Origin of the sequence: Aeromonas rivuli, assembly GCF_000820045.1 — a bacterium.
GTDB lineage: Bacteria > Pseudomonadota > Gammaproteobacteria > Enterobacterales > Aeromonadaceae > Aeromonas > Aeromonas rivuli.
Genome location: NZ_CDBJ01000043.1, coordinates 340 through 54,636, shown reverse-complemented (window position 1 = coordinate 54,636; position 54,297 = coordinate 340). Strand labels below are relative to the sequence as shown.

Sequence of the window (54,297 nt, the reverse complement as noted above, 5' to 3'; positions counted from 1 at the left end):
CGCCATGGATACCCGTGAACTGGGTCTGGCCGTGGTCGCCATGGGCGGTGGTCGTCGCGCCGCCGGTGACAAGCTCGATTATGCGGTTGGTCTGACCGACTTTATCCGCCTGGGGCAGCGCATCGAGGCTGACAAGCCGCTTGCCCTGATCCACGCTCAAACAGAAGCTCAATTTGCCGAGGCCGCCCGCATGGTGCAGGCTGCCATCAAGATCGGCGACACCCAGCCAGAGGCACTGCCCGAGGTTTACCGTCGCATCGGTCTGGCCGATTTGTAACAGGGGGAACACCCATGAAACGTACCTTTATTCTGATGATGGACTCTTTCGGTATTGGTGCCGCCGCCGATGCCGACAAATTCGGAGATATCGGCGCCAACACCCTTGGCCATATCGCCAAGGCCTGCGCCGCCGGTGAGATTGAAGGCCGTGGTGCCCTCAACCTGCCCAACCTCAACAAGCTGGGCCTGGGCCACGCAGGGGAGCAGGCTTCCGGCTACTTCCCGGCAGGCTTGAAGAAAGATATCGAGGTGGTCGGTGCCTACGGCTTCGCTCAGGAGCTCTCCTCCGGCAAGGACACCCCGTCCGGCCACTGGGAGATCGCCGGCGTGCCCGTATTGTTCGAGTGGGGCTACTTCAAGGATCACCACAACAGCTTCCCCCAGGAGCTGCTGGACGCCATCGTCGAGAAGGCGGGCCTGTCCGGTTATCTGGGCAACTGCCACGCCTCCGGCACCCAGGTGCTGGACGATCTGGGCGAGGAGCACATGCGCAGCGGCAAGCCGATCCTCTACACCTCTGCCGACTCCGTGTTCCAGATCGCCTGTCACGAAGAGACCTATGGCCTCGAGAAGCTCTACGAGCTGTGCCACATAGTGCGCGAGCTGCTGGAGCCCTACAACATAGGTCGGGTCATCGCCCGTCCGTTCGTGGGCAGCGGCAAGGGCAACTTCAAGCGTACCGGCAACCGTCACGACTACTCGGTACTGCCGCCGGCGCCGACCGTGCTGGACTACATGAAAGAGGCGGGTGGCCAGGTGGTCTCCATCGGCAAGATAGCCGACATCTATGCCAACCAGGGCATCACCAAGCAGGTGAAAGGCACCGGTCTGGCCGAGCTGTGGGACAGAACCCTGGAAGAGGTGAAAGCCGCCGGTGACAACACCATCGTCTTCACCAACTTTGTCGACTTCGACTCCTCCTACGGCCACCGCCGTGATGTGAAGGGTTATGCGGATGCGCTGGAGTATTTCGACGCCCGTCTGCCGGAGCTGTTCGAGATACTGCAAGATGGCGATGTGGTGGTGCTGACCGCTGACCACGGCTGCGATCCTACCTGGGGCGGCACCGACCACACCCGTGAATACATTCCGGTGCTGTTCTACGGCAAGCCGGTCAAGGCGGGCAGTGTCGGTCGTCGTGAGACCTTCGCCGACATCGGTCAGAGCATCGCGGCCTACCACGGTCTGCCCAAGCTGCAATACGGCACCAGCTTCCTGTGATGCTGCCCCTGGGCCGGGCCGTGGGGCTGATCCTGCATGGCCTGCCCAGGGTGCAGCAGGGTATCTGCTTCCTGTAATTTACGCGCCCGCCGCCTCGGTGGCGGGCAACCAATAAAGACAATAAAACTCAACCTAGTGTGAAGGAATCAAGAGAATGGCAACTCCTCATATCAATGCGAAAGATGGCGCCTTTGCTGACACAGTACTGATGCCAGGGGATCCCCTGCGCGCCAAGTACATCGCCGAAACCTTCCTGGAGAACGTCGAGCAGGTATGTGACGTGCGCAGCATGCTCGGCTTCACCGGCACCTACAAGGGCCGTCGCATCTCCGTCATGGGTCACGGCATGGGCATCCCGTCCTGCTCCATTTACGCCACCGAGCTCATCAAGGACTATGGCGTGAAGACCATTATCCGTGTCGGTTCCTGTGGCGCCGTGCGTGAAGATGTGAAACTGCGTGACGTGGTGATCGGCATGGGTGCTTGCACCGATTCCAAGGTCAACCGTCTGCGCTTCAAGGATCACGACTTTGCCGCCATCGCCGACTTCGACCTGGTAGCCAATGCCGTGCAAGCCGCCAAGAATAAGGGCGTACCGGTGCGCGTGGGTAACATCTTCTCCGCCGATCTGTTCTACACCCCGGATCCTTCCATGTTCGACGTCATGGAAAAATACGGCATCCTGGGTGTCGAGATGGAGGCCGCTGGTATCTACGGCGTGGCCGCAGAGTACGGTGCCAAGGCACTGACCATCTGTACCGTCTCCGATCACATCCGTACCGGTGAGCAGACTACCTCCGAAGAGCGTCAGCTGACCTTCAACGACATGATCGAAATCGCGCTGGACTCCGTGCTGCTGGGTGACTGATCCCGCGGCTTCGGCTCCATGCAAAACGGCGACCTCAGGGTCGCCGTTTTTTTATGATATTGATCCGCTGATCGACAACAGCAATGCTATTTCTGTTGGCCGATGACGAGACTGGCTGGCCTAAACGCCAGAGCGCAAAGCGGGGCCAAAAGGCCCCGCATCATCTCCTGTGCTCTCAATCACACCGCTCTGGGCCCATCCTATTTGCCAAGATCCGATAGTAGATAAAGCGCCCTAATCACCCTCTTTGCTAACCACCAGCGACCAGCTCTTATCGGGATCGAACAGCTGAACTGCCTCAGCGGCCGTTGCCGTGTCTGCCCCCAGATCCTTTTGATAAACCCGCCCCTCGTGATTCACCATGAAGGTCATCACCCCGCTGTTGGCATAGTCGGCCGGCCAGGCGATCAGGGCAACACCGTCTCTTAATTGCCCTTCGACAAAGTACTCTTTACTGCCCCCATTGGCTGCGGCTCCCTGGGCATACAAGATACGGTAGTAGTAGCCATGATAGGGAGTGCGTTGACCGACCACGGCCTTATAGCCCTCTGCCGCGGCACTGACGACCTCCTCTCCGGCCGGGCTTGCTGGTTCCCCCTCGGCCACAGGCCAATAGAGTCCATTTTGTTGCCCTGCATCACTGCGTAGTTTTGCCGCAAAGATCCCCGCTGTCTGGCCATCATGCCCCATGGCGGCGTACTCTATCTGCGCGTCGATAAAGCCACGGCACACCGCAATCGCCCCCAACTCATTCCGACCGATGCGGCGATAGGCGATCTCTTTGGCACCTGCTGCGCCATCGAGATACCACTTGCCATCTGCGGCCACGAGGGGGATGGGCAGTGGCCATTCCGACTCCCCCACGACCAGCAGCATTTTATCCTTACCTTCGGCCACCAGTTGGTGCTTGCTCTTGAAGCTCGCGACGAAGGCGGTGCGATCATTGGCATCGGCCACCTCATCCCCCGAGGTGATGGCCTCCTCACTATTTTCGCCGAGCAACAGCGTCAGTGCGGTGACATCGTTCCTGTCCAGGGCCGTGATCAGGGCCTGTACCGCCTCATCCGGGGTGGCGAAGGTGCGCGGTGCCATGGCGCTTGCATTGCTGGCAACGGTCAGGGCCAGCAGGGCCAACCCCCATGAGGGGGCCCAACTCCATTTCAACAAACGCTTCATTATCGCGTACTCCGTCTGGGTTGAGTGTTGCGCCCGGCATGCGCGCTACTAGCCACACTTTCACGCCCACGCTGGCTGGCGGCGCGCTCGGTTCTGCCCGTATTATGCACCCCTTGGAAGGCACTCCTTGAGGTGGAGGCCGCAGGTGCTCTGCGTGTTGCAGTCTGCGCCGTGCTCTTGTGGTGAGTGGCGCGTGCTTGGACATAGCCGCGATCACGGGCTCCTGCGGTCTGTGGCGTGATTTGCTGCCGCTTGACCTTGTCTCCTGCGTAGTTGCCCTGGCGCGGCGTGCGTTGGGCCACATTCGCCTCCCTGCTCACCTGTCTAGCGTCGCGTGTCGCCTTGGCGTTTTCGCTTTTGGGCTGGCGATTGGCTCCCGCATAGCTCCCCTTCGGCGCTGTTGCGCGAGCCTCCCTGTTCACCTCATTGACTGCGCGTGGTGCGCCGGCGTATTCGTTTTTAGGTTGGCGATTGGCCCCCGCATAAGTCCCCTTAGGTGTGGCATCTCGTCGGCCCCCAGCCTCGTTATTCAGCGAGCGTGGCTCCAGGGTAGCCAGCTCAGCACGCTGGGGGCGCGCCGCTGTGATGGGGCTGTCGGCTTGGCGCAGGTAGTTATTGGGGCCGCGCTCAAACTTGTTGAAGTAATCGTTCCCCTTGGCATTGATATAAATATTGTTGTTGGATCCCCGCTGATAGTTGGCCGGACGGTTGTAGCCATTGGCGGGACGAAAACCATTGCCATAGTTGGGGTTATAACGATAGGGAGCGTAACCGCCGGGATAATCGGATCCCCACCGCGGGTAATAATCTCCCTCATCATCATCGTCGTTGAAGACCTCGTTGACCAACATGCCCGCACCAAAGGCGAGCAAGCCCGTCACGACCATATCACCGCGGTCGTACTCATCCTCGTCATCATCATTTTCTACCACTGTCGTGGTCGTTGCCGCAGGCACGGTCGTTGTCGTGGTTGCTGTGGTCACCGGTGCTGAGGTCGGCCCGGCAGCTGGCGCGCTATAGACGGCGGTTGGGTCGTATTGCGGGACGTAAACGACGTCAGGGTTGGCAGGCGCAATGGTGACGATCTGCTGATTGTTCTGCTCATCCTTGGCCACTTTCATTTGTTCCGAGTCTTTCAGGTTGCCCACCTCCATCGCCTGTTGACGCAGGCGCTGAACGGCTGCCAGCACGCCCGGTTCATCGGCCAGGAAGGCGCTGCCCAGCTCAGTCGTCCACTCCATCTTCAGGCACATCATGTCCATGACGGTTGGGAAGTGCATCAGCGACATGGTGGGCGGCGTAAAGCCCAGCGGCGCAATGGCGGCGGTCAGCTCTTTCCCCTTGAGATCGGGGTGGGCGACCAGCCAGTTGCCGGCATCGAGCACCTCTTGCGGATTGGTGGCGCTGGCCAGCACCTGAGCCAATACCGCATCAGGGTAAAGGGCTACGGGCGCAAGCAGGGTCTCGAGCGCCTCTGGGGTATATTTCGATGCTTGTGTGTTAATCGGCTGAGGCTGCGCTTGCGGTGCGACCGCAGCGCTGGCTGTGCTGGCGGCCGCGCTGGGCTGGACGCTTTGCGCGACGGGGGGGGGCTCCTCTTTGCATGCCGCCAATACCGTGCTGAGGGCGATCAGGGCCGCCAACGCGCTACGGTGAAATAGGGGTTGCTTCATGATCTTGCTTCCTTCTGCTGGAGTGGCTGATGCGCCTCTTGCCTGATGATTTCCACAAATGTTGTATCTCAATGCATTCAATGCGGGCGTTTCATACCGAAAACATAAACCACTAATCGAGATCACACCCAAAACCGGCTGGAAAGGCGTGAAAAATTCGTTTGCTCCTGTCCCAAGCTACCCCTGAACACCTTAACGTGACCAGAATCAGATGGACAAACCTGAGAAGTGAAGGGCTATGGGATACCGCCTTCGGTGGCGCTAGAGATTCAATCAATGCACGTTGGGATGGAGATGATCTAGGCGCAGCACAGTTGGACGCCGATGCGGCGCAAATGGCTGGACAGGCTGGTCAAGGCACTGCGGCATGAAGTGATGGTGGAGCGTCACTTCGTCAACGAGCGCTTCAGCGACGACGGCGGAACCAAGCGACTCGATACTCTGCTCGATCAGCTACTCGAACCGCCGGGGGTAATAACAAGCTCAACGGGTTTCGCGAACGGCGCCTTATTCGATGCCGGGCGGCGGGGCGTTGTCGGCGGAGGACTGGCTCTGCACCGATCTCTTCTTGTGCTTGCGGACCCGCATGTAGTTGCGACGCACCCCGTAGGAGATGAGCAATCCCGCCAGCAGCATCACCAGCAGCATCAGCCGCTGTTTCTCCTGATTGACCTTGAGCTGGTTGTCTTGCTTGGCCAGCATCTGCTGCTCTTCCAGGGTGATCCTCAGGTAGCCGAGGGTCTTGTCACCGTCGAGGATCTCCTCGACATAGGGCAAGCGCCCCTTGCCCTGCTTGGGTTGCGTCGCGTTATCCGTGCCTATGGGGAGCAGGCTGTCGATAGGCAGGGCTTGATCCGATTGGGCCAGTGGCACGCCACGAGCATCATAGAGGGTAACATCAAGGATCTCGGGGGATTGCGCCAGCTCCTCGGCGAGGCGCTCCAGTTCGTTCTCGTTGTCCTCCTTCAGCCAGCGGCGCATGTCGCGGCTGGCATAGCTGACCAGAGCCTGGGCCCGGGTGCGGGCCTCGTCATGCAGGGCAGCCTGGCTGGCACTTTGCATGTGGATCAGCAGTGCCAGGACCCAGGCGCCGAGGGCGATACCGGCGCCGAGACTCAGCAGACGTTTGACTGGCATATGACGCAAGGGGCTCTCCTGATTGCGGGTGCTGGCGGGATCTTGGCGCTTGCCTGTATAAAAAGCAATACGCTACTCTGGCCCGCACTGCTTATCTCCCCGACATCCAAGGAAGGTTTTTTGCTCATGTTGTTGTCCCACTTACCTCAAGCCCCCACCGATTGGGCAGCCCAGCTTGCCTCTTTTCCCCTGTGGGAGCTGCGTCTCGATAGCCTGGTTGGCACTCGCCATCCCTTGACGGGGGGCTGGCTGGTACTGTTCGGCCATGATCTTGGCGCCCGCCACCTGCAGCAACTGGCGCCCCTGCTGGCCCTGGAGGGGGTGCCTGCCTGCCTCTATCCTGTGACCCGCATTGCCGGTGTGCCCTTGTTGTTGATCGGTACCGACAGCTTCTCCACCGCCCTGGCCGACGTCATCCGACAGGAAACCTGGACCATAGACATCTGTCATCTGGAAACCTTGCCGACCTTGAGCGAACCGGGCCTGCTGGTGATGGACATGGACTCCACCGCCATACAGATGGAGTGCATCGACGAGATTGCCCGCCTGGCCGGAGTGGGGGAGCAGGTGGCTGCGGTGACCGCCGCCGCCATGCAGGGCAAGCTGGAGTTTGCCGACAGCCTGCGCAGCCGGGTGGCGCTGCTGGCTGGTGCCCCGGTCAGCATACTGGATGAGGTCGCCGTGAACATGCCCTGGATGCCGGGGCTCAAACTGATGGTCGATACCCTCAAGCAGGCGGGTTGGACCCTGGCCATCGCATCGGGCGGCTTTACCCGCTTCGCCGGCGAGTTGCAAGGGGCTCTGGGTCTGGACGCTATTTTCGCCAACGAGCTGGAGGTCGCGAATGGTCATCTGACCGGTCAGGTAGCCGGAGCCATTGTGGATGCGCAGGCCAAGGCCCGGGTGCTCAGCCAGCTCGCCACCGAACGCGGTATCGCCACGGCCCAGACGGTGGCGGTGGGGGATGGCGCCAACGATCTCAACATGATGGCGGTCGCCGGACTCGGCATTGCCATCCACGCCAAGCCTCTGGTGCGTGCCCAGGCGAGCGCCAGCCTGGATCATCACGACCTGGAGGGGGTCATCTGCCTGCTGGGGGCTCGCGCCTGCGCCACGACACGCTGGGATGGCTGAGTCCACACCAGGGAGGATGTCATGATGGAACTGCTGCAAGACTCTCATTACGTCGCATGCGGGGCGCACAGGCTGCACCTGCGCCAGATAGGCCCCACGCTGGTTAGCCAGGCCGAGCCTGTGCTCATGGTCCATGGGGCCATCGAGAATGGTCGCATCTTCTATACCGAATCGGGCAAGGGGTTGGCTTGCTTCCTGGCCCGGCACGGTTATCAGGTCTATGTGGCCGACTTGCGAGGCCGTGGCCAGAGTGAGCCCAGTATCGCCAAGGTGCAGGATCATGGTCAGCATGAACTGATCACCGAGGATCTGCCCACTCTGCAGGCCTGGATAGCGGCCCGTCACCCCGGTCACAAGGTGCACTGGGTGGCGCACTCCTGGGGGGGGGTCTTGATGGCCTCGACCCTGGTGCGGTTTCCCGACTTGGCTGCAGGGATAGCCAGCCTGCTGTTCTTTGGCAGCAAGCGGGGGGTCTCGGTGCAGAGCCCCGAGCGCTGGCTGAAGGTGGATCTAATCTGGAACCGGCTCGCGCCCTGGCTGGCGCGCCGCCAGGGTTTTCTGGCTGCCCGCAAGTTGAAGATAGGTGCCGACGATGAGCCGCTGCGCTACCTGGAGGAGACGATCCCCTGGGTCAAGTGCGGCCCCTGGCAGGATCCTTATGATGGCTTTGCCTATGATGAGGCCGCCGAGCGGGTCCCTTGGCCGCCGCTCTGGCTCATCTCGGCCAAGGCGGATCGGGTGCTGGGTCACCCCGAGGATGTGCATCGTTTCGGCGCTGAACTGGGCGTCCGAGCCCGGCCCCGTCATACCCGCCTTGGCCGGGACAGGGGAAATCGGCTCGATTACGACCACATCAACATGTTGACGGCGCCCCAGGCCATCGACGATCACTTCCCCGAGATCCTCCGCTGGCTGAGTCACCCGGCGGCCAGCTAAGTGGCGCACGTGAATTGACAGAAGAGATCCCAGGGGCCACCTGACAAGACGCGGATCAGCCAGCTGATCCGCGTCTTGTTATCTCATCATCGAAAGCGGGCCACCTGCCCCGGCTCCCTCAGGGCTTGGCGGGTTCCAGCCCTAGGCGCAGCAGGGTAGCCTGGGTGGTATCGGTCAGCTCGCCGACTCCGACCACGCTCCACAGCTCGTCCTCCAGCCGCTTGGCTTTATGAATGGCGAACTTGGCGATGTAGTCCAGCTCGCTGGCGATGAAGTTGGTGTCCGGTCGGCCGGTGCGCGACAGCCCCATCTGCACCGAGTAGAACTCTCCCTTGAGCCTGGCATGGCGAATAAAGTCCCGCTTGGCCCCAATGTCGACCAGGGTGCTGGCCGCCACACTGTGGAACTGGGGGGCGCCATTGGCCAGCCGCTGCCAGCTGATATAGATCTCGACCTCCCTGGGCAAATCTTCCCGCGCCATGGCGCGCAGGGGATCCAGCATCAGCTGGCGCAGCAGATCGCCCTGGAGCAGGGGGTAGAGATTGCCCTGCTCGGGGGCCTCGGCGCAGGCTTGCAGCAGGCGAGCCAGGGAGCGGGGCCGAGGGGCCAGCGCCAGGGTCGCGGGTTTGATGCTGTTTTTGCCCTTGTTGATATAGATGGGGTTGCTGAACACGTGGTGGCTGTAAATGTTGCGCAGGGCCCGGGCCAGGCCACGATACCGACGCAGCCCCTGTGCGGTTTTCAGCTTGGTGCGGTTGCTCTCGATCAGCAGGCTGAAAAACTGGCGACCACTGTGGCGCTCGGGTTCCCCCTCGATGCAGAGGTGCAGCACAGTACGGCTCTGATTGAGGTTGACCAGCCGATAGCGCAGGGTCTGCAGATCCAGGTTCTTGGTGAGGGGTTGCAGCCTGGGCAGGGAGACAGTGACCAGATCACCCTTGCTGCCGGGGAAGGGGCTCTCCAGCTCGACTTGCATGCCGTGGGCCGAGATATCGCGGGTCCAGCCGACACAGGCTTGCTCATCCAGGCGCAGGGCGACCGCAGTCTTGTGCAGGTAGCGAGCCTCGCGCCTGAGCTGGACATAGTGCAGGGTCTCCACCTCGAAGAGGGCCGGGTTTGGCTCGTGGCCGAAGCGCTGCAAGGCATTGGCATTGTGTTGATGCTGGGGTTGAGCCAGGTATTCATCCCGCACCGGTTCGCTCGGGATCTCCTGTAATAGCCCGACATAGCCGAGCCGCTCTAACCGGGTGCGCAGCAGCTTGTCCTGGCTCAGGGGGATCTCCTGGGTCGGCAGGCTACTGATGTCGGCCTCGGTCAGGGTACAGGGGTCGAGGGAGAATTTGTAAACCCGGAAGCTGGGTCTCTTGGCCGCCACTTGAAAGAAGAGGTCGCGCAGCCCGCTTTCGGCCAGCTCCTCGGCGGTGGCGGAGAAGAAATAGAGGTGGCTGCGCACCGCGTGGGTGAAGCTGTAGATCAGAGTCTCGCGGCACTCATCGCCACTGGGCAGCAGAGCGTTCAGACGACGGGGGGGAAACAGGCCCGCCAGGGTCCCTTGATTCTTCTCGTCGCGCCAATATTCGAGCAGGTGCAGGTTGTTCTCGCTCTTGAGCACCACCTCGAGCCGTGGCGCCTCACCGGGACTCTCTTTGCTGAAGAAGAGCGGCAAGCCGCTCATCCGTGGCAGGAAGAACTGCTCGTAACCCTTGATGATGGCCGCCGACAGCAGGTGATCCACGCTGACTCTATAACGGCCCTTGTTGCTCTCAATGAAGCGAGCCAGGTACTCATCGAAGCGCGCATTATCCCCCTCGCGGATCAGCCGCAGCCAATATCTGTCATCACGGCTCTCCTGACCCAGGATGCGATAACCCACCCCTTTGGCGAGGCTGGGGTGGGAGGACTCCTTGTCCAGGCCATGGAAAAACACCTGGACCTTGTCCCCAGATTCGAAGCGCGGCAGATAGGGCACTGAGACCCGGATGCCGCCGATGGAGAGATCCGAGCTCTTGGCATTGACTCGCTCACCGTTGACCAACGCCAGTTCCAGGGGGGAGCTGAAGTGCATCCTGTCCTGGCTGCGTCCGACGTAGCTGGCGAAGGTGATGAGGTTGACATCGAGTTGGCGCAGCTGACCCGGCTGATGCTGGCTCGGGGGCAGGCTCCGGTTGTGGGCCCTGCGCTGCCACGCCTGCATCGCCTCATAGACCCCCAGGGTGTAACGATCCCGGTAGAGATAGCAGTGGGACTGGAACTGGGCGATGGCCTCATCGGGCATGAAGTGGGTAACCCCGGCAAACTCGAATACCCGGCAGGCCTGCGGCCAGTCGGGGCGCATGTCGAGCACCCGGCGACTGTCGGCGCCGCGTCGGTTGAGTTCCATCTTCAGGAGAAAGCGGGTATTGCTGCTCTGTTCGGCGGTGAGACGCAAGAAGATCTCTTCAAAATCGGCTTCCCGCTGCAGGGTAATGAGTTGATCGATGAGTGGTTGTTGTTCGGCTAGGTCCATGTGTTCCTGCTACGGAAAGTCAATTTTCCGGTTCCGGGTTTGATCTGTCGGGCTGAACCGAGTATATCAAGCAGGCATTCATCCTGTCCCCGAGTTATCCATGGCCAAAAATAAAACAGCTTACGTCTGCTCCGAGTGTGGCGCCGCCTTCAGCCGCTGGCAGGGCCAGTGCGGCGAGTGCAAGGAGTGGAACACCATCACAGAGGTGCGTCTTGGTACCGCGACCCCGGGCGCAGGGGCTCGCTACGGCGGCTATGCCGGTGCCATCGGCAGCAAGGTACAGACCCTGGCCGAGATCGCCACCACCGAGATCCCCCGTTTCAGTACAGGTTTCAAGGAGCTGGATCGGGTGTTGGGGAGCGGCGTGGTGCCGGGATCGGCGGTATTGATCGGCGGCAGCCCCGGGGCGGGCAAGTCGACCCTGCTGCTGCAAGTCATGTGCGGGCTGGCCGAGCGGATGAAGACCCTCTATGTGACCGGGGAAGAGTCCCTGCAGCAGGTCGCGATGCGGGCCAGTCGCCTGGGGTTGCCCACCGACAAGCTGCGCATGTTGTCGGAGACCAGCGTCGAGCAGATCTGCCTCATCGCCCAGCAGGAGCAGCCCCAGTTGATGGTCATCGACTCCATCCAGGTGATGCATGTGGCGGACGTGCAATCCGCGCCCGGTTCGGTCTCCCAGGTGCGGGAATCCGCAGCCCTGCTGACCCGCTACGCCAAGCAGAATCACGTGGCCATCTTCATGGTGGGTCATGTCACCAAAGATGGCACTCTGGCGGGTCCCAAGGTGCTCGAACACTGCATCGACTGCTCCATCATGCTCGATGGTGGCCACGACTCGCGTTTTCGCACCCTGCGCTCCCACAAGAACCGCTTCGGTGCCGTCAATGAACTCGGGGTGTTCGCCATGACGGGGCAGGGGATGAAGGAGGTGAGCAACCCTTCCGCCATCTTCCTGAGTCGGGGTGAGGAGCAGGCACCTGGCTCTATCGTCATGGTGATCTGGGAGGGCACAAGGCCGCTGCTGGTGGAGCTGCAGGCGCTGGTGGATTACTCCCAGCTCTCCAACCCGCGCCGGGTGGCCGTGGGCATGGATCACAACCGTCTCGCCATGCTGCTGGCGGTGTTGCACCGTCATGGCGGTTTGCAGATGGCGGATCAGGACGTCTTCATCAACGTGGTGGGCGGCGTCAAGGTCGAGGAGACCAGTGCGGATCTGGCCCTGCTACTGGCCATGGTGTCGAGTTTTCGCGATCAGGCTCTCCCCAAGGATCTGGTGGTGTTCGGCGAGGTGGGGCTCTCTGGGGAAATTCGTCCGGTACCCTCGGGTCAGGAGCGGTTGCAAGAGGCGGTCAAACACGGTTTTCGCCGCGCCATAGTGCCCTTTGCCAATGCGCCCAAGCACCCTATCGAGGGGATGGAAGTGGTGCCGGTCAAGAAGCTGGCGGATGCGCTGGAGGCGCTCTGAGCGAGAGTGGGGCGATGAAAAAAGGGCGCAGGCGCCCTTTTTTCATCTGAATGGCGGGTGATTGATCCCAGCGGCGCGAGACGCCGGTCAGGGGTGGGGATGCGCGAGGTGCTCGGCCAGCAACTGCTCCAGCTCTCGATGGAGCAGGGCTTCGTCTCCCACATTGAGTTCGATCATGCGCTTGAGGTGGCTGGCGCTGTCGATGTCGATATGGTGGCAGTAAAAGCCGAGGCGATGGTCATCCTCATGACTCAGTTCGACTTCCATGGTCAGCATGATGTCACTGTCGGCCAAGGTAAAACTGAGTCGATAGTCTAGATCCTCGCCGGGATGCCAGACGCTGGGACGTTCCAGCAAGGCCCCCTGCAGGGAGACATCGACCAACTGGGTCGTCCAGGTCTGTGAGCCCTGACTCAGGCTGGCCTGGGCCGCATAGAGTACGCGTGAGAAGCGGCGACGCTCTGTCATTATCAATTCCTGCCTTGTGGTATCCCGCGCCTGAGTGTAATCCACTCAACCTCTCTTGAATTTGCGCTGGCTCCGATATTGCGACTCAATCGGGTTGAGAGCTCAGGGTTTCGACCACCTGCAGGGCGGAGATCAACCTGTCTTCGTACTTGAACCTGTCTTCCAGTACCGGTCCCAGCTTGTTGAGATCCTCATCCAGACTCAGGAGCTGGGCTTCGTCGGCATCACTGTATTTGTCGTTGAACTCGAGGGCAAATTCGGTGCAGCTGCGAATATGAGGGTAGATTCGTTTGGCTAGCTCCAGGCTGTCGCCACTGGCTTGCTCGAAGGCGTTGACCACATGGTGATAAATCTCGAAGTGGCCGGCACTGACATAGTCGACGAGCTGTTCGCAAAATTGCTGCAGTTCGGGACAACCGGGCAGGCAGCGCTGCTGTTTGCTGCGTGAAGGGCTGAGCCCGGCAAGACGGATATATTCAACCAGCAGGGCCTGCCTCGCCTCGAGCCAGTCATCGATCGCCTTGTGCTTTCCTGCCAGCGCGTCTTTGGTCTTTTCCAGTTCAGTTAACATAGTCCCTCCATGGGGCATTAGCTGGGAGCACTCTGGCTCCGGCCTCCTGAGTGACGACAGCAACGGCCATCAGGAAAGTAGATCTAAGCTCAACCTCAATGTAAGGATATTGTTACCTCATCCGGGGGGACTGTGACAAGCACCTTCCATGGTCTGCTCATCTTTGGTGCTGCTGTGGTCAGAATAAGCCGTACCCTGGCTGGATCTGTGACTTTTTTCGCACTTCTTGATGAAAAGCCCAGCATTTGAGTCCGCCGTCTGGATAAAGCCTTTGCCTGAGTCTTTTTTTTTGCATAGAGTGACCAAGTGCTAAATGCCCGATCATAAAGGAAATGTTATGAACAAAGCTCAACTTGTCGATGCAATTGCCGCCAAAGCGGATCTGAGCAAAGCTCAGGCTAAAGTGGCCCTGGAAGAGATCATCAACGGTATCACCCAGAGCCTGAAAGAAGGTGATGCAGTCCAGTTGGTAGGTTTTGGTACCTTCAAGGTGAACCATCGCGCTGGCCGTACCGGTCGCAACCCGCAAACCGGTAAAGAGATCCAGATTGCTGCCGCGAACGTGCCCTCCTTTGTGGCCGGCAAGGCGCTCAAAGACGCCGTCAAGTAATCTCCCAAAACCCGGCGCTCGCCGGGTTTTTTCTTCCCGCTGTCACCGCTTTTCGTTTCGGATACACTCAAGTTATACAGCTCGCTGTAGTGGAGGTAGACGATGGAACAGAAAAACGCCATTCGGCAGGTTGCCGTCCCCTGGGCTCCGTCCCGTCAACTTCCCCCGGGTCTTGTGGTTGCCGAACTGCATCAAGATATTTGGGGTGACTCCTTGACCGTGGTGCTTGGCCGCGCGCGCAGTATCGACTTGCCTCCTCTGATCCTGTGCCGCGTGCACTTTCGCCATATCCTGGCGGTGCGGGTGATGGAGGATTGCGATCTGGCGGAGGGGAAAGAGAGTCACAGCATCGAAGAGCAGATCCAGCTCATCACGCCGTCGCGCTTTGCCAGCTGGTTCCATCAGGAATCCGATGGCCTGCATCTGGATGATGACATTCAGCACTACCGTATCTCGACCTGGGACTACTGCGCCGATGTGCTCACCTCCCACTCCCCCGAGCTGCAGTTCGTCGATCCCGAACCTTGATGGCAGGAGCATGATAGAAAAAGGGGCATCAGCTGATGCCCCTTTTGTTGTCCGTCATCTGTGGCCAGCGGGTCAGTCCACGTAGAAGGTCTGCTGGAACTTGAGTGTTTCCTGCCGACCGTCCGCCATGATATTGATGGTGAACTGGTAGGTGTCTTCATTGCGATAAGGCAGCACGGCCAGATAGTAGATGGCATCCCCCTCCTTCACTTGCTGGAAGCTGAGGGTGCGAAGGGTGCCAGTCAGGTTCTTGGCCTCACCGGTCAGGCCCGCCGCCAGCGCCTTGCCGTTCTTGTCCTGCACCGCAATGTTGAGGATGCCGTTGTAACGGCTGCGCTCCAAGCCATAAGCCTTGGCGACCTCAGGAGTGAGGAAGCTGGAGTTGAAGGCGTTGTAGTGAACCTGCCAGGGACCGAGAGCCTGCATCTGCTCAGCTCGCAGCGGCAGCGTCATCAGGAGGGCCAACAGGCAAACCCATGCTGTTTTCATCGTGTCATCCTTCTCATCGAATTAGCGTGGAGCCGCAGGGATCAGCGCGGCTATCTCGGCCGGGATCTGCCTGGGCGCGTCGATCGCCACCGTCTTGTGGCGACCCAGTTCGCCCCGCAGCAGCCGTATCTGCCCCTTGGCGCCCCTGAACTGCTTGGCCAGAAACTTGATGAGATGGGCATTGGCCTGTCCATCGACTGGCGGTGCCGTAATGGCCACCTTCAGCTCCTCACCATGCAGGCCCACTATCTGATCCCGGCTCGCCTTGGGTTGAATGACCAGGTGCAGCACCAGTGCATCATTCTGCCAGGCGACGGCAGGCATCAGATCATCCACCACAGCTGACCAAACAGATCCCCCAACAGATAGTTTACGGCCTGCAAGCCGATAAAGGCGACCAGGACGGAGAGATCCAGACCGCCGAGAGCCGGCAAGATGCGGCGAATGGGGGCGAGGAAGGGTTCGGTGAGCTGATGCATCACGTATTCGATGGGGTTGCGACCCTGGCTGACCCAGCTCAGGATGGCGCGGATCAGCAGGATCCAGAAGATCATGGAGCCCGCTTTTTTCAACACGGTCAGCAGGGCGAACAGGCCGAGGGTCAACCAGTCGGCGACCATGACGTTCATGGCCTTGAGCAGGGCCAGCTTGGCGAAGGCTATCAGCAGAGCCAACACCACCGAGGCGAGATCCAGGCTACCCAGGCTCGGGATGAGGCGACGCATGGGCACCACCAGCGGGTTGGTCAGCTTGACCACCATCTGGCTCATGGGGTTGTAGAAATCGGCCCGCGCCCACTGCAACCAGACGCGCAGCAGTACCACCATGAGGTAGAGATCGAAGACGGTGTTAATCAAAAAATAAGCAGTGTTCATCTGGACTCCTGATTTAGAAGAGGGTTTCCATCTCGGCGGCGCGGGTCACGGCAGCCTGCATGGCGTTGGCGGTGAGCGGCAGCAAGCCTTGCTCCTGGAAAGTGCGAATGGCCTCGGCCGTGGTGCCGCCCTTGCTGGTCACCTGTTCACGCAGGCTTTGCAGCGACAGCTGAGGATTTTGCTCTACCATGGCGGCGGCGCCAAGGGCAGTCTGCTGCACCAGCAAACGAGCCTGCTCCGGACTAAAGCCCATGGCCTCGGCCTGTTCGGCAATGGCCTGCATAAACAGGAAGAAGTAGGCAGGGGCACTGCCAGCGGCGGCGATGACGCCATTGATGCCGGACTCTTGCTCGACCCAGAGGGTCTTGCCGACCGATTGCATCAACTGCTCGGCAAAGTGGCGATCCTCGGAGGCTATGGCGGCAGGGGCATAGAGGCCTGTCATGCCCAAGCCCAGCAGGGAGGGGGTGTTGGGCATGGTGCGGATGATGCGGTGATGACCGCCAGCCATCTCGCAGAGGCGATCGACCTTGATGCCGGCGGCAATGGAGATGAGCAGCTTGCCCTCCAATGAGCCCAATTCGCTGACCAGGCTCGCCAGCATGGCAGCCATCAGCTGCGGCTTGACCGCCAGTACGATGACGTCGCTCACTCTGGCGACCTCGGCGTTATCCTGGCTGACGCCGATACCAAATTGCTGGACCAGCGCATCGAGCTTGGGACGGCTGGGGTTGGCGGCCAGGATCCTGTCTGCCGGATAACCCGATTGATGAAGGCCGGCTATGATGCTGCGGCTCATGTTACCCGCCCCGATGAAGGCGATGGTTCTGTGTTGCATCAAGCTCTCCTGCTGATGATGTCTGTGGGCCTGACGCAGCAATGAGCCCCATTTTTCAGGTGACCAGGCGTCAGGCTCTCCGGTGAATGATGTTCCAGGGCGCCTGTCAGGGGTAATCACGGGCACCGAAGATGGCGGTGCCGACCCGGACCATGGTGCTGCCGTGCAAGATGGCGAGCGCCAGATCTTCTGTCATGCCCATCGAGAGGGTATCGACCGTGGGATATTGTTGCGCAAGCCGGGTGAACAGAGCCTGCATGCGCAGCATCTGTTGTGCCAAGACGGCGTGATCCTGAGTGTGCTGCGGTATGGCCATCAGACCGCGCAACACCAGGCGTTCGGATTGATTGACCAACTGGGCCAGCCGGAAAATCTCTTGTTCCGAAGTACCGGATTTGCTGCTCTCTCCGCTAATATTGATTTGCAGACAGATATTTAGCGGCGCAAGCTGCGCCGGTCTCTGCCGAGAGAGCCGCTCGATCAGCTTGTCTCGATCGACGCTTTGCACCCAATCGAATCGCTCTGCCACCTGCTTGGACTTGTTTGACTGCAAGGGGCCGATAAAGTGCCATTCTATATCGGCATAGCCCGCCTGGTCGCGCAGTGAGTCTATCTTGCTGCAAGCTTCCTGGGCATAGGATTCACCGAAACAGCGCTGTCCGGCACCATAGGCATCCTGGATGGCCGCGAGGGGTTTGGTCTTGCTGACCGCGAGCAGGCGGATCTGGTCAGGGTGCCGTCCGGCCGCGTCGGCGGCCAGCTGAATGCGTTTCCTGACCTGAATAAGCTGTTGGAAAATCTGGCTCATATTTCGTTAACGATCTTGTGATGGGAGAATGACAAGTCTATGGATATCACAGAGTTATTGGCCTTTAGTGTAAAACATAATGCCTCGGACCTACACCTCTCGGCCGGTGTGCCACCGATGATCAGGGTTGATGGCGAGGTGCGCAAGATCAATTTGCCAGCCCTGGATCAGCGGGAAGTGCACGCCCTTATCTATGACATCATGAACGACCATCAGCGCAAGGAACTGGAAGAGCATTTTGAGGTCGATTTCTCGTTTGAGGTGCCCAACATGGCACGATTCCGGGTCAACGCCTTCCAGCAATCCCGCGGCGCTGGCGCCGTGTTCCGCACCATCCCCAGCACGGTGTTGAGTCTGGAAGAGCTCGATGCCCCCGATATTTTCCAGAAGATTGCCGAATATCCACGGGGTCTGGTGCTGGTGACCGGGCCAACCGGCTCGGGCAAGTCCACCACCCTGGCGGCCATGGTCAATTACATCAACGAGAACTTCCATCACCATATCCTCACCATCGAGGATCCCATCGAATTCGTGCACGAAAACAAGCGCTGCCTGGTCAACCAGCGTGAGGTGCACAGGGACACCAAGAGTTTTTCCAATGCCCTGCGCTCAGCGCTGCGGGAGGATCCGGACATCATACTGGTGGGGGAGATGCGCGATCTGGAAACTATACGCCTCGCCATGACGGCGGCCGAGACCGGTCATCTGGTATTCGGCACCCTGCACACCTCCTCGGCGGCCAAAACCATAGACCGCATCATCGATGTCTTCCCCGGTGCGGAGAAAGACATGGTGCGATCCATGCTGTCCGAGTCACTGCGAGCCGTTATCTCCCAGACGCTGCTCAAGCGCATTGGGGGCGGACGGGTCGCTGCCCACGAAATCATGCTGGGGATACCGGCGGTGCGTAACCTTATCCGTGAAGACAAGGTGGCCCAGCTCTACTCCGTTATCCAGACAGGGATGGTGCACGGCATGCAGACCATGGATCAGAGCCTCAAGCAGCTGGTGGGGCGCGGGACAGTGGCCTCCCTGGATGCCAGGGCCAAGGCGGTGGATCCCAATTCTATCTAGGAGCGCTTATGAAACTCGAGATGTTGTTGGTACAGCTGGTCGAGCGACAAGGCTCGGATTTGTTCATCACAGTGGGCAGTCGCCCCATGGTCAAGGTAGACGGTCACCTGCACCCCCTCGAAGAGGTGATGCTCGATGAGGAGCAGGTGCTTGCCTTGATCCGGGAGACCATGAGTCCGGATCATCTCGCGCATTTCATGGCGACCCAGGAGGCAAACTACGCTATTCACCGACCTGAACTGGGGCGATTTCGGGTCAGCGCCTTCTGGCAGCAGGCCCTGCCGGGCATGGTGCTGCGCCGTATCGAGACCCGGATCCCGACGTTTGAGGAGCTGGGCTTGCCCGATATCCTGAAAGAGATCGGCATGGCCAAGCGGGGGCTGGTGTTGTTTGTCGGGGCGACGGGAACCGGGAAAACCACTACCCAGGCGGCCATGATTGGTTATCGCAACCAGCACAGCGATGGGCATATCCTGACGGTGGAGGATCCGGTGGAATTCGTGCACCAGCATGGCCGCAGCCTCATCACCCAGCGGGAGGTGGGCATTGATACGGCCTCTTTCGATGCCGCCCTCAAGAGTTCCTTGCGCCAGGCACCGGACGTCATTCTCATCGGCGAGATCCGCAGTCAGGAGACCATGGAGTTCGCACTGCAATTTGCCGAGACGGGTCACCTCTGCCTCGCGACCCTGCATGCCAACAATGCCAATCAGGCCATAGATCGCATCCTGCATCTGGTGCCGCCCGATAAGCATCGTCAACTGCTGTTCGATCTCTCCTTCAACCTGAGAGGCATCATTGCCCAACAGCTGTTGCCTGCCCTCGATGGCCAGCGGCGCTGCCCTGTGTTCGAGGTGATGCTCAATACCCCCATCATCACCGACATCATCCGCAAGGGAGAAGTGCATCGCCTCAAGGAGGTGATGACCAAATCGACCGAGCTGGGCATGCAGACCTTCGATCAGGGGCTCTTCCAGCTATTCATGGCAGGCCGCATCGGCCTCGCCGAGGCGTTGGCCCACGCGGATTCCGCCAATGACTTGCGCCTGCAGATCAAGTTATCGGGCAAGGATCCTCTGGATTCTGGTACGCTGGAGGGCGTAACCGTAGATGATTAGGGGCCTGGGGCCCCTCCCTTGAGATAGGATCGTTATGCTGATTGTGGTTTCCCCGGCCAAGACGCTGGATTTCGAGTCGCCGCTGGCGACCTCCCGCTTCACCCAACCCGAATTGCTGGATCACTCCGCCCATCTGATCGAGCGGGCCCGGCAGTTGAGCCCGGCTCAGATAGCCAGCCTGATGAAGATCAGCGACAAGCTCTCCGGCCTCAATGCCGCTCGCTTTGCCGAGTGGCAGCCGGACTTCACGCCGGCCAATGCCCGCCAGGCGATTCTGGCGTTCAAGGGGGATGTCTATACCGGGCTGGCCGCGGAGGATTTCGAGGAGGGGGATTTCACGTTTGCGCAGGCGCATTTGCGCATGCTGTCCGGCCTGTACGGCGTGCTGCGTCCTCTGGATCTGATGATGGCGTACCGCCTCGAGATGGGGATACGGCTCGACAACGAGCGCGGCAAAGATCTCTACCAGTTTTGGGGCGACATCATTACCAGGCAGCTCAATGGTGCGCTGGCGGCGCAGGGGGATGGGGTGCTCATCAACTTGGCGTCTGATGAGTATTTCAAGTCGGTGCGTCCCAAGGTGCTCAGCGGCCAGATAGTGACTCCCGTCTTCAAGGATGAGAAGAATGGCCAGTTCAAGATCATCAGTTTCTATGCCAAGAAGGCACGGGGCATGATGGCCCGCTACATCATCAAGCACCGTCTGACCCGGGTCGAACAGCTGACCGGTTTTGACAGCAATGGTTACCGCTTCGTGGCGGAGGAGTCGGACGAACGCACCCTGATGTTTAAACGTTCGGAAAATTAATTGAATTAAGGGGGAACCAATCACCAGACCCCGGGTCTGAATATGTGAATCCTCTGTTGTAAGCACTTTTTATTGGCCGACGTTTATGCGTCGGCTTTTTTCTGCCTGTTCGCCACCCATTGCAGCATGTTCCTGACACTGCACCCGGCAAGACTCCTATCCTTGGGGCACAGAAAAACAAACGGCCATCCGAAGATGGCCGTTGTGAGCGGGCGTCTGGTTACTTCTTTTTCTTCTTCGCCGACTTCTTCTTGGCATCCTTGGGTTTTTTCTTCTTCACCGGTACCCGGGCTTCTTTGTGTTTGGGACGCAGTTCGTCGATCACCCGGCGCTTGAGGCGCTCCTCGGTGTAGCGTTCAATCTTGGCGACGATGGCCATGTCATGGGCTTCCACCAGGCTGATGGCGCAACCACGGTTGCCAGCGCGGCCGGTACGGCCGATGCGGTGAACATAGACGTCGGTGCCGTAGGGCATGTCGTAGTTGATGACATGGCTGACGTTGGGCAAGTCGATGCCGCGGGCGGCGACGTCGGTGGCGATGAGGAAGGGGACTTCCCCCGCGTGGAACTTGCGGATCGACTCGATGCGCTTGCTCTGCTCCATCTCACCACGGATCCAGGCACAGGAGATGCCAGCCGCTTGCAACTGGCCGGAGAGTTCGGCCAGGCGCTCGCGGGTGCGCACGAAGACGATGGCCTTCTGGGTTTCGGGATCTTTCAGAATGTGGATCAGCAGCGCCAGCTTGTGGTTGGCGTCATCGGCCAGATGCACCCACTGGGTGATGGGACGGCGCTCGCTGCGCGGCGGCTCGGCATGCAGCTCGACCGGATCCTTGAGGATCTCGTTGGCAAACTTGGTGAGGCCGGCCCCTTCCAGGGTGGCGGAGAAGAGCATGCTGTGTTTGCGATAGCGGGCCTCTTCGACGATGCGGTTCACATCCTTGATGAAGCCCATGTCCAGCATGCGATCCGCTTCATCGAGCACCAGTATCTCGATGTCGTGCCCCTCGAACTCTTCCCGCTCAATATATTCGAGCAGGCGTCCCGGGGTGGCGACCACGATGTCGGTGGTCTTGGTCAGGGCAGGCAGCTGCTCGTCATGACTGACGCCACCGATGATGGTCTCGACACTGATGTGAGTGTGCACGGCCAGGGCCTTGGCGTGAGCGGTGATCTGCAACGCCAGCTCGCGGGTCGGGGTCAGGATAAGCATGCGGCAGGGGCCCGGCTTGCGGCGCGGGAAGTCGAGCAGATGCTGCAGGGCAGGCAACAGGAAGGCGGCCGTTTTGCCGGTGCCAGTCGGTGCCGAGGCCAGGATGTCACGACCCTCCAGTGCGGGTTCCAGCACCATCTGCTGAATGGTGGTTGGGCGGGTAAACCCCATCTCGGCCAGGGCCCGGTTGAGGGCGGGACTCAGGTCGAAATCATCAAAGGATTGGCTCATGGCAATGCTCGGTCATTAAGGAAACGGCAGATTATAGGCGATTATGTCGTCGTCTCCTATGGCTGGCGACGGGAACTGGCTATAATCGCCGACCCTTTTTACCCAGAGTGGGGGGCCATATGGGCCGAAGCCGCGGTTTTACCTTCAAACAGTTTCATATCGACCATGACCGCTGCGCCATGAAGGTGGGTACGGATGGCATTTTGCTCGGTGCCTGGGCGCCCCTCGATGGGGTGAAACGGGCACTGGATATCGGCAGCGGTAGCGGCCTCATCGCCCTGATGTTGGCCCAGCGCAGTGACCCTGATTGCGAGATAACCGGGGTGGAGCTCGACAAGGAGGCGGTCATTCAGGCACGGGAGAATGTGCTGGCTTCGCCCTGGTCCGCCCGGGTGCAGATGCAAGGGGGCGCCATACAGCAGCATGAGGCAGAGCCCTATGACCTCATCGTCTCCAATCCCCCCTATTTTGGCGCGGGTCAGCCTTTTGTGGATCCCGCCAGGGCCCAGGCGAGGCACAGAGGAGCACTCGATAGTCGGGACCTGCTTGATGCCTGCTCCCGTTTGCTGTCACCCCGGGGACGAGTCGCCATGGTGCTGCCGACGGCGTTTGCTGATGAAATAATATCCTTTTTGCCGAACTATGATCTGCATGAACTTTGTTATGTAGCTGTTATCACCAGGGAGGGAAAAGAGGCAAATCGTGTTTTACTGCAACTAAGCAGAGAATTAAACAGGTGTGAGCGGGGTGAGATTGTGATCCATTCTGCTGATGGCGGCTATTCCAACAGATATATCCAACTGACCGCCCCCTTCTATTTGAAGATGTAAATTTCGTCTTGAACTATTTTTTCACATCATTATGCTGACACTTAAATGAGCACCCGCGCCAGACCAGCTAAAACCACTGGTCATGCTGAAAAAACAAGCGGGGCTCCTTTTTTTTGCCCAGGAACAACCCAGGCAATGACCAATAAAAAACTATAACAAGCAATAGTTTACAAGACAGACGAGGTTGAACTTGACGAAATCACTGACATTGTCCGATGTACTCGGATTAGGCTTTATGACCTTCGCCTTCTATCTGGGCGCCGGTAACATCATATTCCCGCCCCTGGCGGGCTTCCTCGCTGGCGAGAACATGACCCTGGCCATGTTCGGCTTCCTGGTCACCGCCGTTGGCCTGCCGCTGATCACCATCCTGGCCGTTGCCAAGGCTGGCAACGGTTGGGCCGGCATGACCAAGCTGCTGCCAGCGGGCATTGCCACCGCACTGGCGGTTGCCATCTACATCATCATTGGCCCGGCCTTCGCCGCTCCCCGCACCGGTCTGGTTGCCTACGAGATGGGTCTCAAGCCTTTCCTGGGTGAGATGGGCGCGCAAGGATTGATGGCCTATACCATCGCCTTCTTCGGTGTTGCCATCCTGGTCTCCCTCAATCAGGGCCGACTGATGGATGCCATCGGCAAGTTCCTGACCCCGGTGCTGATGCTGTTGCTGATCGTTCTGGCGGTCGGGGTATTCGTGGCGCCCCAGGGCAGCATGCCGAGCGCCGTTGCCGATTACCAGCATGATGCCTTCGTCAAGGGGATCCTGGAGGGTTACAACACCATGGATACCCTGGCCTCCCTGATGTTCGGCGCCCTGATCGTCGACATCTTGCGCAAGAAGGGCATCCATGACTACCAGAGCCAGTTCAAGTACCTGGCCATCGCCGGTGTCATCTCTGCCGTCGGTCTGTCCGTGGTCTATATCTCCTTGTTCCAGCTGGGTAATACGGCAGGCGGTATCGCCACAGATGCCAGCAACGGTGGCGCCATCGTCAGCGCCTATGTGCTGAGCCTGTTTGGTCAGCCGGGTCAGTACATTCTGGCTGGCATCATCACCCTGGCTTGCTTCACCACCGCGGTGGGCCTGATCTCTGCCTGTGCCGACTTCTTCCACAACCTCACCGGCATGAGCTACCGCAAGCTGGTGGTCATTCTGGGAGCTGCCTGTGCCCTGGTGGCCAACGTGGGTCTGGCTCAGCTGATCAGCCTCTCCATCCCTGTGCTGGTGGCTATCTACCCGGTCGCCGTTGCCCTGGTACTGGTGACTTTCCTGAAGGGTTACTTCGGTCGCCCCCGCCTGACATTCCGTCTGGTGCTGACCGTGGCCTTCGTGTTCGGTTGCCTGGATGGCCTGGGCGCCGCCGGCATGAAGATGGATGCCTTCGCCTTCCTGCCGCTGTTTGACAAGGGTCTGGCCTGGTTGCTGCCAACCCTGGTTGCCTGCGGTCTGGGTGTCATGGTGCGTGGCAATGAGAAGCTGGTGGCAGACGCGGCTTGATTGCCCGGATGTGACCATTGAAAAAGGCCAGCTGCTGCTGGCCTTTTTGCTTTTCGCGGTATCACCGTTTTGAGTCTGCCGCAGCCCTGATCCCTGGCTTGCATTTCATGGAGACGCCTCGACGTGCGCACCAGGCGATGTCATCGGGAGATACCGGTTAGAGGGCTGAGCATCCAGTTTGGGAGCACAGGCACTTCACCGCCGCGCACCATGAAAAAGGCCAGCGCGATGCTGGCCTTTGCTGTGATGCATGTTTGCTAGGACTGACCTGCTGGCCAGGGAGACTAGAGGCTATCTGCGGGCAGCGGTTTGCCATCCAACCCATACCAGTGGAACCGCGTCTCGCCGGCGTGCCAGGAGAAGGTGGCCCAGGGGTGCTTGCTCTCCCAGCGGGGGAAGGCGATGTCCACCTTGTTATCCTGATAGCGATAGATGGAGGTGCTGAGTTCGATATCCGAGAGGATCAGCAGCAGAACCCAACCGATAAAAAACCACTTCAACAGTGTCCACATGGTCGTTACTCGAAGCAGATTTCGATGGTGGCCCGGCCATACTCAGATTCGAACGGCATCATGATCTTGCTGCCATCCGCCTTGTGGGTGATGGTGTGATTCGGGCCTGAAACGATCACCGGGGTGGCCATGTCGAACTCATAGCCTTTTTCGCCCAGCATCCGCTTGGCGCCACCAGTGACCATGTTGGTGATCTCGCCGACCATGTCGGTGACCTCTTCGTTGATATGGGTCGGGGCTTCCCCCAGCATGCGGCGCATGATCTCCAGTGCCAGTCCCTTCTCGAAGCTGATGGAGAGCGAGCCCCTTGTCTGGGGGCCGACCATGCCAATGAGGCCGGAGACATCACCGCGGGCCAGCTCGTCGAGTTTGCGCTTGGGCTTGCCGGGGGTCAGTTCTAGTTGAGCCATGGTGGAGAGCACATTAAGCAGGGAGAGCAGGAACGGATTGACAAAATCAGCCTTCATGTTGACTTCCTACAGGAGGCACACAGCGGACGCACTGTCCGTGAGCCTCGATGGTCTTATTGGTAATAGTAAAGCCATGCTGGCGGGCCTGCTCGGAGAATGCATGGTCGATGGCATCATCATGCAATTCGACCACATCGCCGCAGCGATCGCAGATCAGCAACTGCATGGGGTGGGCATGGTCGAAATGGCAGCAGAAGATGAACGCATTGAGGGACTCAACCTTGTGGGCGAAGCCCTGATCGAGCAGGAAATCGAGGGCTCGGTAGACGGTCGGCGGCTTGGCATTGGCCTCGGTCTTCTGCAACTGGGCCAGCAGGTCATAGGCGCTGATGGCATTGCCATGGGCGGCCAGCAGGCGAAATACCTGGCGTCGGGTCGGAGTAAAGCGGATGCCTCGTTGTTGGCAGAGACGCTCGGCGGCTTGTAGGAGTTGGTCTTGATTCATGATCACGCTAATGCCCTGTATCGTCTGCGGATACTAACATAGGGCCTCTTCGCGCGTGGCGTCAAAATTGATTTTGTGATGAGTGCCACGTCCTGAGGATGGCGAGGTCAGCGTCACTTCGACTGGTCTGCGACAGGGCCAACTGGCGCAGGCCATCAGGGATATCCGTCACTGACCCCGGCGGCCGGGCTTTTCGGGTGAGCGGACTCGGTTTGTTGGCTTTCCTGTGTGCCGAAAACAGCATCAACATGGGTTGCAAGCCGATGAAGCTGAACAACAATACCCCGATGATGATCTTGATCCACCAGGCGCTGAGTGTGTCGTCGACGTGGATGCAGGTCTGGAGCAAGCTCTGGATAAGGACGCCACACAGCGAGCCAAAGACGGTGCCGACGCTGCTATCTGCATTCTCCGGCTCTTGGCGTCGGACTGTCTGCCAAAGGTCTGGGATTCCCGGTATACTGCCGCTTCGCCCTTATGTTCCCTGACGGTACCGCGATAGCGTCATTCGCCTTTGCTGGTCTGAGGTTTTCTATTGTGTCGCCGGCCATAGATACTTCGTGGAGTACAGCTGCCCCATGACATGGTGGGGGCAGATAGGGGGCAGGTTCAATCAACAAATGTCTGGAAACACCCGCAAATGACGCAGCAACAAATCAGTGAAAACCTCGTGAAATCAGGCGCTGAGGCCATATCTGGCAAGCCTGGCCACCGCCAGACATTCTCGATTGCCCCCATGCTGGACTGGACCGACCGGCACTGCCGTTATTTTCATCGCCTGATGAGCAGTCAGACCCTGCTCTACACCGAGATGGTGACCACGGGCGCCATCATTCATGGCAAGGGTGACTATCTGGGGTACAGCGAGCAGGAGCATCCGCTCTCCCTGCAGCTGGGAGGCAGCAACCCGATAGACTTGGCTCACTGCGCCAAACTCGCCCAGCAGCGTGGCTATGACGAGATCAACCTGAACGTGGGTTGCCCCTCGGATCGGGTGCAGAACGGCCGCTTCGGGGCCTGCCTGATGGGGGAACCGGCACTGGTGGCCGACTGCGTCAAGGCGATGCGCGACGTGGTGGATATTCCGGTGACGGTGAAGACCCGGATCGGCATCGACGATCAGGACTCTTACGAGTTTTTACAGGCCTTCATCGAACAGGTGCGGGATGCCGGTTGCGACACCTTCATCGTCCATGCCCGCAAGGCCTGGTTGAGCGGTCTGAGCCCGCGAGAGAACCGGGAGATCCCGCCTCTGGACTATGAGCGGGTCTATCGGGTCAAACGAGACTACCCCGCGCTGACCATCGCCCTCAACGGGGGGGTCAACGCCCTCGAGCAGACCCTCGATCATCTGCAGCAGGTGGACGGGGTCATGATGGGTCGCGAGGCTTACCAGAATCCCTACATCCTGGCCGACGTAGACCGCCAGCTGTTTGGCCAGACAGGCTCCGTGCCCTCCCGCCATGAAGTGGTGCACATGATGCTCCCCTACATAGAGCAGGAGCTGGCCAAGGGCAACTATCTCTCCCATGTGACCCGCCACATGCTGGGGCTGTTCCAGAACATGCCGGGTGCCCGGGCCTGGCGCCGCCATCTGAGCGAGAACGCCTGCAAGCCGGGAGCGGGTATTCAGGTGGTGCTGGATGCCATGGCCAAGGTACCGGAATATCGCGCCGAAGGGGTGCTGTGAAGATGAATGGCCCTCGCTTCACCGGATCCTGGCTGCACAAGGGGCTGGTACGCCTCTGTGTCGGCATGATGGCTATTCTCGGCATCAAGTTGAGTGCCCTCTACCTGCTCGGCGCCGCCCTGGTCTTTGGCTTGCACCGGGATCACTTCTTCGATTGAGTGCCAGCACGCAGACAAACCCCGCCTTGAGCGGGGTTTTTTATTGCCGCCAACCCAGGCGGGCGCGCTGCGATCAGTGCTGTGTGGGGAGGAGGCAGGTCGGCGGTTAAATGGGCTCAGCCCTGATCGGGGATGAAGTCATGGATCTCGCCGCGTCTGGGTTTGAAGCGGGGGTCGGCGCCATTGCTCTGTTTGGCCAGGGCCATGCTCTGACAGAAACTCTCCCCCTTCTCATATTCGGCGCGGACCAAGTCGATGGCGCGCTCCGCCTGGCGGCGATCTTGCTTGCTCGCCTTGCGATCGCTGAACACTTGCTGTTGATTCAGCATCCAGTGCTGGAAGGCCTGACGGCACGCGTCTTCTTTATTCTCTTGGGGGGCGGCATGGGTGACAGCCAGCGCCAAGGGGCTGAACAGGGATAAAAGCAGGAGGATGGGTGGCATGTTGGCTGAGTAAACTATCACTAAGTGGCTGATTAGTACTTATTTTATGGGGTAATGTTGCCCGGGTACAGGACAAAGATGACGAGACCTGGCACCTGGGTCTGTCCCACCCGGTGGCCACGCTGTGGCGGCCACCGGGTGGGGCGGCTTAGTGGGCAAGCAGGTAGAGCTGGCGACTGTAGGCCACATCTTCCGGGTTGTTGATGGGGTACCCCTTGAGCCAGGGTTTGATCAGTCTGGCATTGGTGTACTGGTAGATGGGGGCGATGGGGGCCTGCTCCTGCAACAGGGCCTCGGCCTGGTCGAACAGCTGGCTGCGGCTGGCCTGGACCGTATTGCGCGATGCCTGATCGAGCAGGGCATCGTAGTCGGGGCTGGCGAAGCGGGCCATGTTGCCGCTGTTGCTGCTGCGCCACAGTTCGAGGAAGGCGGAAGGGTCGTTGTAGTCGGCGACCCAGGAGGAGCGGATCACCTGGAACTGGCCATGCTGGCGACTGTCGAGATAGCTCTTCCACTCTTGATTGGTGAGTTGCACCTTGGCGCCGAGTTTCTGCTTCCACATGCTGGCGATGGCCAGGGCCAGCTTCTTGTGCAGTTCGGCGGTATTGTAGAGCAGAGTCAGCTCCAGAGGATGGGCCGGGCCATAACCCGCCTCGGCCAGCAGCCGTTTGGCCTCGGCGTCGAGTTCAGGCTGGCTCAGGGTCGAGAGCGTATTTGGCTTGGGGGTGAAGTGGGCAGTCACATCCGGGGTGAAGTGGTAGGCCGGTTTCTCCCCAGTACCCAGCACCTTGCTGGCGATGAGCTGCCTGTCGATGGCATAGGAGAGCGCCTTGCGGACCCGCACGTCATCGAGGGGCGCCTGGCGGGTATTGAAGGCGTAGTAGTAGGTGCCGAGCTGCTCCGGCGTGTATACCTCGGCCGGGATCTGCTTGATCAATCGGGCGTACTGCTCCTTGGGGAAGGATTCGGTGATGTCGATATCCCCGGCCAGATAGCGCTGGGTCGCCGCGCTCTCCTGATTGATGGGCAGGAAGGTCACCTTGGTCAGCACTGTGTGGGCCCTGTCCCAGTAGTGGGGATTGGGCCGCAGATCGAGCCGCTCGTTGACCACACGATCGGCCAGTATGAAGGCGCCATTGCCGACCAGCTTGCCGGGCTGGGTCCAAGCACTGCCCTCGCGCACTATGCTGGCCTCATGCAAGGGCGAGAGGCTGGGGTGGGTCAACAGATTGAGGAAGTAGGGCACCGGCTGAGACAGGGTCACCTTGAGTGTGTGGTCACCGACGGCCTCGACCCCGAGCTGGTCGGGGCTCAGTTCACCGGCCACTATCTTGTCCACATTCTCGAAATGGGCCAGCTGGGCGAACCAGGCGAAGGTGGCGGCCTCTTTGGGGCTGACCAGCCGGCGCCAGCTGTAGACAAAATCGCTGGCGGTGACCGGGTCCCCGTTTGACCAGGCGGCATCCTTGCGCAGCTCGAACAGGAAGTGCTGGTTATCATCGCTGCGCCAGTGCCGGGCCACCCCTGGCTGGACGCTGCCATCGGCCCCTTGGGTCAGCAGTCCCTCGAACAAGTCCCGTACCACCTGCAACTCTGGCAAGCCGACCAGCTTGAGGGGGCTCAGGCTGCTGGGCTCATCCTTGAGGTGGCGTACCACCCTCTGCTCGGCGGCGAGCTTGGCTGCGGATGGCACATCGGCGGCCTGGGCTGTGCCCATGGTCAGCAGTAACAGCAAGGGGCGCCATAGCGTCATGGTCGGATCCTTAAATGTGAGGCGAGGAGAAAAGTCGGCGATAAATGCTCGCCTGTTGTTGGGGAAACATGATATCCCCAATGCTGGTCAGACCGCTAGCGGTCACCAAGGCTCTTATGGACCCTTTTCGGGGGTGAACAGTATGGGGTGGGGGAAGAGGATGAGACTAGGGTGGTTATTAGCGGGGTTGTTGAGCCAGGGCGCCTGGGCACTGGATAGCTGTCAGCCGAGCAGCCCGGTGGGAAGCTGGTGCCAGGTGAGCATAGCCAAGCTGCATCCGACCCAGGCGGGCGTCGGCCAGCTGCAGGTGGATGAGACTGAGCGCGAGCTGGTGGGCAAGTCAGCCACACAGCTCGACAAGTTGATGAAGAAGAAGGAGATCCCCATCGTCATTGCCCCGGATGGTGGCTATTGGCTGGTGGACAGGCATCACCTCACCACGGCGCTGTGGCAGTCGGGGGTCAAGGAGGCGAGGGTCAAGGTCATTGCCCGCCTGCAAGACAAGGACTCCTTCTGGAGTCAGATGCAGAACAATCACTGGGCCTGGCTCAAGAATGAGCAGGGGCAACCCATTACTCCCCAACAGTTGCCGACCCGCATAGGTTCACTGCCTGACTACCCCTACCGTACCCTGGCGGGTCTGCTGCAGGATGCCGGCTATTTCCAGAAGGAGAAGCGGGTCTATTTCGTCGAGTTCGCCTGGGCGAGCTGGCTGGGTCAGCAGATGCAGTGGCAGCCCATCAATCAAGCCAACCTGGCGGCCAGCTTGCAGCAGGCCAAGCGGCTTGCCTGCAGTCGCGGCGCCGATGCGCTGCCCGGCTATCCAGGCAAGCAGTGCAGCACCAAGCCCGCACGTAGCTGAATTGCCCTGATCCACGCCTCGGGCAGATCCGCGTCGATAAAAAGCGCCACCTCAAGGGTGGCGCTTTGCATGGGGGCGAGCACGGCTATCAGGGGACCGGCAGACTGGGGCCATCCAGGTATTCGGGCAGGAACAGGGTGATCTGCGGTACATAGGTGATCAGCATGAGGAACAGCAGCAGGAAACCGACCCAGGGCAGGCAGGCGCGGATCACCCAGCCCATGCTCTGCCCCGTGATCCCCGCGGTCACGAACAGGTTGAGCCCCACAGGGGGCGTCAGCATCCCTATCTCCATGTTGATCACCATGATGATCCCCAGATGGATGGGGTCTATGCCCAGCTGCATGGCGATGGGGAACAGGATGGGCGCCATGATCAGCACGATGGCCGAGGGCTCCATGAAGTTACCCGCCAGCAGCAGCAAGATGTTGACCACGATGAGGAAGCCCCAGGCAGGCAGACCCCAGGCGATGATGGTCTCGGCGATGGCATGGGGGATCCGCTCGGAGGTGAGCACGTGGGCGAACAGCATGGCATTGCTGATGATGAACAGCAGCATGATGCTCACCTTGGCGGCATCGCGCACCACATGACCCACCTCCCCGTTGAAGGGAGACTTGAGCAGGGAGAGCGGCAGCAGCACCAGATTGCGCAGGCTGGCGGCAGCCAGAGACTCTCCCTCGTTGCGCCAGGCCACCCCCTTGAGCGGTCCTATGTCGCGATAGCCATAAACGGCAATGAAGAAGGCGTAGACTGCCGCCACCGCAGCGGCCTCGGTCGGGCTGGCAACCCCACCGTAGATGGATCCCAGCACCAATATGATGAGGAAGAGGCCGCCGAGGGCCTTGCCACCGCTGCCAAGCAGGGTGATGAGCCCCGGGAAGGGCTGGCTCGGCAGGCCCTTGATGCGAGCCACCACATAGATGACCACCATGATGAGGCCCCCCATCATGAGCCCTGGCAGGAAGCCCGCCATGAACATGCGCGATGCCGATACCTCGGTCGCCGCCGCATAGACCAGCATGACGATGGAGGGGGGGATCAAGATCCCCAGGGTGCCTGCGTTGGCGATCACCCCGGCGGCAAAGGCCTGGGGATAGCCGGAGCGCACCATGCCGGCGATGACGATGCTGCCGATGGCGGCCACGGTCGCCGGGCTGGAGCCGCACACGGCGGCAAACAGCATGCAGGCCATGACGGAAGCCATGGCGAGGCCACCACGGATGTGACCGACGGAGTCCATGGCGAAGTTGATGATCCGCTTGGCCACGCCACCGGTCGACAGGAAGGCCGACGACAGCACGAAGAAGGGGATGGCGAGCAGGGTGTAGTGCTCGGACGTCGCCTCGAACAACTTGAGCGCCAGGGAGGCGAGGGAGTCGTTGGAGAAGAGCAATATGGTGGCCACGCTGGAGAGGCCGAGGGCCACCGCGATGGGCATGCCGAGCAACATGGTGAGGATCAGCAGGGTAAACAGGGTCAGGGTTGCCATGGTGCTTATACCTTCTGATTCGGATCGTTGTCGATGAGGTGCATGCTCTCGCGCGCCTCATCGGCCAGGGCAAAGCCCTGCATCTGGCCGCGCCATACCATGACGCCGACCCCGAGGAAGCGGAAAAACAGCAAAGTCAGGCCTATGGGCAGAATGCTCATGGCCTGCCAGCGCAGAATGGGCAGATCCTCCATCTCTATGCCGATCATCTTGAGCTTGGTCAGATAGATCCAGGCGCCATAGAAGTAGAAACCGCAGTAGAGCAGACACAGACCAACGGCCAGCAGGGTGAGGCGGCGTTGCCAGTGGCCGGGCAGCACCTTGATGAAGGCATCCACTCCGATATGGGCGCCGACTCTCACCCCCCAGGAGGCGCCGAACAGCACCATCCACGCGCAGAGGTTGAGGGTCAGCTCCTGGGCCCAGAGCAGGCCGGTGTCGAAGAAGAAGCGCAGTACCACTTCGATGAAGACCAGCAGCGTGGTGCTGACCAGAAGCAGACCTATGATGGTCTCCTCCAGCTGATAAATGAGTTTTTTCATAGGATCGTCCCTGAGAGGGCCCCCACCCTTTGCTGGCAGGGGCCTTCTGGTTCCTTACTGCTGATTGGCGGCGACGGCGGCGTCGATGAGTTGCTTGCCGATGGCCCCTTCAAATTGCTGCCAGACCGGCTTCATGGCCTCGACCCACTGACTGCGCTCGGCATCGGTCAGGGTGATCAGCTGGCTCTTGCCGGAGGCGAAGATGGCGGCCTTGTCCTCGCTGTCTTTCTCGGCGGCAATCTTGTTGCCGAAAGTGACCGATTCGTCCAGGGCCTTCTTGAGCTCGCTACGCACATTGTCTGGCAGGCCGTTCCAGAAGTCGGCGTTGGTGACGATCAGGTAATCCAGCACCCCGTGGTTGGTCTCGGTGATATAGGGCTGCACCTCGAAGAACTTCTGGGAGTAAATGTTGGACCAGGTGTTCTCCTGGCCATCGATGGCCTTGGTCTGCAGCAGGGTGAACACCTCGGCGAAGGGTTTCTTCACCGGCACGGCCTGGATGGCTTCAAACTGGGCGGCCAGCACGTCCGATGTCTGGATGCGGAACTTCTTGCCCTTGGCATCGGCCGGGGTCTTGAGGGGGTTGCTGGCGGAGATCTGCTTCATGCCGTTGTGCAGGTAGCCCAGACCCACCAGGCCATATTTTTCCAGGGAGCCCAGCATGGCCTGGCCCTCCTTGCCCTGCTGGAATCGGTCGACGGCGGCCATGTCATTGAACAGGAAGGGCAGGTCGAAGATCTGCAGCTGATCCGTGTATTTCTGGAACTTGGAGAGGGAGGGGGCGATCATCTGCACGTCACCGAGCAGCATGGCTTCGAGCTCCTTGCCATCACCGAACAGCTGGGAGCTGGGATAGACCTTGACCTCGACTTGTCCCTTGAGGCGCTCATCCACCAACTGCTTGAAGTGGTTTGCCATCTGGCCTTTGGGGGTGTTGTCCGCCACCACGTGGGAGAACTTGAGTTCGATGGGGGCGGCGAAGGCCGTCGAGATGCCGAGGGCCAGGGTGAGGGCGGCGGTCAGGGCGCGGGTTCTGAATGTCATTGTGTTCATCCTTGTGTGTGGGTCAGTGCATTCCCACTCAACAAGGCAACTTGCGTGCCAATGGCAACATTTCCGCAACATTTCAGAAGGGCCGGGCCGTGGCGGCCCGGGGGCGAGATGAGTGCGCCGCGAAAAGGGGTGGCAATCCCCCCATCCCCCTGCTGGCATGGGTGGGGTTTCGCCAATTCTCGCAGGAGATCGAGGTTGGGATCCGCCCCTGGACGCGCTGGGGCAGGGGCGCCGGGGGCTCTTTCAGCCAGGGCGTACCGACTGGCAGTGCGGCCTGGGAGCGTTATGCCCCCTCGCTGGCCTCGTCTCCGAGTTTGTAATCCTGCTTGTCGAGGCCATATTTACGCATCTTGTCGTACAGGGTCTTGCGGGGCAGGCCGAGTACCTCCTGAACCTCTTTCAGGCGACCGCGATGCTGGTTGAGGGTGTCGGTCAGCAGTATGCGCTCGAACCGGTCGACCTGCTCGGCCAGGGTCAGGGCCTCGCAACCCAGGCTGAGATCGGCAAAGGCGCCCTCTTCCCCCATCAGTACGCAGCGTTCGGCCAGGTTGCGCAGCTCGCGCACATTGCCCGGCCAGTCGTGGGCCAACAACCAGGCGCGCTGCTCTGCGCCAAGGCGCGGCGGTGCCAGCTGATAGCGGGTCGCCGCCACCCGCAGGAAGTTTTCAAACAGCAGGGGCACATCCTCCTTGCGCTCCCGCAATGGGGGGATATCGACCCTCACGACATTGAGCCGGTAATAGAGATCGGCGCGAAACGTGCCCTGCTCGACCAGTCTTTTCAGATCCATCTTGCTGGCGGCCAGTACCCTGATATCCAGCGAGATCAGCTGGTTGGTACCGAGTGGCTCGACCTTTCTATCTTCCAGTACCCGCAGCAGTTTGATCTGCAGCGCCATGGGCATGCTCTCAATCTCGTCGAGGAAGAGGGTGCCCTTGTCGGCCCAGACTATCTTGCCGACCCGTCGCTTCTGGGCGCCCGTGAAGGCGCCCGCCTCGAAGCCGAACAGCTCGCTCTCTATCATGGTCTCGGGCACGGCGCCGCAGTTGATGGCGACAAAGGGTTCGGCGGCCCGTATCGAGTGATCGTGCAGGAAGCGGGCGACCAACTCCTTGCCACACCCCGTCTCGCCCATGATGAGCACGTCGGCGGGGGCATCCTTGATGTGGGTGAGGATCTGGCGCAGCCGCTTGATGGCCGGGTGGGTGCCGAGCAGCCTGGGGCCCGGCCCGCTCTGGGCCTCCAACTCGCTGCGCAGCTCGCGGTTTTCCAGCACCAGACGTCGCTTGTCACAGGCGCGGCGCACGACCTCCAGCAACTGTTCGGTGCCGAACGGCTTCTCGATAAAGTCGTAGGCGCCGAGGCGAATGGCCTGCACCGCCGTCGAGATATCCCCATGACCGGTGAGCAGGATCACCGGCAGCTCGGGGTCACGGCTCATGATCTCCTCGAGCAGGGCGATGCCGTTCATGCCGGGCATGTTGATGTCGCTGATGATGATGCCGGGCCACTGCGCCTTGATGTGAGGCAGCGCCTCGGTGGCGCTGGCGAAGGTGGTGACCTGCCACTGGGCCAGCTCCAGAGTCTGGCCGAGGGAGAGACGCAGGTGGTGTTCATCGTCGATCAGCATGACTTGGTTCATGTCGGCCTCCTTGAGGGCGCTGTGGCCCGGGCTGTGCGGGTGAGATGGCGAAGGGTGAGCGCAGTATCATGGCAGGAGCAAGTCTGCTTCACAGGGGGCTCCTCAGGCTGGGGTCAACCGCGGGCAGTGTGATGGTGAAGCGGGCTCCGCCTCTGGGGTCATTGGTGGCGTCCAGGGTGCCGCCAAAGGCGGTGATGATGCGCAGGGATATGGTCAACCCCAGCCCCAGCCCCTGGGACTTGGTGGTATAGAAAGGGGCAAACAGCTGCCTGGCCTCGACCTGGAGGCCGGGGCCATTGTCGATGACGGCGATGGTCACCTGCTCCGCCAGGCTCTCCACCTCGAGCCAGACCCGGGGAGGGCCGCTGCTGGCGCAGGCCTGCAGGGCATTGTGCAGCAGGTTGACCAGAACCTGTTCGAGCTGGACTGCATCGGCGCGCACATAGAGGGGCTCGCTGGGCAGGCGGGTTTCGACCAGCACTCCCTGCTTGATCATCTGGCCGTGCAGGAGGGAGAGGCTGGCGTGCACCACGGGTTGCAGCGCCACCGCCTGCAGCCGCTGTTCTCCCTTGCGGGCGAACACCTTGAAGCGGGCCACCAGTTCGCTCATATGGTGGTTTAGATCATTGATTTGCAGCAGGTTGTCGCGGCAGCTATCGAGACGGCCCTGGTCGAGTAGCTGCAAGGCATTCTCGCCATAGGCCCGCATGGCGGCCAGGGGCTGGTTGAGCTCATGGTTGATCCCGGCCGACATCTCGCCGAGCAGGGCCAGCTTGGCGGTCTGTACCAGCTGCTCCTGGGTATCGACCAGCTCTCGCTGGGTCTGACGGAACTTGTCCAGGGTGGCGACCAAGTCCTGGTTGCTGGTGGAGAGGGCCTTGGTGCGCTGGTTGACCTTGTGCTCCAACAAGTTGTTGAGTCGGGCCAGGCGGGCGCGACCGAGCAGCACCTGGCGCCAGTAGAGCCAGATCATCAGCAGCAGCAGGGAGACCAGGGTGAAGCTGGCCAGGGCCTTGGCGATGATGGGGCGCAAGTCATGGAGTGGCTCCAGGGTATAGAGGTGCCAGCCGGCAGTCGGCATGGCGGTGCCGGTGAACAGATAGCCCTGGCCCCAGTGCCACTCGCTCTGGCTGCGCAGCAGGCCGAGGGAGGCGAGATCGCTCAAGGGGGCGCCCAGTTTGTCCCCATATTTACGCTCCTCGGCCAGGATGTGGCGGGTTGCCTGATCGAGCCTGACCAGGGGGCGATAGAGCCAGTCAGGCTGAGAGGCGAAGAAGACGACACCGTATTCGTCGGTGAGCAGGTAGTCGAGATCGCTGCGGGCCCAACGCTCGTCGATCAAGGAGAGCGCCACCTTGACCACCACGACCCCGAGCCGGCGATCGCCATCCTGGACCGGATAGGAGAAGTAGTAGCCGCGCCGCCCCGACCGTTGACCCAGGGCGAAGTAGCTGCCGGGTTTACCCTGCATCGCCTGGCGAAAATAGGGGCGGAAGTGGTAGTTATCGCCGACAAAGCTGTCCTGTTGCCGCCAATTACTGGCGGAGAGCACCTCTCCCTGCTCCGTCATCAGATAGATGGCATCCGTTCCCAGGATCTCGTTGTACTGCTCCAGCAGGGGGTGGAGGCGATAGGGAGGAAACTGCAGCAGCAAGGTCTGTTTGAGCTCGCTGCGGGTGGCGATCAGGGCGGGCAAGCGGCGGTACTTGTCGAGCTCGCCCAGCAGCTGCCCCGCGAGCCGTTCATTGTCGAGCTGTGCCTGCTGGCGCAGGCTCTCCAGCCCCCATTGGCGCGCCGTGAAGGCGATCATCACCATCAAGGTGACCCAGAGGCCGATCAGCAGGCCCCGACTTCCATTGTTCATCATGCCCTTCCTTAGGTTGGCATCATCTTAACCTGCCTTGGGATGAGACAGGGCGACGCCGATGACAGAGTGTGATGGGGGCAACAGGAGCAGAGATCCTGCACAATCTGTCAGCTTGATATTCATTCTCGTTTAGGCATCATGATAGGCCTCATTCAAGTAAGGAGGTCTCTCATGGCACAGACACTCACCAGGCCGGATAACACTGAGGCGCACTGGCAGCGTTACATGATAGAAGCCGAGCACTCCTTGGCACAGGGGGCGCTAGGCTCCGCCGTCTGCCTCTATCAGCAGGCCCTTGGCGTCATCTCCGAGTCCGTCGATGAGCAGAGCAAAGCCGTCACCATCGACCTCGAAGAGCTTGCCACCATGCGGGTTGCCACCTGCCATCGTCTCGCCGACTTCTGGCGTGCCATGGGGGAGCCCAACTACGAGTTGCGCTACCTCAAACTTGCCGCCGAATTGGTGACGGCACTGGTGCCCCAGTGCCCCCACAAGGGGTGCGAGTCCCTCATCAGTGAGCTGGGGTGCTGCCGCGCCGCCCTGCTTGGTTTCCTGCGTCGCCACCCCAACCCCGAGATAGCCAGACTGATCCAGAGTCAGGACATCTTGCAAGGTTGCGAGCTGATTGGACGTTTTCGCCTCAACTGATCAACCTCACCCGGGTTGAGCGGGCGGGTTGCGACGGGTTTATCCCCTGGTGGCCAGTTTGCGGGCGATGCGCGCTTGCGCCTCTTCCCCTTGCAACGCCAGGGAGAAGGCGCGCGCCTCCGTGTCGATGACGAAATGAACCGCCTGCCTGAGCTCTTGTTTGAGCAGGGCCTTGCTTCTTTGCAGGGCAAGGGGAGGCTTGTCGGCGAGCCGCTCGGCCTGGTGTTTGGCATGGGCCAGGAGATCGCCCGGGGCCAGCACCTGGTTGGCCAGCCCCAGATCCAGCGCCTCCCGGGCCGAGAGTGGCTCTGCCAGCAACAGCAGCTCGCACGCCTTGAGGTGACCCACGGCCCGGGGCAGCAACAAACTGGAAGCAAACTCAGGCACCAGACCCAACTCGACGAAGGGCAGTTGCAGCCTGGCGTTATCTGCCAGATAGACCAGATCACAGTGCAGCAGCAGGGTGGTGCCTATGCCCACCGCCGCCCCGGCCACGGCGGCAACCAGCGGCTTGGGGAAATCGGCAAGGGTGTGCAGGAACTGCAAGATGGGGTCATCCTCGCCGAGGCTCTCCTTGCCGATGAAATCGCCGAGATCGTTGCCGGCGGTGAAGCAATCCTGCTGGCCCTGCAGCAGCACCACTCGCACGTCCGCATCCAGCGCGGCCTCGCGCAGTTGCTGGGTCAATGCTTGATACATGGCGCCATTGAGGGCGTTGCGTTTGGCGGGGCGATTCAAGGTTAGGGTCAGTACCCCCTGCTGGCGCTGGCTGATGATGGGGTCGTTCATGTCGCAATCCTTGGCTGGTGGTCTGTTCAAGCTCCGCGCTTGGCAGTAAGCTTTTCCTTTCTTAACAAGTTCATAAAAGGATTTCAACCATGTTAAAACACATGTTTTATGCGGCAGTCTCCCTGTTGCTGGCGACCCCGGTGCTGGCGAACGTGACTGCCAGCGACGGTTATGTGCGTCTGCTGCCCCCTGGCTCCCCCAACACGGCGGCCTTCGTGGTGCTGAAAAACGACGGTGATGCCCCGGTGAAACTGACCGGCGCCAGCTCTCCCGAGGTGGCTCGCGCCGAGCTGCATACTCACCTCCATGAGAATGGCGTGATGCGTATGCGTCAGGTCGAGAGCATCGAGATCCCGGCCAAGGGAGAGGTGGCGCTCAAGCCGGGCAGTTTTCACATCATGCTGTTCGATCTCAAGGATCAACCCAGTCAGGATACCCCCTTCCCCCTGACCCTGAGTCTGGATAATGGTCAGACCCTGGGTCTGTTGTTACCGGTGAAACCGGTCGAGCCTTCGGCGGGTATGCAGCACTAATCCGGGTCAGATCTGGGTCAGAATTGGTCGCTGTGTGGATAATCTTGCTAGGTATTGGGGATAAGCGAGGTAAAATGCGGGTCTAATCCCGCATTCTCTGGAGTTTAATAATGAAAAAGACACTGTTGGCCTCTTCCCTGCTTGCCCTGATGAGCACCTCTGCCATGGCCGCCGATGACTGGCGCTTTGCCGTCGGCAGCGATATCTGGAATGCCGAAGGTAGCGGTCACGTCAACGACATCGGGGCCAACGGCAGCTTTGATGACAAAAACAACTGGAGCGGTTACCTGCAGCTGGAGCATGGCATCATCCTACTGCCCAATGCCAAGTTTGAAATGTCCGACCTGAGCTCCAGCGGCGGCGCCTTCGACAACGATCTGCAAGCCTACGATCTGAGCCTCTACTATCGCCTGTTCAACAACGATCTGTTCCAGATCGATCTGGGTCTGACCGGTCGTCGTTATGAAGGGGACTTCAATACCCAGCACTACTCCTATGACAAAGACGTGCTGATGGCTTACAGCAGCGCCGAAGTGCGTCTGCCGGGTACCGGCTTCTCTGCCTTCGGCGATGCCCGGGTGCAGGATGCAGACAACTATGACTACCGTCTGGGTGGTGCTTACAAGTTCTCCTCCCTGCCGCTCAAGCTGCGCGCTGGCTGGCGTCAAGTCGATGTCGACTTTGACAAGGTTGATCAGCGGATAGATGGCTGGTTCGCTGGCGCCGAATTCAGCTTCTAATTTCACGGCAACGAGGGTTCCTCATGGGCAACATCATTGTGACGGGGGCGGGGTCTGGTCTGGGCCGAGCCTTGACGAATGGACTGGTGGCCCGCGGTCACCGGGTGGCCATGATGGGACGCCGTTACCAGAAATTGCAGGATCTGGAGGCCGAACTCGGTCAGGCCGTGATCGGCATCGCGGCGGATCTCTCCCACCACGAAGAGGTGGAGATGGCCTTCGCCGCTGCGGTGGAGTGGGGCGGTCTGCCGAGTCTGGTGATCCATTGCGCCGGGGTCGGTGAATTTGGCCCGGTCGGCGTCTATACCGCCGAACAGGTGCGCCGGGTGGTGGAGAATAATCTTGTCTCCACCATTTTGGTGGCCCAGCAGACGGTGCGGCTCATCGGGGAGCGGGGCGGCATACTCGCCAACGTGCTCTCCTCGGCCGCGCAGGTTGGCAAGGCCAACGAGAGCCTCTATTGCGCCTCCAAATGGGGCATGCGCGGCTTTCTCGAATCCTTGCGCGCCGAGACCAAGGGCGGCCCGTTGCGCCTGGTCAACCTCTATCCAAGCGGCATTCGCAGTGAATTCTGGGACAACTCGGATCACGTGGATCCGAGTGGTTTCATGACCCCGGAAGACGCTGCCGAATACATGCTCGATGCCCTGGAGGCGCGCAGCAGCTGCCATGTGACCGACCTCTTTATTGGTCGCAATTAGGCACTGTTGCCTGGAGACGCTGGATCACCAGACAACAAAAAGCGCGCCGATTGGCGCGCTTTTTTATGGGCGTTGGCGGGGATTAACGGCCCAGCTTGGCCTTGATCATGGCGACGATGTCGGTGATGGCCACTTCCTGCTTCTCACCGGTACGGCGGCACTTGTACTCCACCACGCCGCTGTCCAGGCCACGATCGCCGATGACGATGGCGTGGGGGACGCCCAGCAGCTCCATGTCGGCAAACATCACGCCCGGGCGCTCTTTACGGTCATCGAACAGGGTGTCGACCCCGGCGGCTTTCAGCTCGGTGTAGAAACGCTCGGCCAGTTCGGCAACCCGTACCGATTTGTGCATGTTCATCGGAATGATGACCGCTTCGAACGGTGCTATGGCATCCGGCCAGATGATGCCGTACTGGTCATTGTTCTGCTCGATGGCGGCAGCCACCAGGCGGGAGACCCCGATACCGTAGCAGCCCATCTCCATGGTGACGGACTTGCCGCCCTCGTTGAGCACGTTGGCCTTCATGGCTTCGGAGTACTTGGTGCCCAGCTGGAAGATGTGGCCCACTTCGATGCCGCGCTTGAGCAGCAGCTTGCCCTGGCCGCAGGGGCTGGGGTCGCCTTCGACGACGTTGCGCAGATCGGCCACTTCGTAAGCGGTGATGTCACGATCCCAGTTGGCACCGGTCAGGTGGCAGCCAGTCTCGTTGGCGCCACAAACAAAATCGCTCAGCTGGGCGGCGCTGCGATCGACGATGATGCGACCGGCAAAGCCGACCGGACCGATGGAGCCTGCCTCGCAGCCTGCCGCAGCGAGGATCTGCTCGTCGCTGGCGAAGGTGAGCGGGTTGGCCACCCCGGCCAGTTTCTCTGCCTTGAGCTCGTTGAGCTCATGGTCGCCGCGCACTATCAGGGCAATCACGGCCTGCTTGCCGTGCTCGTCCGCATCAGCCAGTACCAGCAAGGTCTTGGCGATGGCGCTCGGTGCCAGGCTCAGGAAAGCGGCGACCTCATCGATGCTGTGCACCGCCGGGGTAGCGACCTTGGTCAGGGCCTGGGTCGCGGCAGCGCGCTCACCGGCCGGGGCCAGGGCTTCGGCCATCTCGATGTTGGCGGCGTAGTCGGAGCTGTCGGAGAAGGCGATCAGGTCTTCACCGCTCTCGGCCAGCACCTGGAACTCATGGGAGCCAGTGCCACCGATGGAGCCGGTATCGGCCTGCACCGGGCGGAAGTTCAGGCCCATGCGGCTGAAGGCGGTGCAGTAGGCGGCGTGCATCCGCTCGTAGGTCTCGATCAGCGAGGCCTTGTCGATGTGGAAGGAGTAGGCATCCTTCATCAGGAACTCGCGACCGCGCATCACACCGAAACGGGGACGCACTTCATCGCGGAACTTGGTCTGGATCTGATAGAGGTTCAGGGGCAGCTGCTTGTAGCTGTTCACCTCGTTACGGACCAGGGCGGTGATCACCTCTTCGTGGGTCGGGCCCAGCACGAAGGCACGGTTGTGACGGTCGGTCAGGCGGCACAGCTCGGGGCCGTAGTCGTCCCAGCGGCCGGATTCCTGCCACAATTCGGCCGGTTGAACCACCGGCATGGACACTTCGACAGCCCCTGCGTTGTTCATCTCTTCGCGGACTATGTTCTCAATCTTCTTGAGTACACGCAGACCAGAGGGCAACCAGGCGTACATGCCGGAGGCCAGTTTGCGGATCATGCCGGCGCGCAGCATCAGCTGATGGCTGACAACCTCGGCGTCGGACGGAGTTTCCTTGAGGGTAGAAAGCAGATAATGGCTGGTACGCATCGCGATGAACCTTAACGTGAGACGGGCCGCCGGGCCCTGGATAAATGCAAGGGCGGAATTTTAACATGGGTCATCATCCTAATGCGATTTTCTGTCTTCAATAAGTGACTAAATGCAGCGGGCTCTTCGCCATCCTGCTGTTATATGACTGACATAGGCAGCGGGTTTCATCAGTGTGCTGGATACTTATCCAGTAATTATTTAAGCTAGGGCCACTTTTGTTGCTAGCTGTGTTGGTTGAGGAGACAAGCCGTGATCGGTCGCTTGAGAGGCATTGTAATTGAGAAGAATCCCCCCGAGGTGTTGCTCGAGGTGGGGGGCGTGGGCTATGAGGTCCAGATGCCCATGAGCTGCTTCTATGACTTGCCCGAGCTTGGCAAGGAGGCGATCGTTCAGACTCACTTCGTGGTGCGTGAAGATGCCCAGCTGCTGTATGGCTTCAACCACAAGCAGGAGCGCGCCCTGTTTCGCGAGCTGATCAAGACCAATGGCGTCGGCCCCAAGCTGGCGCTGGCCATCCTCTCCGGCATGACGGCCAGCCAGTTCGTGCTCAGCGTCGAGCGCGAGGAGATAAGCACCCTGGTCAAGTTGCCAGGGGTCGGCAAGAAGACCGCCGAGCGCTTGGTGGTGGAGATGAAAGACAGGCTCAAGGGCTGGGTCAGTCACGACCTCTTCTCGCCAGCGACTATCAGCCTGCCCGCTCAGGAGAGCAGCCTGCGCGCCCCCGATGCGAGCGAGGAGGCGGCCAGCGCCCTGGTCGCGCTCGGTTACAAGCCGGCTCAGGCGAGCCAGATTGTGGGCAAGGTCGCCAAGGAGGGGATGTCGGTGGAAGCCATCATCCGCGAATCCCTGCGTAGTCTGGTGTGAGGTAAGAGATGATCGAAGCAGACCGCCTCATCTCGGCCACGGGTGTTCGTGAAGATGAGGTCATCGACAGGGCGATTCGTCCCAAGAAGCTGGCCGACTATACCGGCCAGGATCCTGTGTGCGCCCAGATGGAGATCTTCATCGAAGCCGCCCGCCAACGTGGCGAGGCGCTGGATCATTTGCTGATCTTTGGCCCACCGGGTCTGGGCAAGACCACCCTCGCCAATATCGTGGCCAATGAGATGGGGGTGAACATCAAGACCACCTCGGGTCCTGTGCTGGAGAAAGCTGGGGATCTGGCGGCGCTGCTCACCAACCTCGAGCCCAATGATGTGCTCTTCATCGACGAAATTCACCGACTCAGCCCAGTGGTGGAGGAGGTGCTCTATCCGGCGATGGAAGATTATCAGCTCGACATCATGATAGGAGAGGGGCCCGCGGCTCGCTCCATCAAGCTCGACCTGCCCCCCTTCACCCTGATTGGCGCCACCACCCGGGCCGGCTCCCTCACCAGCCCGTTGCGGGACAGATTCGGCATCGTCCAGCGGCTGGAGTTCTACAACGTCAAGGACTTGACCGACATAGTCGCGCGCAGCGCCCGCTGCCTGGGCCTTGAGATGACCGACGATGGCGCCCTGGAAGTGGCGCGCCGCTCCCGTGGCACCCCCCGCATTGCTAACCGATTGTTACGCAGGGTCCGTGATTTCGCCCAGGTGAAATCCGATGGCCGCATCGATGGCCCCATTGCGGCCCGTGCCATGGACATGCTGGACGTGGATAACGAAGGTTTCGACTTCATGGATCGCAAGCTATTGTTGGCTGTGATTGACAAGTTTATGGGCGGGCCTGTCGGGCTGGATAACTTGGCTGCCGCCATCGGTGAAGAGAAGGACACTATTGAGGACGTGCTTGAGCCCTACCTGATCCAGCAGGGTTATCTGCAACGTACTCCAAGAGGCAGGATTGCGACGGTTAGAGCCTATGCCCACTTCGGTTTGCAGCGACCCGCTGAGAGCTGAAAACGGCTGGTTCGACAAAAAACCGTCCTCTGGGGCGGTTTTTTTATGGGCGGGCATAAAAAAGCCCACACGCACAGGCGGTGGGCATAAAAGACAATTCAGGGTGGATGTTCACAGACAGTGAGTGCGCCTGGACACAAGCCGGGTAAGGCAAAAACGGTGAGTCGTCGCGAGACTCAGAGTCGGTTCATTTGATACAGCTGAACGAAAGAGATCTTGTAATAACGGATCGCTTTAGTAACAAACTTTTTCATCTTGGTATCCCTCTGTCAGATTCGAAATGGTCATCAAAAACGCACTGGGAACCCTGATTAACCGGCCTGTATCCAAGGGATTGCCCTCACTGCGGGGCGCATTGTAGGAGGAGGTTCATGAAGGAGCAAACAAGAAAAATTGTCACTTTCGGATTAGTTTTATTAATTCATTTTCTGGCAATTCAAACTAGCATGAACATGCGTTTTTATCGGTTTTTCAGTAATTTCGCATCGAGGCATCATCTTTGACAGAAATGAGTAGGTCTATATTGATGCAACGATTTATTTAATAGGTTTCATTGTGGCGCGCGCCTTGTAAAAATTGATTTAAATCAATAAATTAAAATCTTTGTGGATTTGTGATTTTGCTCTCGAATTGGATGTGATTTAAGCGTAAAAAACCCTTTGAAACACATGTATTGACACTGGTTTTACATTGATTTCAATCAAATAAAGATGATATAAAACAGTCGTCATCATGGGCGAGAATAAATACCATCTGCTTGTTTTGTAGTTGTTAAACATTAGCTTTATTTGTTCTTAGTTATTGCCTTGTTGTTAATATTTGGTCGTGACCTAACAATGCGGTTGTGAAGTGATGCAGTACGCAGCGGGTTCGGGAGCACCAACGGAAGCTTTGTTCTTAAATACACCTAAAATAGCCGTGCCAATAATCGGTGAGGAAACATCATGATTGCTGAGCATGTGGTAGACCTATCGCGGTTCCAATTTGCTGCGACGGCCCTTTATCACTTCCTGTTTGTACCCCTGACGCTGGGAATGGCCTTCATTCTTGCGATCATGGAATCTGTCTATGTCATGACCAATAACCCCGTTTACAGGGACATGACCAAGTTCTGGGGCAAGTTGTTTGGGATCAACTTCGCCTTGGGGGTCACAACGGGTCTGACCATGGAGTTCCAATTCGGGACTAACTGGGCCTACTACTCCCACTATGTCGGCGATATCTTCGGGGCTCCGCTGGCCATCGAAGGCTTGATGGCCTTCTTCCTCGAATCCACCTTCGTCGGTATGTTCTTCTTCGGTTGGGATCGCCTCACCAAGCGTCAGCATCTGGCGGCAACCTGGTTGATGGCGTTGGGAACCAACCTCTCCGCGCTCTGGATCCTGGTCGCCAACGGCTGGATGCAAAACCCGGTCGGTGCCGAGTTCAACTTCGAATCCATGCGCATGGAGATGGTGAGCTTCGCGGATCTGGTGTTCAACCCGGTAGCCCAGGTCAAGTTCGTGCACACTGTCGCGGCGGGCTACACCACGGGTGCCATGTTCGTGCTGGGCATCTCTTCCTACTACCTGCTCAAGGGAAGGGATGTGGCGTTTGCTCGTCGCTCCTTCGCCATCGCGGCAGCCTTTGGCATGGCCTCCATCCTGTCTGTGTTGATCCTGGGTGATGAATCCGGCTACGAGACCGGTGAAGTACAGAAGGTGAAACTGGCCGCCATCGAGGCGGAGTGGGATACCCATCCGGCCCCGGCTTCCTTCACCCTGTTCGGTATCCCGAATCAGGAGGAGATGCGCACCGATTACGCCATCAAGATCCCCTATGCCCTCGGCATCATTGCCACTCGTTCCCTGGACGAGCAGGTGACCGGCATCAAGGATCTGAAGAGCGAGCACGAACTGCGGGTGCGTAACGGCATGACCGCCTACGAACTGCTGACCAAGCTGCAATCTGGTGACAAGTCGGAAGAGACCCGTGCCCGTTTCGATGAAGTGAAACAGGATCTCGGTTACGGTCTGCTGCTCAAGCGCTACACCAATGACGTCGTCGATGCGACCGATGCCCAGATCAAGTCCGCCGTGGATGATTCCATCCCCCATGTGGCGCCCCTGTTCTTCGCGTTCCGCATCATGGTTGCCTGTGGCATCGCCATGCTGCTGCTCATTGGTATCGCCTTCTATGACAGCACTCGTCACCGTATCGGTCAGCGCAAGTGGCTGCTCAAGGCGTTGCTGTGGGGTATACCTCTGCCCTGGATTGCCATCGAGTGTGGTTGGTTTGTGGCCGAGTATGGCCGTCAGCCCTGGACCATAGCGGAAGTGTTGCCGACCTTCGTGTCTGCCTCCAACATACCCGCCTCCGAGATCTGGTTCTCCCTGATAGGCATCTGTCTGTTCTATTCGGTACTGCTGGTCATCGAGATGTACCTGATGTTCAAGTATGCGCGTCTGGGCCCTAGCAGCCTCAGAACCGGCAAGTACCACTTCGAACAGCTCAAGGCATAAGGGGATCGACTCATGTTTGATTACGAAATGTTGCGTCTGGTCTGGTGGGTGCTGGTCGGTGTCTTGCTGATCGGGTTCGCTGTCACGGATGGTTTTGATATGGGGGTGGGCGCACTGCTCCCCTTCGTCGGCAAGAAGGATGTTGAGCGTCGAGTGATGCTCAACACCATGGGGCCGCACTGGGAAGGCAACCAGGTCTGGCTGGTCACCGCGGGTGGTGCGCTGTTTGCCGCCTGGCCCATGGTCTATGCGGCAGCCTTCTCCGGCTTCTACATCGCCATGATCTTGACCCTGATGGCGCTCTTCCTGCGCCCGGTCGGCTTCAAGTACCGCTCCCTGCGTGAAGATGCCAAATGGCGCAACAACTGGGATTGGGGAATCTTCATCGGTAGCGCCGTGCCGCCAGTGATCTTCGGGGTGGCCTTCGGCAACCTGCTGCAGGGGGTGCCGTTCAGCTTCAACCAGTTCCTGATGCTGACCTATCACGGCAACTTCTTCGGCCTGCTCAACCCGTTTGGCTTGCTGGCCGGTCTGGTCAGCCTGTTCATGATCGTGACCCAGGGTGCCACCTGGCTGATGATGAAGACCGAGGGGGAAGTGCTGGCTCGCTCCCGTACCGCCGCCATGATCTTCTCCCTGTTGACTCTGGTGACCTTCGCGGTAGCGGGTGTCTGGGTCAGTGGCATGGATGGTTATGTGGTGGTCAGCGGCGCGGCGACCGATGCGGTGACCAACCCCTTGCATAAGGAAGTGGTGGTGCAGGCCGGTGCCTGGATGCAGAACTACAACCTCTATCCCTGGATGATTGCTGCCCCCGTGCTGGGTCTGGTGATGAGCCTGCTGACCGCGCTTTCGGCCAAGCTTGGCAAGGGCTGGCTGGCGTTCCTCTGCTCCTCCCTGGCTATCGCGGGCATCATACTGACCTGCGGCTTCGCCATGTTCCCGTTCGTGATGCCTTCGAGCCTGGAGCCGTCACAGAGCCTGACCATGTGGGATGCCACTGCCTCCTTCAACACCCTTAAGGTGATGACAGTGGTTGCTGCCATTTTTGTGCCGACTGTGCTGGCGTACACCATCTGGACCTACATCAAGATGTTTGGCCGGGTGAGCAACAAGCACATCGAAGACAACCAACAATCGCTCTACTAAGAAGGTGCCCTGATATGTGGTATTTCACCTGGATCCTGGGTCTGCTGCTGGCTTGTGCGTTTGGGATCATCAATGCGCTCTGGCTGGAGCACACCGAGAACCTGGATCGCACGATCGATGAAGAGAAGTGACCAACTGGCCCGGCTGGCCGCTCCCCTTGAGCGCCAGCCATGGCAGGGTCTGATGTTACTCGCGGCGGCCCTGTTGGCCGCCGCCATTTTACAGGCCCCTAATCTGATTGCGGCCAACACCAGTGCTCATGGTCACTGGGTGGCGCCCTGGTTGATGTGGGCAGTCAGTTGCGGCGTCATGCACGGGCTGGGGTTTCATCCCCGCAGCCTGCCGGGCAGGGTGTTTTTCTGCCCCTGGTTCGCCTGGCCAAGCCTGCTTTATGGGCTCTGGCTGACACACAGTTACTTCCTGCCATAAAAACAGGGGGAGACAGGATTTCCCTGTCTCCCCCTGCTTCTTTCCTATTCACCCCTGCGCTATGATACCCCCCCATCAGACTGTCGAATGGATCACAGATTGTTATGGGTGAAGTCTCTGAGTTTCCGGTACGGGTCTACTACGAAGATACCGATGCCGGGGGCATCGTCTACAACGCCAATTATCTCAAATTTATGGAGCGGGCCCGCACCGAGTTTCTGCGTGCCGGCGGCATCGAACAGGACGTCCTGCTCGGACTGGGGATCGCCTTCGTGGTGAGCCGGACCGAGATCGATTTTCGCGCCGCAGCCCGCTTCAACGAATTACTGACCGTAATAACGCAAGTGACTGAAGTGAGACGCGCCTCCATGCGCTTCTCGCAACAGATACTGGCGGCTGATGGGCGACTGATCACCCAGGCCATGGTACAGATAGCCTGTGTCAGTCACCCGCTTATGAAACCTGTTGCAATACCTGAAAATGTGAAGGGAGTGCTGTTAAGTGCACGCTGAAATTTCGTTTATTGGTCTGTTCTGGCAAGCCAGCCTCTTGGTCAAGCTGGTGATGTTGACCCTGATGGGCATGTCTGTTGTCTCCTGGGCACTGATTATCCAGCGCGCCAAGGTCATCAAGGCTGCCAACCTGGCATCCGAGCAATTCGAGGACAGATTCTGGTCCGGGGTGGATCTCAACCGCCTCTATCAGGAGTCCTCCTCCCGCCGCGATGATATCGAAGGCATGGAAGACATCTTCTACTCCGGCTTCAAGGAGTATGCCCGTCTGCTCAAGGCCGGTGCCCGGGGTCAGGATGCGGTGATGGACGGTACTTACCGTGCCATGCGGGTGTCGTTGTCTCGCGCCGTGGACGAGCTGGAGTCCAACCTGCCGGTATTGGCGACCGTCGGCTCCATCAGCCCCTATATCGGCCTGTTTGGTACCGTATGGGGCATCATGAATGCCTTTATCGCCCTGGGACAGGTACAACAGGCGACTCTGCAGATGGTGGCACCCGGCATCGCCGAGGCGTTGATCGCCACCGCCATGGGCCTGTTCGCCGCGATCCCGGCGGTCATCTTCTACAACCGCTTTACCAACAAGGTCGAGCGACTGGAGAACGCCTACGCCAACTTCATGGATGAGTTCACCACCATTCTGAACCGCCAGATAGCACAGCAGCAACAGGGTGATCAGTAATGCAAACCTATCAGCGGATCCGGCGCAAGAAGGTGGCCGAGATCAACGTGGTGCCTTACATCGACGTCATGCTGGTGCTGCTCATTATCTTCATGGCGGTGACGCCGGTGATCACCCAGGGGGTGAAGGTAGATCTGCCCCAAGCGGAGTCTGAGCAACTGCCGGAAGATGCCAAGTCCCCCTTCATCGTCAGCGTCAACGTCGATGGCGAATACGTGGTCAAGGCGGGTGAAGCGGATGACGAGCCGGTACCTGCTGGTTCGCCCGAGGCTATCCAGCAATTTATCACCGAGAAGGCCATGGGGTATCTCGCGGTCAACCAGGGTGCCCCCGTGGTGGTGGCTGGCGACAAGGCCGTGCGCTATGAAGAGGTGATACTGTTGATGGTCGCCTTGAAGAAAGCCGGCGTGCCCCAGGTTGGTCTGATGACGGATCCGGTGAACTGACGGAGATGGATGTGAAACGTGGTATTTCCAGTTATCTCATCGTCTCGCTGCTGCTGCATCTGATCATCGGCATCATCTTGCTGGTCGGTGTCGATTTCAGCAAGCCGAAGCGGCCTGCCTCCTCGGCCCAGATAGTCAACGCTGTGATGCTCGATGACGAATTCCTTGCCGAGCAAGCCGCGAAGATCCAGCAACAGCAAGCACAACAGCAAAACAAGCCAGCCGTGAAGGCCGATATCGATCAGGCTAAACAGGCTCGCGAGCTAGAAGAGGAGCGGCTGAAGAGCGTCGAAACCAAGCGCAAGGCCGCCGAAGAGGCGACCCGCAAAGCCGAGACCGAGAAACAGAAGAAGCAGGCCGAGCAGAAACAGGCCGAAGCGCAAGCTCAACAGGCTGAACAGGTCCGCAAGCAAGAGGAGCTGAAGACCAAGAAGGCCGAGACAGAACGCAAGGCGGCCGAAGAGGCGACCAGCAAAGCCCTGGCCCTGAAGAAGAAACAAGAGCAAGAACAGAAGCAGGCTGAGGAGAAGGCCAAGGCCGCCAAAAAAGTAGAGGCGGACAAGCAGGCCAAAGCAGAAGCGGACAAGAAGGCGAAAGCGGAGGCCGAGAAGAAGGCCAAGGCAGACGCGGACAAGAAAGCCAAGGCGGACGCCGAAAAGAAAGCCAAAGCCGAGGCCGATAAGAAGGCCAAGGACGAGGCGGCCAAAAAGGCAAAAGCTGACGCAGACAAGAAAGCGAAGGAAGAGGCTGACAAGAAGGCCAAAGCCGATGCCGAGCGCAAGCGCAAGGCAGCCGAAGAAGCCAAGCTACAGGCACAACTAGAGGCTCAAATGCAGGCGCAAATGGCGGCTGAGGCCAGCTCTAGAAGTCAGGCAGCGGCGGCAGCGGCTCAGGGTGAGGTCGACAAGTATGCCGCGCTCATCAAGGCCACGGTCGAGCGTTACATGATTTTGGATCCCACCATGCGGGGCAAAACATGTACTATCGGTGTGAAGCTTGCCAGCAGTGGCTTCGTTATTTCGGTCGACAATGGTCAGGGTGATCCCGCCGTCTGTCGTTCGGGTCGAGCCGCCGTACTGAAGGCGAACCAGTTGCCCGTGCCCAAGGATCCTGCGGCATTCGAGCAGCTCAAAGAATTCAATCTCAAATTGGAACCGAGTATTTAAGCCATGATAAGAAAAGTATTTTTTGCTTTGGTTGGCTGCTTGCTGATGGGCCAGAGCGCCCAGGCGGCGCTGGACATCGTCATCACAGGTGGTATCGACAGCGCCCGTCCCATCGCCGTGGCTCCCTTCAAGTGGAGTGGTGAGGGTCAGTTGCCTCAGGATATTGCCGAGGTGGTCTCCAATGACCTGATGCGCAGCGGCAAGTTCAAGCCGCTGGCTCGTGGCCAGATGCCGCAGACCCCGAGCAGCAGTGGCGAGATTGATTTCGCGCCCTGGGCCTCGCAAGGGGTGGAAGCCGTGGTGGTGGGCACCATAGCCCCTGCCGGCAATGGTTCCTACAAGATCAACTTCGAACTGGTCGATGTGCTCAAGGGGCAGCTAGCCAAGACCCAGGGCGGAGAAGCCAATGGTTACGTGCTCGACAGTCGCATGGCCACCATTCCCGGTGCCCAGATGCGTCAGTTTGCCCACCGTATCTCCGACATCGTCTATGAGCGCCTGACTGGCGAGCGTGGCGCCTTCCTGACTCGCCTGGCCTATGTGGCGGTCGATCAGGGGGCCCAGTTCCCCTACCAACTGCGTATCTCCGACTATGACGGTTACAACGAGAAGGTCTTGCTGCGTTCCCGTGAGCCGCTGATGTCTCCGGCCTGGTCGCCGGATGGCAGCAAGCTGGCTTATGTCAGCTTCGAGAACCAGAAGTCCGAGATCTATGTGCAGGATATTTACAATCAGCAGCGCAGCCTGGTCTCCAGCTTCCGTGGCATTAACGGGGCGCCAGAGTGGTCGCCAGATGGTCGTCGATTGGCTATCGTTCTGTCCAAGGATGGTCAACCGGATATCTATATCATTGATGTTGCTAGCAAGCAGCTGACCCGGGTGACCAATAGCCGCACCATAGACACTGAACCCTCCTGGACGGCAGATGGACAAAGTTTGGTATTCACCTCTGAACGTGGTGGCAAACCCCAGATTTATAGCGTAAATTTGGCGACTGGCGCCACTCGTCGCATCACCTGGGAAGGGGATTCTAACCAGGGTGCGTCCATGACAGCGGACGGCAAGTCCATGGTAGTGGTCACCCGGGAACAGGGACAATATCGCATCGCTCGGCAGGATATGGAAAGCGGAGCCATGTTGGTATTGACCCAGAGTGCATTGGATGAGTCGCCAAGTGTGGCTCCTAATGGCAGCATGATCATCTACTCCACCATCTATCAGGGGCGCAAGAGCCTGGCTCTGGTCTCGACGGATGGTCGCTTCAAGGCAGTATTGCCGACAAGCAGCGGGGAAATACGTGCGCCAGCTTGGTCGCCCTTTCTGAATTGATAATAAATTCAATTGTTTTTTGTTTTGTTATAAAGGTTTAAGGAAATAGCATGCAACTCAATAAACTGCTCAAGGGTCTGGCCATCGCACTGCCACTGTTCACCCTGGCTGCCTGTAGTTCTTCTTCCGACTCCGACGCTTCCGGCGCCGAAGCGGGTATGACCGACGGCATGGGTGGTGTACAGACTGGCTCCGCCAATGGTCTGTTGTCACCGGAAGAGCAGATGCGTCAAAAGTTCGAAGCGCTGCAGCGCGATAACGTCATCTTCTTCCCGTACGACGGTTACGATATCCAGGGTCAATACGCCGACCTGCTGGATGCCCACGCCAGCTACCTGCGTGAGCGCCCGTCCGTCAAGGTACTGATCGAAGGTCACGCCGATGAGCGCGGTACCCCTGAGTACAACATCGCCCTGGGCGAGCGTCGTGCCAAGGCCGTAGCCAAATATCTGCAAACCCTGGGTGTGCAGGCTGAGCAGCTGTCCATCGTCAGCTATGGCGAAGAGAAGCCGCTGGACCTGTCTCACACCGAGGATGCCTTTGCCAAGAACCGTCGTGCGGTTCTGGTCTACTAAGGTTTCATTCGGATGAATCTTGTGTATAAAAATGCGGCCATTTCGATGGCCGCACTTCTATTTAGCATGGGGGCCCACGCCGCGGCGCCTGTGTCCGATCTCTCCGGTGGCGACAGTGCCGTCACCGCCGCCTTCGGCAACAATGCGGGCGCCATCGTGCCCTCAGGCAGCCTGGAGGACAGGGTGGCGCTGCTGGAGCGCACCCTCAATGCCCGTCTGCGTCTACAGGCCGACTTGCAGCAGCAGGTCGACTCTCTGCAAGGAGAGGTGGCCGACTTGCGTGGTCAGCTGGAGCAGCAGACCTACAAGATGGAGCAGTCCCAGGAGCGCCAGCGCCAGCTCTATCAGGAGCTCGACAAGGTCAGCAGCCAACAGGCCGCTCCGGCCGCAGCTGTTGCCGCCACGGCGGCAACGGCCAGCGCCGCGAGTGCCGCGACCTATTCCAGTAACCAGGATGAAAATCAGGCCTATGATTCGGCCGTGAACCTGGTGCTCAAGGATAAAAACTACGACAAGGCGATCCCGGCATTCCAGGGGTTCATCAAGCAGTTCCCGGATTCGAGCTATGTGCCCAATGCCCACTACTGGCTGGGGCAATTGCTGTTCAACAAGGGGGACAGGCCCGGTGCCACTGCCCAGTTCAAGACCCTGGCTGACAAGTACAGCAAGTCTCCCAAGCGTGCCGATGCACTGGTCAAGTTGGGCATGATAGCTCAGCTGGATGGCAACAAGGCGCAGGCAAAAAGTTACTACGAGCAGGTGATCAAGGGCTATCCCAACACCTCGCCAGCACAGCTCGCCAAGCAGAGCCTCGACAAGCTGTAACATTGCGCTAGGTGGTTGTTTTCGTAACACTCTTGTAAATGTGACAGCAGTTTGTACGCACAGTGAGCAAACGGATTTAAATTAAGAATTTTCTGTTGCACCAAGAATTTAAATCCGTATTATAGGCCGCCGTCAGCGTCGGTACAGTCATGTGCCCGATGCGGTGGTGGTATGGGTCGTTAGCTCAGTCGGTAGAGCAGTTGACTTTTAATCAATTGGTCGCTGGTTCGAATCCAGCACGACCCACCATTCTCCACTCCAGAGTGGAAAGCAGTATCCCAGGTCGTTTAGCTCAG

General features: G+C 59.7%; 57 protein-coding genes and 1 tRNA gene (1 of these 58 only partly in view). 34 read left to right on the top strand and 24 right to left on the bottom strand.

Annotated features, from left to right (window positions below; translation table 11 throughout):
* From deoA to deoD, 3 genes are all read left to right on the top strand, one after another.
* A protein-coding gene (gene deoA, locus BN1130_RS09170) for a thymidine phosphorylase (RefSeq protein ID WP_042041619.1) crosses the window boundary here: on the top strand, positions 1-277 show its 3' end. The gene continues 1,055 nt to the left of window position 1, outside the view; 277 of the gene's 1,332 nt are visible here — the last part of the coding sequence; its start codon lies off the left edge, out of view; its stop codon occupies positions 275-277.
* Between the two features lie 14 nt (positions 278-291).
* The gene (locus tag BN1130_RS09165) at positions 292-1,500 is read left to right on the top strand and encodes a phosphopentomutase (RefSeq protein WP_042041617.1); all 1,209 of its coding nucleotides are present in this window, start codon (positions 292-294) and stop codon (positions 1,498-1,500) included.
* A gap of 154 nt (positions 1,501-1,654) precedes the next feature.
* Positions 1,655-2,368: a purine-nucleoside phosphorylase gene (gene deoD, locus BN1130_RS09160; RefSeq protein ID WP_042041615.1), complete on the top strand. Its 714-nt coding sequence runs from the start codon at positions 1,655-1,657 to the stop codon at positions 2,366-2,368.
* Between the two features lie 234 nt (positions 2,369-2,602).
* Here the strand turns inward: deoD and BN1130_RS09155 are convergent, their stop codons facing one another.
* The 3 genes from BN1130_RS09155 to BN1130_RS09145 all read right to left on the bottom strand — a co-directional run bounded on the left by BN1130_RS09155 (position 2,603) and on the right by BN1130_RS09145 (position 6,363).
* Positions 2,603-3,544 carry a DUF2950 domain-containing protein gene (locus tag BN1130_RS09155; RefSeq protein ID WP_042041614.1) on the bottom strand — a complete coding sequence of 314 codons (942 nt, stop codon included), beginning with the start codon at positions 3,542-3,544 and terminating at the stop codon, positions 2,603-2,605.
* Positions 3,544-5,217 (bottom strand): DUF3300 domain-containing protein, encoded by a 1,674-nt coding sequence (locus BN1130_RS09150; protein WP_042041613.1) that lies wholly within the window; start codon positions 5,215-5,217, stop codon positions 3,544-3,546. Before BN1130_RS09150 ends, BN1130_RS09155 begins: the two co-directional genes overlap by 1 nt.
* Positions 5,218-5,724: 507 nt before the next feature.
* Positions 5,725-6,363 carry an AhpA/YtjB family protein gene (locus BN1130_RS09145; protein ID WP_042041612.1) on the bottom strand — a complete coding sequence of 213 codons (639 nt, stop codon included), beginning with the start codon at positions 6,361-6,363 and terminating at the stop codon, positions 5,725-5,727.
* A 117-nt stretch (positions 6,364-6,480) separates the two neighbouring features.
* Here BN1130_RS09145 and serB point away from each other — a divergent pair, with 117 nt between their 5' ends.
* On the top strand, positions 6,481-7,488 hold the full coding sequence (gene serB, locus BN1130_RS09140) for a phosphoserine phosphatase SerB (RefSeq protein ID WP_042041931.1): 1,008 nt from the start codon (positions 6,481-6,483) through the stop codon (positions 7,486-7,488).
* A 24-nt stretch (positions 7,489-7,512) separates the two neighbouring features.
* Complete coding sequence (locus BN1130_RS09135) at positions 7,513-8,424, top strand: alpha/beta fold hydrolase (protein WP_042041930.1); 912 nt, start codon at positions 7,513-7,515, stop codon at positions 8,422-8,424.
* A gap of 118 nt (positions 8,425-8,542) precedes the next feature.
* On the opposite strand, the gene BN1130_RS09130 is transcribed toward BN1130_RS09135, so the two are convergent.
* Positions 8,543-10,930: a PilZ domain-containing protein gene (locus tag BN1130_RS09130; protein ID WP_042041611.1), complete on the bottom strand. Its 2,388-nt coding sequence runs from the start codon at positions 10,928-10,930 to the stop codon at positions 8,543-8,545.
* A 100-nt stretch (positions 10,931-11,030) separates the two neighbouring features.
* On the opposite strand from BN1130_RS09130, the gene radA reads away from it, so the two are divergent.
* Positions 11,031-12,395 (top strand): DNA repair protein RadA, encoded by a 1,365-nt coding sequence (radA, locus tag BN1130_RS09125; protein WP_042041609.1) that lies wholly within the window; start codon positions 11,031-11,033, stop codon positions 12,393-12,395.
* Positions 12,396-12,482: 87 nt separating this feature from the next.
* Here radA and BN1130_RS09120 read toward each other — a convergent pair whose 3' ends face one another.
* Positions 12,483-12,863, bottom strand: coding sequence for a PilZ domain-containing protein (locus tag BN1130_RS09120; RefSeq protein ID WP_042041608.1), 381 nt, complete (start codon positions 12,861-12,863; stop codon positions 12,483-12,485).
* 85 nt (positions 12,864-12,948) lie between these two features.
* Positions 12,949-13,434: an Rsd/AlgQ family anti-sigma factor gene (locus BN1130_RS09115; RefSeq protein WP_042041607.1), complete on the bottom strand. Its 486-nt coding sequence runs from the start codon at positions 13,432-13,434 to the stop codon at positions 12,949-12,951.
* 337 nt (positions 13,435-13,771) lie between these two features.
* Here BN1130_RS09115 and hupA point away from each other — a divergent pair, with 337 nt between their 5' ends.
* Positions 13,772-14,044, top strand: a complete 273-nt coding sequence (hupA, locus tag BN1130_RS09110) for a nucleoid-associated protein HU-alpha (protein ID WP_005305063.1) — start codon at positions 13,772-13,774, stop codon at positions 14,042-14,044.
* Positions 14,045-14,146: 102 nt separating this feature from the next.
* The gene (locus BN1130_RS09105) at positions 14,147-14,572 is read left to right on the top strand and encodes a hypothetical protein (RefSeq protein WP_042041606.1); all 426 of its coding nucleotides are present in this window, start codon (positions 14,147-14,149) and stop codon (positions 14,570-14,572) included.
* Positions 14,573-14,644: 72 nt separating this feature from the next.
* Here BN1130_RS09105 and BN1130_RS09100 read toward each other — a convergent pair whose 3' ends face one another.
* From BN1130_RS09100 to BN1130_RS09080, 5 genes are all read right to left on the bottom strand, one after another.
* Positions 14,645-15,061 carry a DUF4426 domain-containing protein gene (locus BN1130_RS09100; RefSeq protein ID WP_042041605.1) on the bottom strand — a complete coding sequence of 139 codons (417 nt, stop codon included), beginning with the start codon at positions 15,059-15,061 and terminating at the stop codon, positions 14,645-14,647.
* Between the two features lie 21 nt (positions 15,062-15,082).
* Positions 15,083-15,385 (bottom strand): DUF167 family protein YggU, encoded by a 303-nt coding sequence (gene yggU, locus BN1130_RS09095; protein WP_042041604.1) that lies wholly within the window; start codon positions 15,383-15,385, stop codon positions 15,083-15,085.
* Positions 15,385-15,936 carry a YggT family protein gene (locus BN1130_RS09090; protein WP_042041603.1) on the bottom strand — a complete coding sequence of 184 codons (552 nt, stop codon included), beginning with the start codon at positions 15,934-15,936 and terminating at the stop codon, positions 15,385-15,387. Before BN1130_RS09090 ends, yggU begins: the two co-directional genes overlap by 1 nt.
* Before the next feature lie 13 nt (positions 15,937-15,949).
* A complete protein-coding gene (proC, locus tag BN1130_RS09085; RefSeq protein WP_042041601.1) occupies positions 15,950-16,774 on the bottom strand; it encodes a pyrroline-5-carboxylate reductase in 825 nt (274 codons plus the stop codon).
* Positions 16,775-16,880: 106 nt separating this feature from the next.
* On the bottom strand, positions 16,881-17,582 hold the full coding sequence (locus BN1130_RS09080) for a YggS family pyridoxal phosphate-dependent enzyme (protein WP_042041600.1): 702 nt from the start codon (positions 17,580-17,582) through the stop codon (positions 16,881-16,883).
* 39 nt (positions 17,583-17,621) lie between these two features.
* Here BN1130_RS09080 and tapT point away from each other — a divergent pair, with 39 nt between their 5' ends.
* From tapT to yaaA, 3 genes are read left to right on the top strand one after another with little or no spacing between them, the layout of a single operon-like run.
* Positions 17,622-18,656: a type IVa pilus ATPase TapT gene (tapT, locus tag BN1130_RS09075; RefSeq protein WP_042041599.1), complete on the top strand. Its 1,035-nt coding sequence runs from the start codon at positions 17,622-17,624 to the stop codon at positions 18,654-18,656.
* Positions 18,657-18,664: 8 nt separating this feature from the next.
* A complete protein-coding gene (locus BN1130_RS09070) occupies positions 18,665-19,774 on the top strand; it encodes a PilT/PilU family type 4a pilus ATPase (RefSeq protein WP_042041597.1) in 1,110 nt (369 codons plus the stop codon).
* 34 nt (positions 19,775-19,808) lie between these two features.
* Complete coding sequence (yaaA, locus tag BN1130_RS09065; protein WP_042041596.1) at positions 19,809-20,582, top strand: peroxide stress protein YaaA; 774 nt, start codon at positions 19,809-19,811, stop codon at positions 20,580-20,582.
* A gap of 220 nt (positions 20,583-20,802) precedes the next feature.
* On the opposite strand, the gene srmB is transcribed toward yaaA, so the two are convergent.
* Positions 20,803-22,026, bottom strand: a complete 1,224-nt coding sequence (srmB, locus tag BN1130_RS09060; RefSeq protein ID WP_042041595.1) for an ATP-dependent RNA helicase SrmB — start codon at positions 22,024-22,026, stop codon at positions 20,803-20,805.
* A gap of 119 nt (positions 22,027-22,145) precedes the next feature.
* Between srmB and BN1130_RS09055 the strand changes: the two genes are divergently transcribed.
* Positions 22,146-22,856 (top strand): tRNA1(Val) (adenine(37)-N6)-methyltransferase, encoded by a 711-nt coding sequence (locus BN1130_RS09055; RefSeq protein ID WP_042041593.1) that lies wholly within the window; start codon positions 22,146-22,148, stop codon positions 22,854-22,856.
* Positions 22,857-23,091: 235 nt separating this feature from the next.
* Complete coding sequence (gene brnQ / locus BN1130_RS09050) at positions 23,092-24,354, top strand: branched-chain amino acid transport system II carrier protein (RefSeq protein ID WP_042041592.1); 1,263 nt, start codon at positions 23,092-23,094, stop codon at positions 24,352-24,354.
* Between the two features lie 284 nt (positions 24,355-24,638).
* On the opposite strand, the gene BN1130_RS09045 is transcribed toward brnQ, so the two are convergent.
* The 3 genes from BN1130_RS09045 to zur are packed head-to-tail and all read right to left on the bottom strand — an operon-like array spanning position 24,639 to position 25,781.
* The gene (locus tag BN1130_RS09045) at positions 24,639-24,866 is read right to left on the bottom strand and encodes a hypothetical protein (protein WP_042041591.1); all 228 of its coding nucleotides are present in this window, start codon (positions 24,864-24,866) and stop codon (positions 24,639-24,641) included.
* 5 nt (positions 24,867-24,871) lie between these two features.
* Positions 24,872-25,333 (bottom strand): chemotaxis protein CheX, encoded by a 462-nt coding sequence (locus BN1130_RS09040; protein WP_042041590.1) that lies wholly within the window; start codon positions 25,331-25,333, stop codon positions 24,872-24,874.
* A complete protein-coding gene (gene zur, locus BN1130_RS09035) occupies positions 25,323-25,781 on the bottom strand; it encodes a zinc uptake transcriptional repressor Zur (protein ID WP_042041928.1) in 459 nt (152 codons plus the stop codon). The genes BN1130_RS09040 and zur overlap by 11 nt, the downstream gene beginning before the upstream one ends.
* A gap of 640 nt (positions 25,782-26,421) precedes the next feature.
* On the opposite strand from zur, the gene dusA reads away from it, so the two are divergent.
* Together dusA and BN1130_RS22635 are read left to right on the top strand one after the other, a co-directional pair.
* Positions 26,422-27,471: a tRNA dihydrouridine(20/20a) synthase DusA gene (gene dusA / locus BN1130_RS09025; protein ID WP_084218172.1), complete on the top strand. Its 1,050-nt coding sequence runs from the start codon at positions 26,422-26,424 to the stop codon at positions 27,469-27,471.
* Positions 27,472-27,473: 2 nt separating this feature from the next.
* The gene (locus BN1130_RS22635; RefSeq protein ID WP_198135254.1) at positions 27,474-27,629 is read left to right on the top strand and encodes a hypothetical protein; all 156 of its coding nucleotides are present in this window, start codon (positions 27,474-27,476) and stop codon (positions 27,627-27,629) included.
* Between the two features lie 116 nt (positions 27,630-27,745).
* Here the strand turns inward: BN1130_RS22635 and BN1130_RS09020 are convergent, their stop codons facing one another.
* Together BN1130_RS09020 and BN1130_RS09015 are read right to left on the bottom strand one after the other, a co-directional pair.
* On the bottom strand, positions 27,746-28,072 hold the full coding sequence (locus BN1130_RS09020; protein WP_042041587.1) for a hypothetical protein: 327 nt from the start codon (positions 28,070-28,072) through the stop codon (positions 27,746-27,748).
* Between the two features lie 148 nt (positions 28,073-28,220).
* Positions 28,221-29,825: a peptide ABC transporter substrate-binding protein gene (locus tag BN1130_RS09015; protein WP_042041586.1), complete on the bottom strand. Its 1,605-nt coding sequence runs from the start codon at positions 29,823-29,825 to the stop codon at positions 28,221-28,223.
* 160 nt (positions 29,826-29,985) lie between these two features.
* Between BN1130_RS09015 and BN1130_RS09010 the strand changes: the two genes are divergently transcribed.
* Positions 29,986-30,687 (top strand): ParB-like protein, encoded by a 702-nt coding sequence (locus tag BN1130_RS09010; protein ID WP_042041585.1) that lies wholly within the window; start codon positions 29,986-29,988, stop codon positions 30,685-30,687.
* A gap of 88 nt (positions 30,688-30,775) precedes the next feature.
* Here the strand turns inward: BN1130_RS09010 and BN1130_RS09005 are convergent, their stop codons facing one another.
* The 5 genes from BN1130_RS09005 to BN1130_RS08985 all read right to left on the bottom strand — a co-directional run bounded on the left by BN1130_RS09005 (position 30,776) and on the right by BN1130_RS08985 (position 37,283).
* Positions 30,776-32,179 carry a TRAP transporter large permease gene (locus BN1130_RS09005; RefSeq protein WP_042041584.1) on the bottom strand — a complete coding sequence of 468 codons (1,404 nt, stop codon included), beginning with the start codon at positions 32,177-32,179 and terminating at the stop codon, positions 30,776-30,778.
* A gap of 5 nt (positions 32,180-32,184) precedes the next feature.
* Entirely contained in the window at positions 32,185-32,721 is a 537-nt protein-coding gene (locus tag BN1130_RS09000) for a TRAP transporter small permease (protein WP_042041583.1), read from the bottom strand.
* Positions 32,722-32,775: 54 nt separating this feature from the next.
* Complete coding sequence (locus BN1130_RS08995; RefSeq protein ID WP_042041582.1) at positions 32,776-33,765, bottom strand: TRAP transporter substrate-binding protein; 990 nt, start codon at positions 33,763-33,765, stop codon at positions 32,776-32,778.
* A 292-nt stretch (positions 33,766-34,057) separates the two neighbouring features.
* Positions 34,058-35,416, bottom strand: coding sequence for a sigma-54-dependent transcriptional regulator (locus BN1130_RS08990; RefSeq protein ID WP_042041581.1), 1,359 nt, complete (start codon positions 35,414-35,416; stop codon positions 34,058-34,060).
* An 88-nt stretch (positions 35,417-35,504) separates the two neighbouring features.
* The gene (locus BN1130_RS08985) at positions 35,505-37,283 is read right to left on the bottom strand and encodes a sensor histidine kinase (protein WP_084218171.1); all 1,779 of its coding nucleotides are present in this window, start codon (positions 37,281-37,283) and stop codon (positions 35,505-35,507) included.
* Positions 37,284-37,454: 171 nt separating this feature from the next.
* Here BN1130_RS08985 and BN1130_RS08980 point away from each other — a divergent pair, with 171 nt between their 5' ends.
* Positions 37,455-37,931 (top strand): DUF2753 family protein, encoded by a 477-nt coding sequence (locus BN1130_RS08980; RefSeq protein WP_042041580.1) that lies wholly within the window; start codon positions 37,455-37,457, stop codon positions 37,929-37,931.
* 39 nt (positions 37,932-37,970) lie between these two features.
* Here the strand turns inward: BN1130_RS08980 and BN1130_RS08975 are convergent, their stop codons facing one another.
* On the bottom strand, positions 37,971-38,720 hold the full coding sequence (locus BN1130_RS08975) for an enoyl-CoA hydratase-related protein (protein ID WP_042041579.1): 750 nt from the start codon (positions 38,718-38,720) through the stop codon (positions 37,971-37,973).
* 89 nt (positions 38,721-38,809) lie between these two features.
* Between BN1130_RS08975 and BN1130_RS08970 the strand changes: the two genes are divergently transcribed.
* The 3 genes from BN1130_RS08970 (at position 38,810) to BN1130_RS08960 (ending at position 40,694) form a co-directional block, all read left to right on the top strand.
* The gene (locus BN1130_RS08970) at positions 38,810-39,253 is read left to right on the top strand and encodes a copper chaperone PCu(A)C (protein WP_042041578.1); all 444 of its coding nucleotides are present in this window, start codon (positions 38,810-38,812) and stop codon (positions 39,251-39,253) included.
* A 110-nt stretch (positions 39,254-39,363) separates the two neighbouring features.
* Positions 39,364-39,993: a TIGR04219 family outer membrane beta-barrel protein gene (locus tag BN1130_RS08965; protein ID WP_042041576.1), complete on the top strand. Its 630-nt coding sequence runs from the start codon at positions 39,364-39,366 to the stop codon at positions 39,991-39,993.
* A gap of 23 nt (positions 39,994-40,016) precedes the next feature.
* Complete coding sequence (locus BN1130_RS08960; protein WP_042041575.1) at positions 40,017-40,694, top strand: SDR family oxidoreductase; 678 nt, start codon at positions 40,017-40,019, stop codon at positions 40,692-40,694.
* Positions 40,695-40,776: 82 nt separating this feature from the next.
* On the opposite strand, the gene BN1130_RS08955 is transcribed toward BN1130_RS08960, so the two are convergent.
* A complete protein-coding gene (locus tag BN1130_RS08955; protein ID WP_042041574.1) occupies positions 40,777-42,501 on the bottom strand; it encodes a proline--tRNA ligase in 1,725 nt (574 codons plus the stop codon).
* 252 nt (positions 42,502-42,753) lie between these two features.
* On the opposite strand from BN1130_RS08955, the gene ruvA reads away from it, so the two are divergent.
* The 14 genes from ruvA (at position 42,754) to BN1130_RS08885 (ending at position 54,250) form a co-directional block, all read left to right on the top strand.
* Positions 42,754-43,368, top strand: coding sequence for a Holliday junction branch migration protein RuvA (gene ruvA, locus BN1130_RS08950; RefSeq protein ID WP_042041573.1), 615 nt, complete (start codon positions 42,754-42,756; stop codon positions 43,366-43,368).
* Positions 43,369-43,376: 8 nt separating this feature from the next.
* Positions 43,377-44,387: a Holliday junction branch migration DNA helicase RuvB gene (gene ruvB / locus BN1130_RS08945; RefSeq protein ID WP_042041572.1), complete on the top strand. Its 1,011-nt coding sequence runs from the start codon at positions 43,377-43,379 to the stop codon at positions 44,385-44,387.
* A gap of 944 nt (positions 44,388-45,331) precedes the next feature.
* Entirely contained in the window at positions 45,332-46,888 is a 1,557-nt protein-coding gene (locus BN1130_RS08940) for a cytochrome ubiquinol oxidase subunit I (protein ID WP_042041571.1), read from the top strand.
* Between the two features lie 12 nt (positions 46,889-46,900).
* Positions 46,901-48,037 carry a cytochrome d ubiquinol oxidase subunit II gene (cydB, locus tag BN1130_RS08935; protein WP_042041570.1) on the top strand — a complete coding sequence of 379 codons (1,137 nt, stop codon included), beginning with the start codon at positions 46,901-46,903 and terminating at the stop codon, positions 48,035-48,037.
* Between the two features lie 14 nt (positions 48,038-48,051).
* A complete protein-coding gene (cydX, locus tag BN1130_RS21625) occupies positions 48,052-48,168 on the top strand; it encodes a cytochrome bd-I oxidase subunit CydX (RefSeq protein WP_042041569.1) in 117 nt (38 codons plus the stop codon).
* Complete coding sequence (locus tag BN1130_RS08925; RefSeq protein WP_042041568.1) at positions 48,155-48,466, top strand: cyd operon YbgE family protein; 312 nt, start codon at positions 48,155-48,157, stop codon at positions 48,464-48,466. Before cydX ends, BN1130_RS08925 begins: the two co-directional genes overlap by 14 nt.
* A gap of 104 nt (positions 48,467-48,570) precedes the next feature.
* Entirely contained in the window at positions 48,571-48,978 is a 408-nt protein-coding gene (gene ybgC, locus BN1130_RS08920; RefSeq protein ID WP_042041566.1) for a tol-pal system-associated acyl-CoA thioesterase, read from the top strand.
* Positions 48,968-49,660, top strand: a complete 693-nt coding sequence (gene tolQ, locus BN1130_RS08915; protein WP_042041565.1) for a protein TolQ — start codon at positions 48,968-48,970, stop codon at positions 49,658-49,660. Before ybgC ends, tolQ begins: the two co-directional genes overlap by 11 nt.
* The gene (gene tolR, locus BN1130_RS08910) at positions 49,660-50,106 is read left to right on the top strand and encodes a protein TolR (RefSeq protein ID WP_005908538.1); all 447 of its coding nucleotides are present in this window, start codon (positions 49,660-49,662) and stop codon (positions 50,104-50,106) included. Before tolQ ends, tolR begins: the two co-directional genes overlap by 1 nt.
* A 5-nt stretch (positions 50,107-50,111) precedes the next feature.
* The gene (gene tolA, locus BN1130_RS08905; protein ID WP_042041563.1) at positions 50,112-51,272 is read left to right on the top strand and encodes a cell envelope integrity protein TolA; all 1,161 of its coding nucleotides are present in this window, start codon (positions 50,112-50,114) and stop codon (positions 51,270-51,272) included.
* Between the two features lie 3 nt (positions 51,273-51,275).
* On the top strand, positions 51,276-52,601 hold the full coding sequence (tolB, locus tag BN1130_RS08900) for a Tol-Pal system beta propeller repeat protein TolB (protein WP_042041562.1): 1,326 nt from the start codon (positions 51,276-51,278) through the stop codon (positions 52,599-52,601).
* A 50-nt stretch (positions 52,602-52,651) separates the two neighbouring features.
* Positions 52,652-53,176: a peptidoglycan-associated lipoprotein Pal gene (pal, locus tag BN1130_RS08895; protein WP_042041561.1), complete on the top strand. Its 525-nt coding sequence runs from the start codon at positions 52,652-52,654 to the stop codon at positions 53,174-53,176.
* A 12-nt stretch (positions 53,177-53,188) separates the two neighbouring features.
* Positions 53,189-54,001, top strand: a complete 813-nt coding sequence (gene ybgF / locus BN1130_RS08890; protein WP_042041560.1) for a tol-pal system protein YbgF — start codon at positions 53,189-53,191, stop codon at positions 53,999-54,001.
* A gap of 173 nt (positions 54,002-54,174) precedes the next feature.
* Positions 54,175-54,250, top strand: a tRNA-Lys gene (locus tag BN1130_RS08885).
* The last annotated feature ends 47 nt before the right edge of the window (positions 54,251-54,297 follow it).

What these genes read in the sequence shown, in the direction of transcription:
- BN1130_RS09100 (WP_042041605.1), bottom strand. Translation starts at nt 15,061, where the DNA reads ATGAAAACAGCATGGGTTTGCCTGTTGGCCCTCCTGATGACGCTGCCG.
- proC (WP_042041601.1), bottom strand. Translation starts at nt 16,774, where the DNA reads ATGCAACACAGAACCATCGCCTTCATCGGGGCGGGTAACATGAGCCGC.
- BN1130_RS09045 (WP_042041591.1), bottom strand. Translation starts at nt 24,866, where the DNA reads ATGTGGACACTGTTGAAGTGGTTTTTTATCGGTTGGGTTCTGCTGCTG.
- brnQ (WP_042041592.1), top strand. Translation starts at nt 23,092, where the DNA reads ATGACCTTCGCCTTCTATCTGGGCGCCGGTAACATCATATTCCCGCCC.
- BN1130_RS09080 (WP_042041600.1), bottom strand. Translation starts at nt 17,582, where the DNA reads ATGAGCCAGATTTTCCAACAGCTTATTCAGGTCAGGAAACGCATTCAG.
- BN1130_RS08995 (WP_042041582.1), bottom strand. Translation starts at nt 33,765, where the DNA reads ATGACATTCAGAACCCGCGCCCTGACCGCCGCCCTCACCCTGGCCCTC.
- srmB (WP_042041595.1), bottom strand. Translation starts at nt 22,026, where the DNA reads ATGAGCCAATCCTTTGATGATTTCGACCTGAGTCCCGCCCTCAACCGG.
- BN1130_RS09130 (WP_042041611.1), bottom strand. Translation starts at nt 10,930, where the DNA reads ATGGACCTAGCCGAACAACAACCACTCATCGATCAACTCATTACCCTG.
- BN1130_RS09120 (WP_042041608.1), bottom strand. Translation starts at nt 12,863, where the DNA reads ATGACAGAGCGTCGCCGCTTCTCACGCGTACTCTATGCGGCCCAGGCC.
- BN1130_RS08990 (WP_042041581.1), bottom strand. Translation starts at nt 35,416, where the DNA reads ATGAACCAAGTCATGCTGATCGACGATGAACACCACCTGCGTCTCTCC.
- zur (WP_042041928.1), bottom strand. Translation starts at nt 25,781, where the DNA reads ATGAATCAAGACCAACTCCTACAAGCCGCCGAGCGTCTCTGCCAACAA.
- BN1130_RS08940 (WP_042041571.1), top strand. Translation starts at nt 45,332, where the DNA reads ATGATTGCTGAGCATGTGGTAGACCTATCGCGGTTCCAATTTGCTGCG.
- tolB (WP_042041562.1), top strand. Translation starts at nt 51,276, where the DNA reads ATGATAAGAAAAGTATTTTTTGCTTTGGTTGGCTGCTTGCTGATGGGC.
- pal (WP_042041561.1), top strand. Translation starts at nt 52,652, where the DNA reads ATGCAACTCAATAAACTGCTCAAGGGTCTGGCCATCGCACTGCCACTG.
- BN1130_RS09010 (WP_042041585.1), top strand. Translation starts at nt 29,986, where the DNA reads ATGAGACTAGGGTGGTTATTAGCGGGGTTGTTGAGCCAGGGCGCCTGG.
- BN1130_RS08960 (WP_042041575.1), top strand. Translation starts at nt 40,017, where the DNA reads ATGGGCAACATCATTGTGACGGGGGCGGGGTCTGGTCTGGGCCGAGCC.
- tapT (WP_042041599.1), top strand. Translation starts at nt 17,622, where the DNA reads ATGGATATCACAGAGTTATTGGCCTTTAGTGTAAAACATAATGCCTCG.
- tolA (WP_042041563.1), top strand. Translation starts at nt 50,112, where the DNA reads ATGGATGTGAAACGTGGTATTTCCAGTTATCTCATCGTCTCGCTGCTG.
- BN1130_RS09015 (WP_042041586.1), bottom strand. Translation starts at nt 29,825, where the DNA reads ATGACGCTATGGCGCCCCTTGCTGTTACTGCTGACCATGGGCACAGCC.
- serB (WP_042041931.1), top strand. Translation starts at nt 6,481, where the DNA reads ATGTTGTTGTCCCACTTACCTCAAGCCCCCACCGATTGGGCAGCCCAG.
- BN1130_RS09000 (WP_042041583.1), bottom strand. Translation starts at nt 32,721, where the DNA reads ATGAAAAAACTCATTTATCAGCTGGAGGAGACCATCATAGGTCTGCTT.
- BN1130_RS09070 (WP_042041597.1), top strand. Translation starts at nt 18,665, where the DNA reads ATGAAACTCGAGATGTTGTTGGTACAGCTGGTCGAGCGACAAGGCTCG.
- cydX (WP_042041569.1), top strand. Translation starts at nt 48,052, where the DNA reads ATGTGGTATTTCACCTGGATCCTGGGTCTGCTGCTGGCTTGTGCGTTT.
- BN1130_RS08955 (WP_042041574.1), bottom strand. Translation starts at nt 42,501, where the DNA reads ATGCGTACCAGCCATTATCTGCTTTCTACCCTCAAGGAAACTCCGTCC.
- BN1130_RS09135 (WP_042041930.1), top strand. Translation starts at nt 7,513, where the DNA reads ATGGAACTGCTGCAAGACTCTCATTACGTCGCATGCGGGGCGCACAGG.
- BN1130_RS09155 (WP_042041614.1), bottom strand. Translation starts at nt 3,544, where the DNA reads ATGAAGCGTTTGTTGAAATGGAGTTGGGCCCCCTCATGGGGGTTGGCC.
- yaaA (WP_042041596.1), top strand. Translation starts at nt 19,809, where the DNA reads ATGCTGATTGTGGTTTCCCCGGCCAAGACGCTGGATTTCGAGTCGCCG.
- BN1130_RS08925 (WP_042041568.1), top strand. Translation starts at nt 48,155, where the DNA reads ATGAAGAGAAGTGACCAACTGGCCCGGCTGGCCGCTCCCCTTGAGCGC.
- BN1130_RS08985 (WP_084218171.1), bottom strand. Translation starts at nt 37,283, where the DNA reads ATGATGAACAATGGAAGTCGGGGCCTGCTGATCGGCCTCTGGGTCACC.
- BN1130_RS08980 (WP_042041580.1), top strand. Translation starts at nt 37,455, where the DNA reads ATGGCACAGACACTCACCAGGCCGGATAACACTGAGGCGCACTGGCAG.
- ybgC (WP_042041566.1), top strand. Translation starts at nt 48,571, where the DNA reads ATGGGTGAAGTCTCTGAGTTTCCGGTACGGGTCTACTACGAAGATACC.
- BN1130_RS09150 (WP_042041613.1), bottom strand. Translation starts at nt 5,217, where the DNA reads ATGAAGCAACCCCTATTTCACCGTAGCGCGTTGGCGGCCCTGATCGCC.
- ybgF (WP_042041560.1), top strand. Translation starts at nt 53,189, where the DNA reads ATGAATCTTGTGTATAAAAATGCGGCCATTTCGATGGCCGCACTTCTA.
- tolR (WP_005908538.1), top strand. Translation starts at nt 49,660, where the DNA reads ATGCAAACCTATCAGCGGATCCGGCGCAAGAAGGTGGCCGAGATCAAC.
- dusA (WP_084218172.1), top strand. Translation starts at nt 26,422, where the DNA reads ATGACGCAGCAACAAATCAGTGAAAACCTCGTGAAATCAGGCGCTGAG.
- BN1130_RS09090 (WP_042041603.1), bottom strand. Translation starts at nt 15,936, where the DNA reads ATGAACACTGCTTATTTTTTGATTAACACCGTCTTCGATCTCTACCTC.
- BN1130_RS09040 (WP_042041590.1), bottom strand. Translation starts at nt 25,333, where the DNA reads ATGAAGGCTGATTTTGTCAATCCGTTCCTGCTCTCCCTGCTTAATGTG.
- BN1130_RS09020 (WP_042041587.1), bottom strand. Translation starts at nt 28,072, where the DNA reads ATGCCACCCATCCTCCTGCTTTTATCCCTGTTCAGCCCCTTGGCGCTG.
- BN1130_RS09055 (WP_042041593.1), top strand. Translation starts at nt 22,146, where the DNA reads ATGGGCCGAAGCCGCGGTTTTACCTTCAAACAGTTTCATATCGACCAT.
- BN1130_RS09165 (WP_042041617.1), top strand. Translation starts at nt 292, where the DNA reads ATGAAACGTACCTTTATTCTGATGATGGACTCTTTCGGTATTGGTGCC.
- BN1130_RS09115 (WP_042041607.1), bottom strand. Translation starts at nt 13,434, where the DNA reads ATGTTAACTGAACTGGAAAAGACCAAAGACGCGCTGGCAGGAAAGCAC.
- BN1130_RS08975 (WP_042041579.1), bottom strand. Translation starts at nt 38,720, where the DNA reads ATGAACGACCCCATCATCAGCCAGCGCCAGCAGGGGGTACTGACCCTA.
- BN1130_RS08970 (WP_042041578.1), top strand. Translation starts at nt 38,810, where the DNA reads ATGTTAAAACACATGTTTTATGCGGCAGTCTCCCTGTTGCTGGCGACC.
- BN1130_RS09105 (WP_042041606.1), top strand. Translation starts at nt 14,147, where the DNA reads ATGGAACAGAAAAACGCCATTCGGCAGGTTGCCGTCCCCTGGGCTCCG.
- deoD (WP_042041615.1), top strand. Translation starts at nt 1,655, where the DNA reads ATGGCAACTCCTCATATCAATGCGAAAGATGGCGCCTTTGCTGACACA.
- radA (WP_042041609.1), top strand. Translation starts at nt 11,031, where the DNA reads ATGGCCAAAAATAAAACAGCTTACGTCTGCTCCGAGTGTGGCGCCGCC.
- yggU (WP_042041604.1), bottom strand. Translation starts at nt 15,385, where the DNA reads ATGCCTGCCGTCGCCTGGCAGAATGATGCACTGGTGCTGCACCTGGTC.
- BN1130_RS09005 (WP_042041584.1), bottom strand. Translation starts at nt 32,179, where the DNA reads ATGGCAACCCTGACCCTGTTTACCCTGCTGATCCTCACCATGTTGCTC.
- hupA (WP_005305063.1), top strand. Translation starts at nt 13,772, where the DNA reads ATGAACAAAGCTCAACTTGTCGATGCAATTGCCGCCAAAGCGGATCTG.
- BN1130_RS22635 (WP_198135254.1), top strand. Translation starts at nt 27,474, where the DNA reads ATGAATGGCCCTCGCTTCACCGGATCCTGGCTGCACAAGGGGCTGGTA.
- ruvB (WP_042041572.1), top strand. Translation starts at nt 43,377, where the DNA reads ATGATCGAAGCAGACCGCCTCATCTCGGCCACGGGTGTTCGTGAAGAT.
- BN1130_RS08965 (WP_042041576.1), top strand. Translation starts at nt 39,364, where the DNA reads ATGAAAAAGACACTGTTGGCCTCTTCCCTGCTTGCCCTGATGAGCACC.
- cydB (WP_042041570.1), top strand. Translation starts at nt 46,901, where the DNA reads ATGTTTGATTACGAAATGTTGCGTCTGGTCTGGTGGGTGCTGGTCGGT.